This is a genomic window from Sphingomonas sp. Leaf25 (assembly GCF_001421635.1).
GTDB lineage: Bacteria > Pseudomonadota > Alphaproteobacteria > Sphingomonadales > Sphingomonadaceae > Sphingomonas.
On the sequence record NZ_LMKU01000028.1, the window covers coordinates 95,890 to 152,502 of the forward strand.

Annotated in this window: 53 protein-coding genes, 1 tRNA gene and 1 pseudogene; 30 read left to right on the forward strand and 25 right to left on the reverse strand. The window is 67.9% G+C overall.

The features are described 5' to 3' along the window. Nucleotides 1–52 precede the first annotated feature (52 nt). The 5 genes from ASE78_RS11155 to glmM form a co-directional block, all read right to left on the reverse strand. On the reverse strand, nucleotides 53–1,168 hold the full coding sequence (locus tag ASE78_RS11155; protein ID WP_056497055.1) for a site-specific DNA-methyltransferase: 1,116 nt from the start codon (nucleotides 1,166–1,168) through the stop codon (nucleotides 53–55). A gap of 184 nt (nucleotides 1,169–1,352) precedes the next feature. Beyond that, the gene (locus tag ASE78_RS11160; RefSeq protein WP_055755510.1) at nucleotides 1,353–1,946 is read right to left on the reverse strand and encodes a ribonuclease HII; all 594 of its coding nucleotides are present in this window, start codon (nucleotides 1,944–1,946) and stop codon (nucleotides 1,353–1,355) included. After that, nucleotides 1,939–3,093, reverse strand: a complete 1,155-nt coding sequence (gene thiD, locus ASE78_RS11165; RefSeq protein WP_056497058.1) for a bifunctional hydroxymethylpyrimidine kinase/phosphomethylpyrimidine kinase — start codon at nucleotides 3,091–3,093, stop codon at nucleotides 1,939–1,941. Before thiD ends, ASE78_RS11160 begins: the two co-directional genes overlap by 8 nt. A 42-nt stretch (nucleotides 3,094–3,135) precedes the next feature. Beyond that, nucleotides 3,136–3,303 (reverse strand): DUF1272 domain-containing protein, encoded by a 168-nt coding sequence (locus ASE78_RS11170; RefSeq protein WP_414886912.1) that lies wholly within the window; start codon nucleotides 3,301–3,303, stop codon nucleotides 3,136–3,138. Nucleotides 3,304–3,464: 161 nt separating this feature from the next. Then, nucleotides 3,465–4,805, reverse strand: a complete 1,341-nt coding sequence (gene glmM, locus ASE78_RS11175) for a phosphoglucosamine mutase (RefSeq protein ID WP_056497064.1) — start codon at nucleotides 4,803–4,805, stop codon at nucleotides 3,465–3,467. 71 nt (nucleotides 4,806–4,876) lie between these two features. Between glmM and ASE78_RS11180 the strand changes: the two genes are divergently transcribed. Next, a complete protein-coding gene (locus ASE78_RS11180; protein ID WP_056497066.1) occupies nucleotides 4,877–6,142 on the forward strand; it encodes a dicarboxylate/amino acid:cation symporter in 1,266 nt (421 codons plus the stop codon). A 157-nt stretch (nucleotides 6,143–6,299) separates the two neighbouring features. Here ASE78_RS11180 and gorA read toward each other — a convergent pair whose 3' ends face one another. Together gorA and pgi are read right to left on the reverse strand one after the other, a co-directional pair. Continuing rightward, nucleotides 6,300–7,649: a glutathione-disulfide reductase gene (gene gorA / locus ASE78_RS11185; protein WP_056497068.1), complete on the reverse strand. Its 1,350-nt coding sequence runs from the start codon at nucleotides 7,647–7,649 to the stop codon at nucleotides 6,300–6,302. Then, nucleotides 7,646–9,136 carry a glucose-6-phosphate isomerase gene (gene pgi / locus ASE78_RS11190; protein ID WP_056497293.1) on the reverse strand — a complete coding sequence of 497 codons (1,491 nt, stop codon included), beginning with the start codon at nucleotides 9,134–9,136 and terminating at the stop codon, nucleotides 7,646–7,648. Before pgi ends, gorA begins: the two co-directional genes overlap by 4 nt. A 126-nt stretch (nucleotides 9,137–9,262) precedes the next feature. Between pgi and lepB the strand changes: the two genes are divergently transcribed. After that, entirely contained in the window at nucleotides 9,263–10,099 is an 837-nt protein-coding gene (gene lepB / locus ASE78_RS11195; protein ID WP_156351474.1) for a signal peptidase I, read from the forward strand. Then, complete coding sequence (gene rnc, locus ASE78_RS11200; protein WP_156351475.1) at nucleotides 10,048–10,764, forward strand: ribonuclease III; 717 nt, start codon at nucleotides 10,048–10,050, stop codon at nucleotides 10,762–10,764. The genes lepB and rnc overlap by 52 nt, the downstream gene beginning before the upstream one ends. A gap of 12 nt (nucleotides 10,765–10,776) precedes the next feature. Here rnc and ASE78_RS11205 read toward each other — a convergent pair whose 3' ends face one another. The 6 genes from ASE78_RS11205 to folK form a co-directional block, all read right to left on the reverse strand. Beyond that, nucleotides 10,777–11,196, reverse strand: coding sequence for a hypothetical protein (locus ASE78_RS11205; RefSeq protein ID WP_056497070.1), 420 nt, complete (start codon nucleotides 11,194–11,196; stop codon nucleotides 10,777–10,779). Then, nucleotides 11,166–11,855 carry a SatD family protein gene (locus ASE78_RS11210; RefSeq protein ID WP_056497073.1) on the reverse strand — a complete coding sequence of 230 codons (690 nt, stop codon included), beginning with the start codon at nucleotides 11,853–11,855 and terminating at the stop codon, nucleotides 11,166–11,168. The genes ASE78_RS11205 and ASE78_RS11210 overlap by 31 nt, the downstream gene beginning before the upstream one ends. A 109-nt stretch (nucleotides 11,856–11,964) precedes the next feature. Further along, nucleotides 11,965–12,642 (reverse strand): phosphatase PAP2 family protein, encoded by a 678-nt coding sequence (locus ASE78_RS11215; protein WP_056497076.1) that lies wholly within the window; start codon nucleotides 12,640–12,642, stop codon nucleotides 11,965–11,967. A 41-nt stretch (nucleotides 12,643–12,683) separates the two neighbouring features. Next, the gene (locus tag ASE78_RS11220) at nucleotides 12,684–13,424 is read right to left on the reverse strand and encodes a helix-turn-helix domain-containing protein (protein WP_056497079.1); all 741 of its coding nucleotides are present in this window, start codon (nucleotides 13,422–13,424) and stop codon (nucleotides 12,684–12,686) included. Between the two features lie 107 nt (nucleotides 13,425–13,531). Then, a tRNA-Lys gene (locus ASE78_RS11225) sits at nucleotides 13,532–13,607 on the reverse strand. Nucleotides 13,608–13,626: 19 nt separating this feature from the next. Further along, nucleotides 13,627–14,103 (reverse strand): 2-amino-4-hydroxy-6-hydroxymethyldihydropteridine diphosphokinase, encoded by a 477-nt coding sequence (gene folK / locus ASE78_RS11230; protein ID WP_056497082.1) that lies wholly within the window; start codon nucleotides 14,101–14,103, stop codon nucleotides 13,627–13,629. A 22-nt stretch (nucleotides 14,104–14,125) separates the two neighbouring features. Between folK and ASE78_RS11235 the strand changes: the two genes are divergently transcribed. Then, nucleotides 14,126–14,800, forward strand: a complete 675-nt coding sequence (locus ASE78_RS11235) for a uracil-DNA glycosylase (protein WP_082467164.1) — start codon at nucleotides 14,126–14,128, stop codon at nucleotides 14,798–14,800. Between the two features lie 61 nt (nucleotides 14,801–14,861). Continuing rightward, nucleotides 14,862–16,631, forward strand: coding sequence for a DUF885 domain-containing protein (locus ASE78_RS11240; protein WP_056497085.1), 1,770 nt, complete (start codon nucleotides 14,862–14,864; stop codon nucleotides 16,629–16,631). A gap of 344 nt (nucleotides 16,632–16,975) precedes the next feature. Here the strand turns inward: ASE78_RS11240 and ASE78_RS11245 are convergent, their stop codons facing one another. From ASE78_RS11245 to ASE78_RS11260, 4 genes are read right to left on the reverse strand one after another with little or no spacing between them, the layout of a single operon-like run. After that, on the reverse strand, nucleotides 16,976–17,692 hold the full coding sequence (locus ASE78_RS11245; RefSeq protein ID WP_235515035.1) for a DUF4163 domain-containing protein: 717 nt from the start codon (nucleotides 17,690–17,692) through the stop codon (nucleotides 16,976–16,978). Between the two features lie 43 nt (nucleotides 17,693–17,735). Beyond that, the gene (locus ASE78_RS11250) at nucleotides 17,736–19,004 is read right to left on the reverse strand and encodes a dihydrolipoamide acetyltransferase family protein (protein ID WP_056497088.1); all 1,269 of its coding nucleotides are present in this window, start codon (nucleotides 19,002–19,004) and stop codon (nucleotides 17,736–17,738) included. 6 nt (nucleotides 19,005–19,010) lie between these two features. Further along, nucleotides 19,011–20,015 carry an alpha-ketoacid dehydrogenase subunit beta gene (locus ASE78_RS11255; RefSeq protein WP_056497307.1) on the reverse strand — a complete coding sequence of 335 codons (1,005 nt, stop codon included), beginning with the start codon at nucleotides 20,013–20,015 and terminating at the stop codon, nucleotides 19,011–19,013. 10 nt (nucleotides 20,016–20,025) lie between these two features. Continuing rightward, complete coding sequence (locus tag ASE78_RS11260) at nucleotides 20,026–21,315, reverse strand: 3-methyl-2-oxobutanoate dehydrogenase (2-methylpropanoyl-transferring) subunit alpha (protein WP_056497091.1); 1,290 nt, start codon at nucleotides 21,313–21,315, stop codon at nucleotides 20,026–20,028. Between the two features lie 168 nt (nucleotides 21,316–21,483). Here ASE78_RS11260 and ASE78_RS11265 point away from each other — a divergent pair, with 168 nt between their 5' ends. Continuing rightward, the gene (locus ASE78_RS11265; protein WP_414886914.1) at nucleotides 21,484–22,059 is read left to right on the forward strand and encodes a PRC-barrel domain-containing protein; all 576 of its coding nucleotides are present in this window, start codon (nucleotides 21,484–21,486) and stop codon (nucleotides 22,057–22,059) included. 443 nt (nucleotides 22,060–22,502) lie between these two features. Here ASE78_RS11265 and ASE78_RS11270 read toward each other — a convergent pair whose 3' ends face one another. Continuing rightward, nucleotides 22,503–24,623, reverse strand: a complete 2,121-nt coding sequence (locus ASE78_RS11270; protein WP_056497097.1) for a M3 family metallopeptidase — start codon at nucleotides 24,621–24,623, stop codon at nucleotides 22,503–22,505. 105 nt (nucleotides 24,624–24,728) lie between these two features. On the opposite strand from ASE78_RS11270, the gene ASE78_RS11275 reads away from it, so the two are divergent. Continuing rightward, complete coding sequence (locus tag ASE78_RS11275; RefSeq protein ID WP_156351477.1) at nucleotides 24,729–25,190, forward strand: hypothetical protein; 462 nt, start codon at nucleotides 24,729–24,731, stop codon at nucleotides 25,188–25,190. A gap of 149 nt (nucleotides 25,191–25,339) precedes the next feature. Here the strand turns inward: ASE78_RS11275 and ASE78_RS11280 are convergent, their stop codons facing one another. Continuing rightward, complete coding sequence (locus tag ASE78_RS11280) at nucleotides 25,340–27,196, reverse strand: ABC-F family ATP-binding cassette domain-containing protein (RefSeq protein WP_056497102.1); 1,857 nt, start codon at nucleotides 27,194–27,196, stop codon at nucleotides 25,340–25,342. A 131-nt stretch (nucleotides 27,197–27,327) separates the two neighbouring features. Here ASE78_RS11280 and ASE78_RS11285 point away from each other — a divergent pair, with 131 nt between their 5' ends. After that, a complete protein-coding gene (locus ASE78_RS11285; RefSeq protein ID WP_056497105.1) occupies nucleotides 27,328–27,909 on the forward strand; it encodes a hypothetical protein in 582 nt (193 codons plus the stop codon). Nucleotides 27,910–27,914: 5 nt separating this feature from the next. On the opposite strand, the gene ASE78_RS11290 is transcribed toward ASE78_RS11285, so the two are convergent. Then, entirely contained in the window at nucleotides 27,915–29,639 is a 1,725-nt protein-coding gene (locus tag ASE78_RS11290) for a class I adenylate-forming enzyme family protein (RefSeq protein ID WP_056497108.1), read from the reverse strand. Between the two features lie 249 nt (nucleotides 29,640–29,888). Here ASE78_RS11290 and ASE78_RS11295 point away from each other — a divergent pair. After that, a pseudogene (locus ASE78_RS11295) lies at nucleotides 29,889–31,797 on the forward strand (3-hydroxyacyl-CoA dehydrogenase NAD-binding domain-containing protein); the annotation flags it as partial. Nucleotides 31,798–31,828: 31 nt separating this feature from the next. Beyond that, nucleotides 31,829–32,698 carry an acyl-CoA thioesterase gene (locus ASE78_RS11300; protein WP_056497111.1) on the forward strand — a complete coding sequence of 290 codons (870 nt, stop codon included), beginning with the start codon at nucleotides 31,829–31,831 and terminating at the stop codon, nucleotides 32,696–32,698. Nucleotides 32,699–32,845: 147 nt separating this feature from the next. On the opposite strand, the gene ASE78_RS11305 is transcribed toward ASE78_RS11300, so the two are convergent. Further along, complete coding sequence (locus tag ASE78_RS11305) at nucleotides 32,846–35,803, reverse strand: TonB-dependent receptor (protein WP_056497114.1); 2,958 nt, start codon at nucleotides 35,801–35,803, stop codon at nucleotides 32,846–32,848. Between the two features lie 285 nt (nucleotides 35,804–36,088). Here ASE78_RS11305 and ASE78_RS11310 point away from each other — a divergent pair, with 285 nt between their 5' ends. The 3 genes from ASE78_RS11310 to ASE78_RS11320 are packed head-to-tail and all read left to right on the forward strand — an operon-like array spanning nucleotide 36,089 to nucleotide 38,838. Then, entirely contained in the window at nucleotides 36,089–36,754 is a 666-nt protein-coding gene (locus tag ASE78_RS11310; RefSeq protein WP_056497118.1) for a hypothetical protein, read from the forward strand. A gap of 29 nt (nucleotides 36,755–36,783) precedes the next feature. Beyond that, a complete protein-coding gene (locus ASE78_RS11315; RefSeq protein WP_056497121.1) occupies nucleotides 36,784–37,194 on the forward strand; it encodes a TadE/TadG family type IV pilus assembly protein in 411 nt (136 codons plus the stop codon). Nucleotides 37,195–37,212: 18 nt separating this feature from the next. Next, a complete protein-coding gene (locus ASE78_RS11320) occupies nucleotides 37,213–38,838 on the forward strand; it encodes a pilus assembly protein TadG-related protein (RefSeq protein ID WP_162236497.1) in 1,626 nt (541 codons plus the stop codon). On the opposite strand, the gene ASE78_RS11325 is transcribed toward ASE78_RS11320, so the two are convergent. Further along, complete coding sequence (locus ASE78_RS11325; RefSeq protein ID WP_156351478.1) at nucleotides 38,839–39,753, reverse strand: PAS domain-containing protein; 915 nt, start codon at nucleotides 39,751–39,753, stop codon at nucleotides 38,839–38,841. A gap of 207 nt (nucleotides 39,754–39,960) precedes the next feature. On the opposite strand from ASE78_RS11325, the gene ASE78_RS11330 reads away from it, so the two are divergent. The 10 genes from ASE78_RS11330 to pyrF all read left to right on the forward strand — a co-directional run bounded on the left by ASE78_RS11330 (nucleotide 39,961) and on the right by pyrF (nucleotide 49,612). Next, nucleotides 39,961–41,178 carry an SGNH/GDSL hydrolase family protein gene (locus ASE78_RS11330; protein ID WP_056497130.1) on the forward strand — a complete coding sequence of 406 codons (1,218 nt, stop codon included), beginning with the start codon at nucleotides 39,961–39,963 and terminating at the stop codon, nucleotides 41,176–41,178. Next, nucleotides 41,175–41,840, forward strand: coding sequence for a phytanoyl-CoA dioxygenase family protein (locus tag ASE78_RS11335; RefSeq protein WP_055755488.1), 666 nt, complete (start codon nucleotides 41,175–41,177; stop codon nucleotides 41,838–41,840). The genes ASE78_RS11330 and ASE78_RS11335 overlap by 4 nt, the downstream gene beginning before the upstream one ends. 63 nt (nucleotides 41,841–41,903) lie before the next feature. After that, nucleotides 41,904–42,596, forward strand: a complete 693-nt coding sequence (locus tag ASE78_RS11340) for a glutathione binding-like protein (RefSeq protein WP_056497133.1) — start codon at nucleotides 41,904–41,906, stop codon at nucleotides 42,594–42,596. Nucleotides 42,597–42,720: 124 nt separating this feature from the next. Next, on the forward strand, nucleotides 42,721–43,197 hold the full coding sequence (locus tag ASE78_RS11345; protein WP_056497136.1) for a hypothetical protein: 477 nt from the start codon (nucleotides 42,721–42,723) through the stop codon (nucleotides 43,195–43,197). 80 nt (nucleotides 43,198–43,277) lie between these two features. Further along, a complete protein-coding gene (locus ASE78_RS11350; RefSeq protein ID WP_055755485.1) occupies nucleotides 43,278–43,997 on the forward strand; it encodes a response regulator in 720 nt (239 codons plus the stop codon). Beyond that, nucleotides 43,994–45,352 carry a sensor histidine kinase gene (locus ASE78_RS11355; RefSeq protein ID WP_082467166.1) on the forward strand — a complete coding sequence of 453 codons (1,359 nt, stop codon included), beginning with the start codon at nucleotides 43,994–43,996 and terminating at the stop codon, nucleotides 45,350–45,352. Before ASE78_RS11350 ends, ASE78_RS11355 begins: the two co-directional genes overlap by 4 nt. A gap of 236 nt (nucleotides 45,353–45,588) precedes the next feature. Then, a complete protein-coding gene (locus ASE78_RS11360; protein ID WP_056497143.1) occupies nucleotides 45,589–46,284 on the forward strand; it encodes an endonuclease/exonuclease/phosphatase family protein in 696 nt (231 codons plus the stop codon). Next, nucleotides 46,281–48,575 (forward strand): patatin-like protein, encoded by a 2,295-nt coding sequence (locus tag ASE78_RS11365; protein ID WP_056497147.1) that lies wholly within the window; start codon nucleotides 46,281–46,283, stop codon nucleotides 48,573–48,575. Before ASE78_RS11360 ends, ASE78_RS11365 begins: the two co-directional genes overlap by 4 nt. Nucleotides 48,576–48,653: 78 nt before the next feature. After that, a complete protein-coding gene (locus ASE78_RS11370; RefSeq protein WP_056497150.1) occupies nucleotides 48,654–48,938 on the forward strand; it encodes a lipopolysaccharide assembly protein LapA domain-containing protein in 285 nt (94 codons plus the stop codon). After that, nucleotides 48,935–49,612, forward strand: a complete 678-nt coding sequence (gene pyrF, locus ASE78_RS11375; RefSeq protein ID WP_056497152.1) for an orotidine-5'-phosphate decarboxylase — start codon at nucleotides 48,935–48,937, stop codon at nucleotides 49,610–49,612. Before ASE78_RS11370 ends, pyrF begins: the two co-directional genes overlap by 4 nt. A gap of 305 nt (nucleotides 49,613–49,917) precedes the next feature. On the opposite strand, the gene ASE78_RS11380 is transcribed toward pyrF, so the two are convergent. Genes ASE78_RS11380 through ASE78_RS11390 form a run of 3 tightly spaced genes read right to left on the reverse strand, consistent with a single transcriptional unit; the run spans nucleotide 49,918 to nucleotide 50,850 of the window. Next, entirely contained in the window at nucleotides 49,918–50,196 is a 279-nt protein-coding gene (locus ASE78_RS11380; protein ID WP_055755479.1) for a hypothetical protein, read from the reverse strand. Continuing rightward, nucleotides 50,193–50,600, reverse strand: a complete 408-nt coding sequence (locus ASE78_RS11385; protein WP_235515029.1) for an SAM-dependent methyltransferase — start codon at nucleotides 50,598–50,600, stop codon at nucleotides 50,193–50,195. Before ASE78_RS11385 ends, ASE78_RS11380 begins: the two co-directional genes overlap by 4 nt. Continuing rightward, nucleotides 50,590–50,850: a hypothetical protein gene (locus tag ASE78_RS11390; protein WP_056497310.1), complete on the reverse strand. Its 261-nt coding sequence runs from the start codon at nucleotides 50,848–50,850 to the stop codon at nucleotides 50,590–50,592. The genes ASE78_RS11385 and ASE78_RS11390 overlap by 11 nt, the downstream gene beginning before the upstream one ends. Nucleotides 50,851–51,168: 318 nt before the next feature. On the opposite strand from ASE78_RS11390, the gene ASE78_RS11395 reads away from it, so the two are divergent. The 7 genes from ASE78_RS11395 to ASE78_RS11420 all read left to right on the forward strand — a co-directional run bounded on the left by ASE78_RS11395 (nucleotide 51,169) and on the right by ASE78_RS11420 (nucleotide 56,593). Then, nucleotides 51,169–51,804, forward strand: a complete 636-nt coding sequence (locus ASE78_RS11395; RefSeq protein WP_056497158.1) for a phosphoribosylanthranilate isomerase — start codon at nucleotides 51,169–51,171, stop codon at nucleotides 51,802–51,804. Nucleotides 51,805–51,984: 180 nt separating this feature from the next. Further along, nucleotides 51,985–53,214: a tryptophan synthase subunit beta gene (trpB, locus tag ASE78_RS11400; RefSeq protein ID WP_056497161.1), complete on the forward strand. Its 1,230-nt coding sequence runs from the start codon at nucleotides 51,985–51,987 to the stop codon at nucleotides 53,212–53,214. Between the two features lie 40 nt (nucleotides 53,215–53,254). Next, a complete protein-coding gene (locus ASE78_RS19780) occupies nucleotides 53,255–53,476 on the forward strand; it encodes a DUF559 domain-containing protein (protein WP_268795713.1) in 222 nt (73 codons plus the stop codon). Then, nucleotides 53,382–53,636, forward strand: a complete 255-nt coding sequence (locus tag ASE78_RS11405; protein ID WP_230768909.1) for an endonuclease domain-containing protein — start codon at nucleotides 53,382–53,384, stop codon at nucleotides 53,634–53,636. Before ASE78_RS19780 ends, ASE78_RS11405 begins: the two co-directional genes overlap by 95 nt. Continuing rightward, the gene (gene trpA, locus ASE78_RS11410; protein WP_056497313.1) at nucleotides 53,633–54,433 is read left to right on the forward strand and encodes a tryptophan synthase subunit alpha; all 801 of its coding nucleotides are present in this window, start codon (nucleotides 53,633–53,635) and stop codon (nucleotides 54,431–54,433) included. The genes ASE78_RS11405 and trpA overlap by 4 nt, the downstream gene beginning before the upstream one ends. Next, nucleotides 54,430–55,281: an acetyl-CoA carboxylase, carboxyltransferase subunit beta gene (accD, locus tag ASE78_RS11415; RefSeq protein ID WP_056497164.1), complete on the forward strand. Its 852-nt coding sequence runs from the start codon at nucleotides 54,430–54,432 to the stop codon at nucleotides 55,279–55,281. The genes trpA and accD overlap by 4 nt, the downstream gene beginning before the upstream one ends. A 7-nt stretch (nucleotides 55,282–55,288) precedes the next feature. Next, nucleotides 55,289–56,593 (forward strand): bifunctional folylpolyglutamate synthase/dihydrofolate synthase, encoded by a 1,305-nt coding sequence (locus ASE78_RS11420; protein WP_056497166.1) that lies wholly within the window; start codon nucleotides 55,289–55,291, stop codon nucleotides 56,591–56,593. The last annotated feature ends 20 nt before the right edge of the window (nucleotides 56,594–56,613 follow it).

Sequence of the window (56,613 nt, forward strand, 5' to 3'; positions counted from 1 at the left end):
ACCCACCCCCGGCCCCTCCCTTGTCAGGGAGGGGAGGAAAACCCTCAACCCATCAAAGCTGCGTGGCGAGCAGCCACTGTTGCCGCAGCGTATCGATCGGTGCGAGCTTGCCCTCGCCGGCGACATGCCAGAAGGTCCAGCCGTTGCATGTCGGCGCGCCCTGCAACCCCGATCCCAGCTTGTGGATCGACCCGGCCATGCCGCAGTCGGACAGCAGCGATCCGTCGGCCAGCACGCTCGCCCGCCAACGCCGCTTGGCGTCGGTCAGCACCGTACCCGGTGGCACAAGGCCGTTCTCGACCAGCACGCCGAACGCCACGCGCGGCGGCTTCGTCGGCGCGCGCATCGCGCGGATCGCCGATTCGTCGAGCGGCAGCGCCGCCTCGATCCGGGCGGTCGCCGCCTCGACATAGCCGGCGTCGCGCTCGATGCCGATGAAGCGCCGCCCCAGCCGCTTGGCGACCGCGCCGGTGGTGCCGGTGCCGAAGAACGGGTCGAGCACCACGTCGCCGGGCTTGGTCGACGCCAGCAGCACGCGGTACAGCAGCGCCTCGGGCTTTTGCGTCGGGTGGACCTTGGTCCCGTCCTTGCGCAGCCGCTCCGGCCCGCCGCAGATCGGGAATTCCCAGTCCGACCGCATCTGCAATTCGTCGTTCAGCGTCTTCATCTGGCGATAGTTGAAGGTGTAACGCGCCTTTTCGCCCATCGACGCCCAGATCATCGTTTCATGCGCGTTGGTGAAGCGCGTGCCCTTGAAATTGGGCATCGGGTTCGATTTGCGCCACACGATGTCGTTGAGGATCCAGAAGCCCTTGTCCTGGATGATCGACCCGACACGGTAGATGTTGTGATAGCTGCCGATGACCCAGATCGTGCCGTCGGGCTTCAGGATGCGCCGCGCTTCGGCCAGCCACGCCTTGGTGAAGGCATCATAGGCGGCGAAGCTGTCGAACTTGTCCCAGTCGTCGTTGACCGCGTCGACCTGACTGCCGTCGGGCCGCAGCAGGTCGCCGCCCAGTTGCAGGTTATAGGGCGGATCGGCGAAGATACAGTCGATCGACTTGGCCGGCAGCGACTGCATCGCGGCGATGCAGTCGTCCATCAGGATCCGGTCGAGCGGCAGGCTGACCGTCTTTGGCTCCCGGACCCGGATTTTCGTCGCGACCATCGTATTTCTTCCCCTTGCAGCCCGCTATTTCGGCCAATCCGCGAGTCGCGGTCAAGGGGGTGGGGTTGACTCTTGTGGTCGAGGCGATTCGTTCCCGCGCCGAATCGAGTCGCTTCCGGGCATATATGGAGTCTGCCAGCCACCGACAGACTCAACATCTGGTAAAAAACGGTTCGTCGCAAATCTACAGCAGCAGCGCCTGCGCGACCGGTGCGAAGCTGCGCCGGTGTAGCGGCGTGACGCCCAGCGCGCGCAATCCGGCCAGATGGACCTTTGCGCCATACCCCTTGTTCGAGGCCCAGCCATAGCCGGGATATTCGGCATCGGCGGCGACCATCATCGCGTCGCGCGTCTCCTTGGCGACGATCGACGCGGCGGCAATCGACAGGCTCAGCGCATCGCCGCGCACGATCGCGAAGCTCGGATAGCGCCACTTCGGACAGCGATTGCCATCGACCAGCACCATCGCCGGCACGACATCCAGTGCCGCGACCGCGCGCTCCATCGCCAGCATGCTTGCCCACAGGATGTTGAGTTGGTCGATCTCCTCAACGCTCGCCACGCCGACGCCGACCTGCGCGCATTCCATCAACCGCGCATGCAGCACCGCCCGCCGCTTCGCCGACAACGCCTTGGAATCGTCCAGCCCCTCCGGCACGTCCGCCGGATCGAGGATCACCGCCGCCGCGACCACCGGCCCGGCCAGCGGCCCGCGCCCCGCCTCGTCCACACCCGCCACCAGTCCGGCATGGCGGGCCTCATGCGCGAAGTCAGGCACCACCGATCCGCCACGGCGGAAAGCGCCGCATCTCGCCCGCCTGATACAGACAGACCTCGTTGCCCGCCGGATCGAGCAGCCGCGCCTCGCGCCAGCCCCATGGGCGGTCGACCGGTTCCTGGGTGAACGACAGCCCCTGCCCTTTCAGGAACGGCACGATCACGCCCAGATCGCCGACCTCGAAGAACACCAGCGGGCGTTTGCGTTCCTCGGTCATCTCGATCGAGAAGGTAGCGCCGCCCTCGGTCTCGAACCGGGCATAGCGGCGGCTGGAGCGGACGATCTGCTTCAACCCCAGCAACCGGTAGAAATGCTCGCTGGCCGCCACGTCGTCGGCGGGCACCGTCACCTGATTGAGCATCGGCGACCAGCGCGACTGGTTGAGGTCGAGCCGCACGCCCTGCTGCGCCATCGGCCCCGCGCCGCGCCCCAGTTCGTTGGCGCCGAGCATCGAGATCCGCACGAAGTCGCGCGCGCGGCCGATCGCCTCGGGCAGCGTCCATTCCTTGGCCAGTTCGCAGGCGATTCCCGTGGACAGGGTGCAGCCGGTGCCATGCGTCGCCATGCCGTCGATGCGCGGACCGGACCATTCGATCACCGGCGGTGCGCCGCTGCCCGACTGGTGCAGCCGGTCGATCACCACCTCACCCTCGCCGTGCCCACCCTTTTCCAGCACCGCGCGCGCCTTGCCCAGCATCGCGGCCACCCCGCCCAACGCCTTCGCCTCGGGCAGATTGGGGGTCGTGACCGCCGCCAGCGCCATCAACCGGTCGAACGCGGCGATCGTCGCCTCGTCGGCCAGCCGCGCGCCGCTGGAGGCAATCATCACCGGATCGAACACGATCGGGACGCCCGGCAGTTCGGCCAGCTTGTCGGCCACGGCATGCGCGGTCCGCGCCGATCCGATCATGCCGATCTTGATCGCATCGACGCCGATGTCGCGCACCACCGCGTCGATCTGCGCGACGACGATGTCGACCGGCACGGCATGCACCGCATCGACGCCCAGCGTGTTCTGCGCGGTGACGGCGGTGATCGCGGTCATCGCATGGCAGCCCAGCATCGTCGCGGTCTTGATGTCGGCCTGGATGCCGGCGCCGCCGCCGGAATCGGACCCGGCGACGATGAGGATACGGGGAGTGGTCATGCCCGCCGGACTAGCAGCAAGCGCAGCGCGATCAAGACACCGCTATTTCCGCCGCGCCGGCCGGTCGACCAGCTCGCCGCGACACTTGGGGCACACCTCGTCCAGTTCGTCGGCGCAATCGGCGCAGAACGTATCCTCGAACGAACAGATGAACGCGCCGTGCGCATGGGGCGCGAGCGGCGTGTCGCACCGCTCGCATGCCGGCTTCATGTCTAGCATTTGGGTCCAATCGATATTCAGGTGCAAAGCCAGCAACATTGCTCCCCTCCCTGACAAGGGAGGGGCTGGGGGTGGGGCGGCCCGCGCGGGAAGGCAAGCGTTCCACAACCGGCCGGGCGNNNGCCGCGTGCCCCGTTGCGGCTCGATCGGTTTCAGGCCGCGACCTGCCGCACCGCGTCGCAGATGCGGTCGACCACCGCCTCGACATGGCGCGCGTCGTCGCCCTCGGCCATCACCCGGATCACCGGTTCGGTGCCCGACGGCCGCAGCACCAGCCGCCCGCGCCCGGCCAGTTCGGCCTCGACGCCCGCCACCACATCGCGCACGCGCGGATCGTCGAGCGGCTTGCCACCCGAAAACCGCACGTTCTTGAGCAGTTGCGGCAGCGGATCAAAGCGGTGGAGCACCTCGCTCGCCGGCGCGCCCGCACGCTTGATCTCGGCCAGTACCTGCAACGCGGCGACCAGCCCGTCGCCGGTGGTCGCATAGTCGGACAGGATGATATGTCCCGACTGTTCGCCGCCGACATTGTAGCCCGAGCTGCGCATCTTTTCGAGGACGTGGCGGTCGCCCACGGCGGTGCGCACCAGTCCCAGCCCCTGTGCCGACAGATGTCGTTCGAGGCCGAGGTTCGACATGACGGTCGCGACGAGCCCGCCGCCCTTCAGCCGCCCGGCGCGCGCCCAGCCGGCGGCGATCGTCGCCATCAACTGGTCGCCGTCGATCACCTTGCCCTGTTCATCGACCACGATCAGCCGGTCGGCGTCGCCATCCAGCGCGATGCCGATCTGCGCACCCGAAGCGACGACCGTCTCCGACAGCGTCTGCGGCGCGGTCGAACCCACGCGGTCGTTGATGTTCTTGCCGTTGGGCGACACGCCGATCGCCACGACCTCCGCGCCCAGTTCCCATAGCGCGGAGGGCGCGACGTTGTACGCCGCGCCATTAGCGCAATCGAGCACCAGCTTCACCCCGTCGAGCCGCATGTCGCTGGGGAAGGTCGATTTGGCGAAGTGGATATACCGGCCGCGCGCATCCTCGATCCGCTTGGCGCGGCCGATGTCGCCCGGCGCCGACAGCTCGATCTCGCTCTCGATCAGCGCCTCGATCGCCAGTTCGGCCTCGTCGGACAGCTTGTAGCCGTCCGGCCCGAACAGCTTGATGCCATTGTCGAAGAACGGATTGTGGCTGGCGGAGATCATCACGCCCAGGTCGGCGCGCATCGACTGGGTCAGCATCGCCACCGCCGGGGTCGGCATCGGGCCGACCAGCACCACGTCCATGCCGACCGAGGTGAACCCCGCAACCATCGCGTTTTCGAGCATATAGCCCGACAGCCGGGTGTCCTTGCCGATCACCACGCGGTGGCGGTGATGCCCACGCCGGAAATGCGCGCCGGCGGCCATGCCGATCCGCATCGCCATCTCCGCCGTCATCGGCCGGGTGTTGGTCAGCCCGCGAATGCCGTCGGTGCCGAAATATTTCCTTGCCATCGTGCCATACGCCTTCAGGTTGAGCCTTTGCGTGGCGACGCTACTACCGCCACTTTGTTAAAAGGGCGAGCATGTCGCAGGCGACACGAATTTTGGGCGGACTGGGCGCGGGGCTGGCGCTGGGCATCCTGCTGGCGGCGCAGGCGCCGGACACGGCGGTATCGGGCATCGCCGTCGCCGAACCGGTCGGCACCGCATGGCTGAATGCCCTCAGGATGACGATCGTCCCGCTGGTGGTGGCGCTGCTCGTCACCGGCGTAGCACAGACGGCGGAGGCGGCGCGCGCGGGGCGGATCGCCACGCGCTCGCTGCTGCTGTTCGTCGTCATCCTGTGGACCTCGTCGGCGCTGGGGGCACTCGTCACCCTCTCGCTGCTCGACCTGTTCCCGCTGGGCGATACCGCCGCGCAGGCGCTGCGCGCGACCTTCGGCAGCGCCGCGCCGGTCGACAAGGTGCCGCCGTTCACCGACTTCCTCGTCGCCATCGTGCCGACCAATCCGGTATCGGCGGCGGCGAACGACCAGTTCCTGCCGCTGATCCTGTTCACCCTCGTCTTCGCCTTCGCGCTCACCCGCCTGCCGCAGGACCATCGCGGCGTGCTGGTGCGGCTGTTTCAGGCGATCGCCGACACGATGCTGATCGTCATCAACTGGGTCTTGTGGCTGGGGCCGATCGGCGTGTTCGCGCTCGGCTATGTCGTCGGCGCGCGCGCCGGCACAGCAGCGTTCGGCGCGCTGATCCATTACGTCCTGATCCTGATGAGCGTGGGGCTGACGATCTGGCTGCTCGCCTATCCTCTGGCGCGATTCGGCGGCCGGATCTCGATCGCGCGCTTCCTGAAGGGCACCACCCCGGCACAGGCGGTCGCGATCTCGACCCAGTCGTCGCTCGCCTCGCTGCCGGCGATGCTCAAGGGCGCGGGCGACCTCGGCGTGCCGGTGGCAACGTCGGGCGTGGTGCTGCCGATGGCGGTGGCGCTGTTCCGCGCGACGGGTCCGGCGATGAACGTCGGCGTCGCGCTCTATGTCGCGCATGTGTTCGGCGTGCCGCTGGGCGCGGGGCAGATCGCGGCGGGGATCGCGGCGGGCGCGATCACCACGATGGGCGCGGCCAGCCTGCCGGGGCAGATCAGCTTCGTCTCCTCGATCGCGCCGATCGCCGTGGCGATGGGCGTGCCGGTCGAACCGCTGGCGCTGCTCGTCGCGGTGGAGACGCTGCCCGACATCGTCCGCACGCTCGGCAACGTGACGATGAACGTCGCCGTGACGGCCACGATCGGCGAGCGCGTCGGCGGCGATCGGATGAGCGAGGCCGATGCGATTCTGGCGGAAGGGTGAAAAGGGCACGCCTACTCCCCTCCCTGACAAGGGAGGGGCCGGGGGTGGGTCGGCCCGCGAGGGAACGATAGCGTCCGCCCCAAACCAACCCACCCCCAGCCCCTCCCTTGTCATAGAGGGGAGCAGGTTGCGAAGGCCGGGATGACGTGTCCCGCCCCTATTTCATCAACACCAGTTCTTCCGCCATCGTCGGGTGCAGCGCGACCGTCTCGTCGAACGCATCCTTCGTCAGCCCCGCCTTCACCGCGATCGCCGCCGCCTGCAATATCTCCGGTGCATCGGGCCCGATCATGTGCAGCCCGACGATCCTGCCCGTCACATCGTCGCAGATCATCTTGTACAGCGCGCGCTCGTTGCGGCCCGCCAGCACGTTCTTCATCGGGCGGAAGTCGGAGAGGTACACCTTGACCGATCCGAGCTTCGACTTGGCCTCGCCCTCGGTCATGCCGACGCCCGCCATCGGCGGATGGCTGAACACCGCCGAGGGGATGTTGACGTAATCGACCCGGACGTCCTTGCCGCCATAGGTGCGATCGGCGAACGCTTGCCCCTCGCGGATCGCGACCGGGGTGAGCTGCACCCGGTTGGTGACGTCGCCGACCGCATAGATCGACGGGCACGCCGTCTGCGCCTCGTCGTTCACCTGGACCGCGCCCTTCTCGTCCAGCACGACGCCGGCCGACTCCAGCCCCAGCCCATCGGTATTGGGCGTACGGCCGGTGGCGAACATCACCATGTCGACGGTGACGGGTTCGTGGTTCGACATCCTGACCGTCAGGCAACCGTCGTCGCCCTTCTCGATCCCCTCGAACTCGGCGTGAAAGCGGAACTCGATGCCCTTGGTCATCGAAATCTGGAGCAGCCGGTCGCGGATCGATTCGTCATAGCCGCGCAGGATCACATCGCTGCGGTTGATGAGGATCACATGCGCGCCGAGCTGGTGGAACACGCCCGCGAACTCGTTGGCGATATAGCCCGCGCCGGCGATCAGGATACGCTTGGGGATCGCATCCAGATGAAACGCCTCGTTCGAGGTGATGCCGTGTTCGGCACCGGGGCACGACGGCACCGCCGGCGTCGCCCCCGTGGCGATCAGGATGCGCTCGGCCGTGATCTCGCGCCCGCCCGCCAGCTTCACCGAATGCGGACCGGTAACGGTCGCGCGTTCGTGCAGGATGTCGACGCCGTGGTTCTCCAGCGTCGCGGTGTACGCGCCGTTGATCCGGTCGACCTCGGCCAGCACATTGTCGCGCAGCCGCTCCCAACTGAAATGGCATTGCGCCGGCACGTCCCAGCCGAACGCATTGGCATCGCGCAGATCCTCGGCGAAATGCGCGCCGTACACCAGCAGCTTTTTGGGCACGCAGCCCCGGATCACGCAGGTGCCGCCGACGCGATATTCCTCGGCCACCGCGACCTTCGCGCCATAGGCGGCGGAGACGCGCGCGGCACGGGTGCCGCCCGATCCCGCCCCGATGACGAACAGGTCGTAGTCATAGTCGCTCATGCAAGTCCCGCCCGTGCCAGAAGATCGTTGGTCGACGCATCGAACGTCTGGCCGCCGCGATCGGCTGCCTTGGCCATTTCTTTTCCAAGCTCGACGCCGAACTGGTCGAACGGGTTGATCCCGATCAGCGCCGCGTTCACGAACGTCCGCGCCTCATAGAACGCGATCAGCGCGCCCAGCGTCCGCGCATCGAGGTCCTGCAACAGCAGTGTCGACGACGGCCGGTCGCCGGCATAGGCGCGCGCCGGATCGTCGTTCGCCTTGCCCGCCATCAACGCCGCGCCCTGCGCAAAGGCGTTGAGCAGCAACTGCCGGTGGTGCGCCGGGTCGAGCGTGTCGCCCGCCTCGACCACCGCGACGAATTCCAGTGGCACGATCCGCGTGCCCTGGTGGAGCAACTGGAACACCGCATGCTGCGCATCGGTGCCCACGCCACCCCAGGTGATCGCCGCCGAATGGCGCCCCAGCGGCTCGCCCGCCGCCGTCACCGACTTGCCGTTCGATTCCATCTCCAATTGCTGGAGATACGACGGCAGCAGCCGCAACCGCTCGTCATAGGCAAAGGTCGCCCGCGTCTCGCACCCGACGACCTGCGCATAATACAGGTCGGCGAAGGCGGCGAGCACCGGCGCGTTTTCCTTCAGGTCGGCGAGCCGGAAATGCCGGTCCATTTCGGCCGCGCCCTCCAGCAATTCCTCATAGGCCGAAAAGCCCAGCGCCAGCGCGAACGGAAAGCCGATCGACGACCACAGCGAATAGCGCCCGCCGACGCTCTCGGCGAACGGCAGCACGCGCGTCTCGTCGACGCCCCATTCCACCGCCTTGTCGGGCGCGGCGGTCAGCGCGATGACGCGGCCGTACGGGTCCTCGACCCCGCCCTCGCTCATCCACGCCAGCGCCGACGTGGCGTTCAATATCGTCTCGGTGGTGGTGAACGTCTTGGAGGCGATGACGAGCAGCGTCGCGGCGGGATCGAAGCCCTTGAGCGCCTCCTCCATCGCCACGCCGTCGACGTTCGACACGATCGCCACGTCATAGCGATCCTCGTCGCGGCCCAGCGCGTCGAAGATCAGGTCCGGCCCCAGCGCCGACCCGCCGATGCCGACGTGCAGGATGTGGCGCACCGGGCCGAACGCCTCGGCCTCGATCGCGTCGATCACCTGCCGCATCCGCGTCTGGAAGCCACGCGCCTGCGCCACGTCCTCGGCCGATCCCTCGCCGCGCTCGGCGGTGTGGGTCGCCGCGCGCCCCTCGGTCACGTTGATGACCTGCCCCGAAAACAACGCCTCGCGCTTGGCGGCCAATTCCATCGTCGCGGCAAGGCCGGTGAAGGCATCGAGCGCGGCATCGTCGAGATGCGTCTTGGCGAAATCAAAATGGATGCCGCCGACATCGACGGTCAGCTTGGCGAGCCGGTCGGGATCGTTCGCGAACAGATCGGTCAGCCGGGTTTGCGGAAGATTCTCGATCGCGGACCAGTCCTGCATCGCCATGTCGTGCCTCGTTCGTCGCTTGGGAATAGGATGCCGCAGCCCTAGGATGCGTGTCCGTACAGGTCCAGTGCCGATGCGATCCGCTTGACGCCCCGCCCCTGCCCTAGCATGGCACGCTCCATGGCTCTCGATCCCGCCCCCGCGACTCCCGCGCCCGCCGCATCCCCCGCGCCCAAGCCGAAACGGTCGGAAACGGCGGATCTGCTGCTGTTTCTGCTGAAGCTCGCGATCGTGGTGTTCGTGATCCGCTCGTTCCTGTTCTCGCCCTTCTCGATCCCGTCGGGGTCGATGCAGCCGCGCCTGCTGATCGGCGACTATCTGTTCATCACCAAATGGAACTACGGCTATTCGCGCCACTCGTTGCCGTGGAGCCTGCCGCTGATCCCCGGGCGGATCATGGCCAGCACGCCCGCGCGCGGCGACGTGGTGGTGTTCAAGGCACCGCCGACCGCGAAACAGGATTATATCAAGCGCGTCATCGGCCTGCCGGGTGACACGGTGCAGATGCGCGGCGGCCAGTTGTTCCTGAACGGCACCGCCATCCCCAAGCAGCGCATCGCCGACTTCGTCGTGCCCGTCTCGCCCAACACCGGCTGCGGCTATGAATTCCAGCGCGTGGTCGCGCAGGCCCCCGCCTGCGCCTATCCGCAGTTCCGCGAGACGCTGCCCGGCGGCAAGAGCTACAACGTCCTCGATCTCGGCACGACGGAGGCCGACGATACCGGCGTGTTCACCGTGCCCGCCGGCCACGCCTTCCTGATGGGCGACAACCGCGACGACAGCGCCGACAGCCGCTTCCCGGCGCGCGAAGGCGGCGGCATCGGCATCGTTCCGCTCGAGAATATCGAGGGCAAGGCGGTGGTGAACTTCTTCTCGACCGACGGATCGGCCAACTGGCTGCTGCCATGGACGTGGGTGAGCGCCGCGCGCTGGAGCCGGATCGGGGAAGGCTTCTGAGCGAGCCGCTGGCAGACTGGGTAGCCCGCGCGCTCGGCCGCGCGCCCACCCGGATCGACGACTATGCCCGCGCGCTGACCCATGGCAGCACCGCGCACGCGACCTATGAGCGGCTCGAATTTCTCGGCGACCGCGTGTTGGGCCTCGCCGTCGCCGAATGGCTCTACGAGCGGTTTCCGGGCGAGAGCGAGGGCGCGCTGTCCAAGCGGTTCAATGCGCTCGTCACCGGCGCGGTCTGCGCCGACATCGCGCGCGCGATCGGCGTCGTGCCCCATCTGAAACTCGGCAAGCAGGCGCGCGACGATGGCGCGGGCGACAGCGACAATGTGCTGGGCGACGTGATGGAGGCGCTGATCGGTGCCTTCTACCTCGACCACGGCCATGACGCGGCGCGCGGCTTGGTGCGCGCGCTGTGGGGTGCGCGCATCGACGCGCAATTGCGGGTCCCCCGCCACCCCAAATCGGCGCTCCAGGAATGGGCGGCGGCGCACAACCGCAAGCCGCCCGAATATGCCATCGTCGACAAGTCCGGCCCCGGCCACGCGCCGCGCTTCACGGTGCGCGTCACGATCGGCAAGCTGGCGGCGACGGAGGCGACCGGTACGTCGAAACAGGAAGCGGAGACGGCGGCGGCCAAGGCGTTGCTGCGGGAGCTGGGGGGGTAGGATCGCCGCCCGCTATCGTGTCGCCGCCGCGTCGCTCCCGATCCACCGTTCGGCCGACAGCCGCACGTCGCTGCCGATCCGGTGGTCATACGCCAGCCACGCGCTGGTAATCAGCATCGTCCATAAGATGCTGAACAGCGACCCGACGAGGAAATATTCGGCAAAGTTGCGATCGTCCATTTCCTTGAAACGCGCTACGGTCTTCAGCGCGATCACCGCCGCCATGATCTCCCAGCTCTGTACGACGATGCCGATCGCCAGCACCAGCCGTTCGAGCACGCCGATCCAGCGACCGGCGGTGTGCGTCGGCGTGGGGAGGTGCGCGATCGCGTCGCGCAGGCCGGACAGGGTGAAGATCGATCGGCAGACCCTGTTGCCAACCCACGTCAGCAGCACCAGCGCTATGCCGGTATAGAGAAGCGCATGCGCCACTTGTCGGCTCCCGGTAGGTCGTGACGGCGGTCCAGTTCGGCCAGCGCGCGATGCACTGCGTTCCACTGGGTCAGGTACAGGGCATATTCGCCGGCGCTGCGCACCTTGTAAATACTGTGAATGCCGACACCGCGCGCCTGCGCGACATCGGCTACCGTCGCGCCGCTCAGCAGCCTGACGATGTCCTCGCGCTGCGCCGCCGACCAGTTGCGCTCGATCACGGAAAGGCTGGCGCCGCTCGCGTCGAGCATGGTTTCAAGCAACGGATCGCTGCCGATCGAGAAGCGATACCGGCTGGCCGATCGCTTCTCGCCAAGACGGGTGCGGGCATCGGCGAAGCCCGGCCCCATCATGTTCCATGCCCGCTCGGGATTGATGTCGGTTGCGGGTTCGACGGTGCCGACCACGAACCGACAATCGATATTCTGTTCCAGCAACGCAAGACGGACGGTGCGCGCCGCCTCCATCGCCGCTACCAGCGAGCCGAGCAGGCCTTGAAATTCGTCGCCCAGCGTGATCGTCAACGGCGAGACAATATCGTCGGCGAACGTCTGGTTGCAGCGATCAACTGCGGCGTTAAACCGGCGGTGAAGGTCCGGGACATCGCCCTGCCGTTCGCTCCCGACGATGTCGCTCATCAGCACCGCAAGGACGGACATCGATGGGAAAACCTTCAGTTGATATGTTGACCCGGTTGCGAGGCAATCATCGCTTTATCCCCCTGAAGGGTCAAATGGTATTTTGACCCGAAATCGGGCTTATATCCTGTCACCATCTTGCCAACACCCGAATCTCCACCCGCCACCACGCCACCGCCCACAACGCCCCGAACGTCCACCCGGCCAGCACGTCGCTCGGCCAATGCACGCCCAGATACACCCGGCTCGCACCGATCGCCGCCACCAGCAGCGCCGCCGTGCCCACGATCACCCCCCGCGTCGCCCGCCCCCGCACGATCGGGAACGCCAGCGTCGCCAGCGTCAGATACACGATCGCCGAATGCGCGGCATGGCCGCTGGGGAAGCTGCTCGACGTTTCCTGCATCAGATGCGGGACCAGGTCGGGGCGGGTCCGCGCCACCAGATGCTTGAGCCCGCTGTTGGCCGCGCAGCCAAGCCCGGTGCCGACCATCACCAGCGCGGCGCTGCGCCACCGGCGCAGGCTGGCCAGCAGCGCGGCGGCGAACATCACCACCATCGTCAGCACGGTCGCCCCGCCGAGCGCGGTCACGTCGCGCACCGCCGAGGCGAACTTCGCCGACCCGACCGGCGTCCCGTCCGGCCGCCGCAGCGCCAGCAGGATGCGGCCGTCGAAGGCGAACGCATCCCCCGCCACCACCCGCGACGCGAGAAAGAACAGCATCAGCAGCGCCGCCACGGCCCCAGCGATGCCGATCATGCTCCACGGGATACGGCGCGACGGGCGGGGTTCGGCGGCAAGCGACATGCCGCCGCTTGTCGACGCTCGCCCGTCCCCGCGCAACCGGCTTATCCGGCTATCGCCTGCTCGACATAGCGGCGCGGCGTCATGCCGAGGAACAGGTGCGCATCGCGCAGCAGATGCGGCACGCTGCGATAGCCGCCCTCCTGCGCCGCCGTGGTCAGCCCCGCCTCGCGGAACCGGTCGAGCGCGCGCAGGAAGCGGCGGCGCATCAGCAGCGACTTGGTCGAAAAGCCGAAATGGCGCAGCGCCGTCCGCCCCAGCGCCTCGCGCGACAGGCCGAGGGTCTCGGCGATCCGTCCGGCGTTGGCGGCCTCGTCGCGGTCGATCGCCGCCTGCAACCGGGGAACCAGCGGATCGCCCGGCGCCGCAGCGGCGTCGCACCGCCGGATCAGGACGGCGCGGGCATGGCGCGCGATCTCGGCGGCGGGCATCGCCGGGCGGATGGCGGCGTAAAGGTCGCGCGCCAGCGCACCGGCGCGCAGCGGATCGAACGGGCTGATGCGGTTGGCGACGGCGGCGGCGGACAGCGGCAGGACCTGCGCCCATTCGGCGGGGCCGAGCGGCACGACCACCACGTCCTGCGCGCTGTCGGCCATGATCCGCAGCGGCTTGCTGGTCGGCCCGACCAGCGCCAGCGTGGGCAGCAGTGCCGGCGGCAACGCGCCGACCTGCGCCCATGCCCGCGCGTCGCCCACGCGGATCAGGATGCGCGCATCGCCCGGCAGGTGCCACCGCTCGCCCACCGGCGGCCGGACCGTCGCGCCGCAATGCTCGTCGAGGTACATGGTGCGATCGACCCCCGCCCGTGAAACAGGGGGCGGGTCATGCGCCGGAGATCGGGGGAACGCCATGCCGTCACGGCTCAAACACCGGACAATGCGTCGCATTTCGCTGGTGAGCCCGTCGGGATTCGAACCCGAGACCTACAGATTAAAAGTCCGTTGCTCTACCAACTGAGCTACGGGCCCATCAACGAAGCGCCAGCCCCTAGGCGCGGCGACGGCCGTGGTCAACCATCTGCTGCAACTGTCGCACGCTCCGCCCGCTCACCGGATCACGCCAGCCCGCCGCAATCGCCGCCAGCGGCCGCAGCACGAACGCCCGTTCGCGGAACGCCAGATGCGGCACGACCAGTCCGGGCGAGCGCCAGCACCCGCCCGACCACAGGATGATGTCGAGGTCGATCACCCGCGATCCCCACCGCCGCCCGCGCCGCCGCCCGAACCTGCGCTCGATCGCCTTTAGTGCATCGAGCAACGCCGCCGGCCCCAGCGCGCTCTCGATGATCGCGACGGTATTCGCGTACCGCCGCAGCGACGGCCCGAGTGGCGCACTGGCCATGACCGGCGCGACCGCCCGCACCCCGTCCAGCGCCGCCACCGCCGCGCGGACCTCTGCCACCGGCCCGCCATGGCGGCCGCACCGGTTCGATCCGATCGCGATGGCATAGGTTGAGCTCGACATCCCCCGCGACTATCGCCTGTCGATGGACATCACCACCCCTGCCGAACCCATGATCGCGGCCCCGATCGCCCCTCCAGTCGACTGCCCGCGCTGCCCGCGCCTCGTGGCGACCCGCGACGCGCTGCGCACCGAACACCCCGACTGGTGGAACGCACCGGTGCCGCGCTTCGGCGATGCCGACCCGTGGCTGGCGATCGTCGGCCTCGCGCCGGGATTGCAGGGCGCCAACCGCACCGGGCGGCCGTTCACCGGCGACCGGTCGGGGCCGTTGTTCTGGGACACGCTGATCGCCGCCGGGCTGGCGGAGGGCAGCTATACCGGCAAGGTCGCCGATGCGCCCGAGTTGCGCGGCGTCGCGATCGTCAACGCCGTCCGCTGCCTGCCGCCTGAAAACAGGCCGACCCCGGAGGAAATCCGCACCTGCCGCCCGTTCCTCGACGCCGATCTGGCGGCGATGCCGTCGCTGAAGGTCGTAGTGGCGCTGGGCGCGATCGCGCACCAGTCGGCGGTGAAGGTGCTGGGCGGGCGGCTGCCCAAGGCGCCGTTCGCGCATCTCGCCGAACATCGCATGCCCGGCGGGGTGATGCTGCTCGATAGCTATCACTGCTCGCGCTACAATCAGAACACCGGGCGACTGACCCCGGAGATGTTCGCCGCCGTGTTCGCCCGCGCGATCCACTTGCGCGACGGCGCATGATTCCGCTTGTGCGCATGGTGTCGCAGGGTAGCGTATGCCGACCAGTCTGAGGGGAAATCCGATGTACCGCCGCCATTTCGTCGCGCTGATGGCGCTCGCGCCGCTCGCCCGCGCGCTGCCCGCCGTGGCGCAGGGCGGGGCGGCGGGGGATTTCGCCCGGCTCTCGGCGGCCTATCTGGCCGGGATGGCGCGGCTGCATCCGGGCTATGCCACCGCGCTCGGCAACCACGCGCATGACGGCGAGGTCGAGGATTTGTCCGCCGCCGGTCGCGCCCGCGACGCCGCCTTCCTGCGCGCGACGCTGGACGAGCTCGGCCGGATCGATCGCGCCACGCTGTCGCGCGACGATCAGGTCGATGCGGCGCTGCTCGACAACGACCTGCGCTATCAACTGTGGACGCTGGAAGTGCTGCAACCCTTCGCGTGGGACCCGCAGGGGGCCAATGGCACCATTTCGGGCGGCCTCTATGCGCTGGCGGCGCGCGACTTCGCGCCATGGCCGCAGCGGCTGCGCTCCGCCACGCGGCGGATGGAGCAGGTGCCGGCGATGTACGCGCAGATGCGCGAGACCATCGTGCCCGCCCGCGTCCCCGCGATCTTCGCGACGACCGTCGCCAAGCAGAACAGCGGCATCCTCCAGATCGTCGACACGATGCTTAGCCCCCACAAGGACACGCTGCCGCGCGGCGATCGGGCGCGGTTCGACCGGGCGGTGGCGACGCTGCGCGGCGCGGTCGCCGAACAGCAGCGCTGGCTCGACACTGTGCTGGTCCCCGCCGCGAAGGGCGATTTCCGTTTAGGGACGGCGCTGTACGACCAGAAGCTGAAATTCGCGCTCGTCTCGCCGCTGTCGCGTGGTGAGATCAAGACGCGCGCCACCCGCGCCGCCGCCGACACGCGGGCCGAAATGTATGCGCTGGCCCGCACCGTCCTGCACGGTCGCCCCACCGCGCCGCCCACCCCTGCCCGCCCGACCCCGGCGCAGCAGCAGAAGGCGATCGAGGCGGCGCTGGAAATGACCTATGCCCGCCGCCCGAACCGGAACCAGGTGATGGCGAAGGCGCGCGCGACACTGGCCACCGCCACCGCCTTCGTCCGCGAAAAGAAGCTGGTGCGCGTGCCGGCCACCCCGGTCGAGATCATCGAGATGCCCAAGTTCCAGCAGGGCGTGGCCGTCGCCTATTGCGACAGCCCGGGGCCGCTCGAAAAGCATCTCGGCACCTTCTACGCCGTCTCGCCGATCCCGGCCGACTGGTCCGACGCGCAGGCCACCTCGTTCCTGCGCGAATATAACGACTATATGCTCCACGACCTGTCGATCCACGAGGCGATGCCGGGCCACTACCTCCAGATCGCGCACAGCAACGAGAACAAGTCGATCCTGCGCGCGGTCCTGTCGTCGGGGCCGTTCGTCGAAGGCTGGGCGGTCTATGCCGAGGGCATGATGGCCGACGCCGACTATCTCGACGGCGATCCGCTGTTCAAGCTGACCGTCCTCAAGATGCGGATGCGTTCGATCACCAACGCGCTGCTCGACATCGGCATCCATACCGAGGGCCTCACCGAAGCGACCGCAATGGACATGATGATGCGCGGCGCGTTCCAGCAGGAGCGCGAGGCCGCCGGCAAATGGACCCGCGCCCGGCTGGGCTCGACGCAGTTGCCGAGCTATTTCGTCGGCTACAGCGAACACATCGACCTGCGCCGCGACGCCGAACGCCGCGACGGCACGAAGTTCGACCTGATGCGCTACAACGACGCGGTCATCTCGCACGGCTCGCCGCCGGTGCGCTATGTGCGGGCGCTGATGTTCGGGGAGCCTATCGCGTAGGGGGTTCGGGAAGAAGGAAGGTCGGTTCCCGCGAAGGCGCGAAGAAGGTTTTGTTCGCGCGGAGGCGCGGAGGCGCGGAGGCGCGGAGGCGCGGAGAAGTAGCGCCTGCCGCCGCCGCCATCGTCATTCCCGCGAAGGCGGGAATCCATACACGCCGACGTTCCTGAAAGAGACGAAACGGTAGCGTCTATGGATTCCCGCCTTCGCGGGAATGACGAAGAGGAGAGCGCCGCGAAACCCGACGTAGCTGGCTACCGTAGGACATCGCCAGAAGCGAAACCCCTCCGCGCCTCCGTGCCTCCGCGCGAACCAACCTTCCTTCTTCTTCGCAGCGCATCGCCCGCCTACCGAACCATAAACGCCCCGCGATACTCAGGCTTCACCGCGCGCAGCACCGCCGCGCTCACCGGAACCGTCGTCTCATACTGCCCCTCGGCGTACGAGCCGACGACATATTGGTCGGCGATCACCCCGATCCGGTCGAACGCGCGACCGTTCGATGATCCCAGCAGCACCGTCACGTCCTTGACCGGCGGACATTTGCCGAAAATGCCGTCGGAGGGCATCGGCCCACCTGCGCGACGATCGCGCTCGGCGCGCATCCACTTGCACCACGTCGGCATCACCGCCGCCTGCAACGCTGCGTTCGACACGAACACCGCTTTCGGATCGAGCCGCTTCCCCACGCGCTTGTCCCAGACCATGCTCCCCGACGCGGTCGAGCCATGCGCGCCACCGGTATAGCCGTAACTCACCGACGACAGGCTGAGGAACCGCGGCGTATCGGTCACGACCTGCCATTCGCGCGAGGCGTCATGCTTGCGGAACGGGAAGCCACCGCGCTTCGATTCGCGCCGGTCCCCGGCGGCGTCGCGCGCGGTGCTGGTCCGCAGCTTCGCCCTCTCTGCCTCCAGCCATGCCTTCAGCGGCGCGATTCTCCCCGCCTGCGCCGGATAGCTATATTTGAAGTCATAGTCCGCCGTTCCCTGCGCCACCGCCGGAACCGCGACCGCCGCCAACACCAACGCCGTCATCACCCGCATCGCCCGATCCTCCTGCATCACGGCTATTCCGGGGCGGCTGTACGGGCGATGACCGGACGGGTCAGTCGGCGAACAGCAGCACCGGCGTTTCGATCAGCCGCTTCAACGCCTGAACATAGCTCGCGGCGTCATGACCATCGACGACGCGGTGGTCGCAACTGATCGACAGGTTCATGAGCTTGGCCTTGACGATCTCCTCGCCACCGCCGGCGCGCGCACGGAACACCGGCCGCTCGACGATGCGGTTCGGACCAATGATCGCCACCTCGGGCCGGTTGATGACCGGCGTGGTCGCGATGCCGCCCAGCGGCCCGAGCGAGGTGATGGTGATCGTGCCGCCCGACAGTTCGGCCGACGTCGCCTTGCCGGTCCGCGCGGCCTCGGCCAGCCGGACGATCTCGCTCGCTAGGCTCCAGGGGTTCATGTCCTGCGCGTCGCGGATCACCGGCACCATCAACCCGGCATCGGTCTGCGTCGCCATGCCCAGATGCACCCGGCCCGACCGCGTCACCACCCCGGCCTCGTCGTCATAGCGCGCGTTCAGCATCGGGAAGTCGGGCAATGTCCGACAGATGGCGACGATCAGCAGCGGCAGCAGCGTCAGCTTGGGGCGGCTCCCCCGGCCTGCGTTGAGGTCGGCGCGCATCGCCTCCAGCGCGGTGACGTCGATCTCCTCGACATAGGTAAAGTGCGGAATGTGCCGCTTCGCCGCCGCCATATTCTCGGCGATGCGCCGCCGCATGCCGATGACCTTGACCACTTCATCCGCCCGCGCGCGGCTGACGTTCGGCGCGTGATAGCCCTGCCCTGATCCATAGCGCAGATAGGCGTCGAGGTCGGCATGGCGGATATGCGGCCCGTCATGGCGCACCGACGCCAGATCGACGCCAAGCTCCTTGGCGCGCTGCCGCACCGCCGGCGACGCCAGCGTCGTCGCCCGCTCGCGCGACGGCGCAGGGGCGGGTTCGGGTGCCGGCTCCGGAGCACGCTCCTCGATCGGTGCGGCCGGCGCAGGCTCGGCCACGACCTCCTCGACCCCCGGATTCTCCGCCTCGACCCGTTCGGGTTCGGCGGGCTGCACCACCTCTTCCCCGGTCTCGATCACCACCAGCGTCGCGCCGATCGCCACCTGGTCGCCCGGCTCGCCCGCCAGTTCGACGACGGTGCCCGCGACCGGGCTCTCCATCTCGACCGTGGCCTTGTCGGTCATCATGTCGGCAAGGCGACCATCCTCCTCGACACGGTCGCCGACCGCGACATGCCATGCCACGATCTCGGCTTCGGAAATGCCTTCGCCGATGTCGGGCAGACGAAAGGAAAAACGTGCCATGGCTATCTAGTCCTGCATGATCTTTTTCAGCGCCTGTCCGATGCGGACCGGCCCGGGGAAATACGCCCATTCGAGGCTGTGCGGGTACGGCGTGTCGAATCCGGTCACGCGCTCGACCGGCGCTTCGAGGTGGTGGAAGCAGCGTTCCTGCACCAGCGCCGACAGTTCCGCGCCGAAGCCGCCGGTGCGCGTCGCCTCATGCACGATCATGCAGCGCCCGGTCTTCTTCACCGACGCCTCGATCGCGTCGATGTCGAGCGGCACCAGCGTGCGCAGGTCAAGGATCTCGGCATCCACCCCCGCCGCCTCGACGGTCGCGGTCACGACATGGACCATCGTGCCATAGGCGAGGATCGTCAGGTCGCTGCCTTCGCGCACCACCTTCGCCTTGCCCAGCTCGATCCGGTAATAGTCCTCGGGCACCTCGCCGCCCGCATGTTTCGACCAGTTCTGCGCCGGCTTGTCCCAATTGCCGTCGAACGGGCCGTTATAGATGCGCTTCGGCTCGAAGAAGAGCACCGGATCATTGTCCTCGATCGCGGCGATCAACAGCCCCTTGGCGTCATAGGGCGTCGACGGGATCACCGTCTTGATGCCCGACACATGGGTGAAGATGCCCTCGGGCGACTGCGAATGCGTCTGCCCGCCGAAGATGCCGCCGCCGAACGGCGATCGCACGGTGATCGGCGCGGTGAATTCGCCACCCGAGCGATAGCGCAGCCGTGCCGCCTCGCTCACCAACTGGTCGAGCGCCGGATAGATGTAATCGGCGAACTGGATTTCGGGCACCGGGCGCAGGCCATAGGCGCCCATTCCCACCGCGACGCCGATGATGCCGCATTCGGTGATCGGCGTGTCGAACACGCGGGTCTTGCCATATTTCGACTGGAGGCCGGCGGTGGCGCGGAACACGCCGCCGAAATAGCCGACATCCTCGCCCATCACGATCACGCCCGCGTCACGCGCCATCATCACATCCATCGCGGAATTGATCGCCTGGATCATGTTCATCCGCGCCATGTCAAACCTCCTTGCGCGCCCAGGGGCGGCCGGAGGCCTGCTCCTCGGCCATCATCTGCGCCTGTTGCTCGCGCAAATGCCACGGCATCTCCTCGAACACCCCGTCGAACAGCGTGTCGAGCGGCTGGTGCAGCCCGTGGCCGAGGATGCCGTTGGCCTCCGCCGCCTTCTGCGCGGCGCGCACCTGCTCGGCGACCTCGCGGTCCATCGCGGCGTGGCGGTCATCATCCCACTCGCCGATGGCGACGAGATGCGCCTTCAGCCGCGCAACCGGATCGCCCAGCGGCCATGCGGTCGGCTCGCCCGCCGATCGATACTGGGTAGGGTCGTCCGAGGTCGAATGCCCCTCGGCGCGATAAGTGAAATGCTCGATCAGCGTGGGACCAGCGTTCAGCCGCGCCCGCTCGGCGGCCCAGGCGGTGGCGGCATAGACCGCCAGCGCATCATTGCCATCAACGCGCAGCCCGGCGATGCCATAGCCGATCGCCCGCGCGGCAAAGGTCGTCGCCTCCGCCCCCGCGAACCCGGAAAAGCTGCTGATCGCCCACTGGTTGTTGACCACGTTGAAGATCACCGGCGCGCGGTACACGGTGGCGAAGGTCAGCGCGGAGTGGAAATCACCCTCCGCCGTGCTCCCCTCGCCGCACCATGTCGCCGCGATCCGCGTATCGCCCTTCGACGCCGAGGCCATCGCCCAGCCGACCGCCTGCGGATATTGCGTGGTCAGGTTGCCCGAGATCGAGAAGAACCCATGGTCCTTCGCCGAATACATGATCGGCAACTGCTTGCCCTGCAACTTGTCGCCGCGGTTCGAATAGATCTGGTTCATCATCTCGACCAGCGGATAGTCGCGCGCGATCAGGATGCCCTGCTGGCGATAGCTGGGAAAGGTCATGTCGTCACGGTCGAGCGCCATCGTGCCCGCAACGGCGATCGCCTCCTCGCCGGTGCATTTCATGTAGAAGCTGGTCTTGCCCTGCCGCTGCGCGCGGAACATCCGCTCGTCGAACGCGCGGACCATCGCCATATTCCGCAGCATCCGCCGCAATACATCCGGGTCGAGCCGCGGGTTCCACGGCCCCACCGCCTGCCCCTGCTCATCGAGCACGCGGACCAGTGTGTAGGACAGCGCGTGGAACTGGTCGGCCGGAGCCGCCGTGTCGGGGCGGGGTTGCGCGCCGGCGGGCGGCACCGCCACATCGGCAAAGTCCACCGCGTCGCCGGGGCGGAACTTCGGCTCGGGGACATGCAGCGCCAGGCGCGGCAGGTTGGGGCGATGGTCGCCGGTCATGCACTCTCCATGTACCCTGCGTCGCCGCTTCAGCGGTCGCGCAGACTCGTTACAAACGCTTGTTATATAATTTCAACGACCTTGGCGAGGGGGTGGTTGCGCAGGGCCATCTGGTTTCGTCGGAACTACCTCCCGCTTCGCCCGTATCGCATTGAAACCATTGGGAGAGTGAATTTGAGCGAGATCGCGGGCTGGATCGCGCCGGCCGCCACGATGATCGCGGCGATGATGACGGCGGCGAACCTCGGCGCGCGGGTGACGGGCTGGGGGTTCGTCGTCTTCACGGTCGGATCGGTCGCGTGGACGATCGTCGGCTTGTCGAGCGGGCAGACCAACCTCGTCCTCTCCAACGGCTTCCTGACGGTGGTGAACCTCGTCGGCATCTGGCGCTGGCTCGGCCGGCAGGCGACCTACGACAGGGGCAGCACCGCCGCCGCCGCCGACAGCGCGCACGCCCCGGTCCCCTCGCTTTATGCGGCGGGCGGCGTGGTCGGCGCGACGCTGACCGGCCCCGACGGCGAGCGGGTCGGCACGATCGTCGATGCGATGCTCGGCTGCGGCGACAACGCCATCGCCTATGTCGTGGTCAGCACCGGCGGTGTCGGCGGTGTGGGAGAGACGCTGCATGCGTTGGGGCCGGAGGAACTGGTGTTCGGCGCGGACGGGGTACGGACCGACTTAAGTGTCGGCGCGATCCGGGCGGAACCGACGGTAAGGTCCGACCACTGGCCCAAGGCGCTGTAAGCCTGAAGCGATAATGACCTGAAAGACGAATGACGGGAGCTGGTGGATTGCTGACATCCATCACCCAGAATCCGTGCAGTTGCTCTAAGGACGTGGCAGGGTCCGCTCGCGGTGATAAAAGGCAGACCAAATTGCAACCGGAGCAGTCAGGATTGGGTGATAGAGAAAGATCATCGCAAGAACCCAAGCTGGTAGCGACGGACCGTTAGGCCCCGGTGAATCGGGCAATGAGAACAATGACAGTCCGTTAAAAGCGGTAAAAAACCATTGGAACGGAAGTCCCGTCACGAGCCATGCCGCAAACTGCCACAGATACCATCGCGGGATTTTCATTTGCGCTTGTCGTCCATGATCCGGGAGCCATTCGCTGGATATTGCTTCAAACGATCTATGACGGCAACCGGGCGATAGTGGACATTTCCAGCTATCGCCCCCACCCCGCGTCACTCCACCGGAAACCCCCGCCGCCGGAACAACGCGGTCACATCCGGGTCGCGCCCGCGAAACGCGCGATACGCTTCCTTGCGATCGGTCTCGTTCCCCGTCGCCAGCAACGTCTTGCGGAACCGGTCCGCCGTCGCCTTGTCCCACACATTGCCGGTCGCGACGAACGCGGCCCACGTATCGGCGTCCATCGTCTCCGACCACAGATACGAATAATAGCCCGCCGAATAGGCATCCGACGAGAACAGGTGATTGAACTGCGGCAACCGGTGCCGCATCACGATCTCCTTCGGCATCCCCAGCTTAGCCAACGTATCGCGCTCGAACGCCGCTACGTCGCTCACCGGCTCCGCACGGTCGTGCAATTCCATGTCGACGATCGCCGATGAGAGATATTCGACCGTGTCGAACCCTTGGTTGAAGGTCGACGACTTCTCAATCTTGTCGACCAGCGCCTGCGGCATCGCCTGCCCCGTCTGGTAATGCCTGGCATAACGATCGAGCACGTCGCGGGTCAGCAGCCAGTTCTCGTTCACCTGGCTCGGATATTCCACGAAGTCGCGCGGCGTCCCCGAAAGGCCGGGATAGGTCACGTCCTGCACCAGCGAATGGATCGCATGGCCGAATTCGTGGAACAGCGTCGTCGCATCGTCGAGGCTGATGAGCGTCGGCTGTCCGCCCGCGCCCTTCACGAAATTATTGTTGTTCGACGCCAGCACGTTCGTCTCGCCGCCGAGCTTCTGCTGCCCGCGATAGCGCGTCGCCCACGCACCCGATCGCTTGCCGCTGCGCGCGAAATTGTCGAGGTAGAACACGCCGACATTGGACCCGTCGCGCGCATCGGTGACGACAAAGGTCCGCACGTTCTTCTCGAACACCGGGATCTGCCCGGTATTTTCGGTGAATTCCAGATCGTACAGCCGCCCCGCCGCATAGAACGCCGCCTGAACGATATTGTCGAGCTGGAGATACGGCTTCACCTCGCTTTCATCGAGGTCGTATTTCGCCTTGCGCACCTTTTCGGCGTAGAAGCGATAATCCCATGGCTCGATCGTGATCGCCGCCCCGCCCTGCGTGGCCAGCGCCTGCATGTCGGTCACTTCCTGTCGCACCCGCGCGACGGCGGCGGGCCACACGCGCATCATCAGCGCGCGGGCGTTGGCCGGCGTCTCCGCCATCGTGTCGTCCATCCGCAGCCAGGCGTGGTTGCGGAACCCCAGCAGCTTCGCGCGCTCCTGCCGCAGCTTCAGGATCGTCGCGATCGTCGCCTTGGTGTCGTTGCCGTCGCCATTGTCGCCGCGCTTGACGAACTTGCGCCACACCGCCTCGCGCAAGGGACGATCGGTGGCATAGGTCAGCACCGGCGCCACCGACGAGCGCGTGTTGACGATCGCCCATTTGCCGGCAAGGCCCCGCTCGTCCGCCGCCGCCTTCAACGACGCGACGAAACTGTCGGGCAGGCCGGCCAGCCGCTTCGCGTCATCGACGACGATCCACGTCTCCTCATCGGCCAGCACCTTGCGGCTGAACTCGTTATAGGCGACCGACAATTGCTGGTTAAGCCCGCTCACCTGGGCGCGCTGCGCATCGGTCAACAGGCTGCCGCGCCGCACGAAGCCGCGATAGGTCCGCTCCAGCAACCGTAGTTGCTGCGCGTTCAGCCGCTGGCTCGACCGCGTGTCATACGCCGCCTTGACGCGCGCGAAGAGCTTCGGGTCGAGGAACAGTTCGTCGTTGAACGCCGACAGTTTGGGCGACCACTCGCGGTCGATCGCCTGTACCTCCTTCGTCGCGAGGTTGCCGGTATAGACTCCCCACATCGCGCCCACCCGGTCCATCGTCTTGCCGGCCAGTTGCAACGGCACGATCACCGTGTCGAACGTCGCCGGGCGCGTGTCGTCGCGGACCTTGTGGATGTCGCGCCGCATCTCGGCCATCGCCACCGGGAACGCGACCGGGAACATCGCCGGTGTAACCTTGTCCCACGGCGGCACCCCTTCATAGGGTCCGCCCCATGGCGCGGTCAGCGGCGTCGCGTCGATCGTCGCGGCGCTGGTCTGCGCGCCGCCGGTCGTCGGCAGCGCGGTGGAGGCAAGCAGCAGGCTCAAGGCGATTTTCATCCAGTCGTCCGTATGCAATATCGAATTACGACGAACCTAGGCATTGGGAGCCGCTTGGCAAGCTGGCGCGTTATGCGCGGCAACGAAATGAAACCGGGGGTATCCATGCAGATCACGTCGCTCGCCGAACTCGACCGCGTGGCCGACGAGGCGCGCAAGCTGGTGACGAAACGCGCGCTCGTCTCGGCCGGCGCGGCGGTGGTGCCGGTGCCCGGCGCCGACCTGCTCGTCGACGCCAACATCCTGACCAAGCTACTGCCCGACATCAACCAGCGTTTCGGGTTGAGCAAGGATCAGGTCGCAAAGCTCGAACCCGATCGCGCGAAGCAGATTTTTCTGATCGCCGCCAATCTCGGCAACGGCGTCATCGGCCGATCGATCACCCGCCGCATCGTCACCGCGCTCGTTCGCCGCGTCGCGGCGCGCTATGCGACCAAATCGGTGCTGCGCTTCGTCCCCTTTGCCGGACAGGTCGCCGCCGCCGGTATCAGCTTCGGTGCGATGAAGCTGGTCGGCAACAGCCACATCGACGACTGTTATGAGACGGTGAAGCGCACGCTGGTTTGAGGGGGCCGGGGCAGACAGGCACGATGCCCGCCGCACTCCCACCCCTCGTCGCCCCCGCGAAGGCGGGGACCCATAGCCGCTGCCGTCGCGGTTCCAGCCAAGCCGTCAGCGTCTATGGATTCCCGCCTTCGCGGGAATGACGAAATGCCCTACGCCGCCAGTCCCTCCAGCGCCTCGTTCGCCTCCATCCACTTGGCCTCCGCCGCCTCGATCTCGGTGTCGAGGCTGGCGCGGCGCTTCATCAACTGCGCCATCGTCAACCGGGCGAGCGCGGGCGACGCCTGTCCCGCCATCGCCGCGTCCAGCGCGTCGCGCTGCTCGGTCAGCTTGGCCAGATCGCGCTCGATCGCCTGCGCGCCCTTGCGCAGCACCTGCGCCTTTTCGCGTGCTTCGGCCGCCGCCTTGCGGTCGTCCTTCTTGTTGGCCTTCTTCGCCTTTTCCTTGGCCGAATTGCCGAGGATCAGCGCGATATAGTCGTCGATCGTCCCGTCGAATTCCTTCGCCGTCCCCTCGTCGACCAGCACCAGCCGGTCGGCGGTCGCCTCCAGCATGTGGCGGTCGTGGCTGACCAGCAGCACGCAGCCGGTATAGGCGTTCAAGGCCTGCACCAGCGCCTCGCGCGCATCGACGTCCAAGTGGTTGGTCGGCTCGTCGAGGATCAGCATATGCGGTGCCTCGCGCGTGATGAGCGCCAGCGCCAACCGCGCCCGCTCGCCACCCGACAGCTTGCCGACCAGCGTGATCGCCTTGTCGCCCGAAAAGCCGAACCGGCCGAGCTGCGCGCGCACGGCGGCGGGGGTCGCGCCCTTCATCTGGCGCGTCATATGTTCGAGCGGCGTGTCGTCGGTGCTCAGCTCCTCCACCTGATACTGGGTGAAATAGCCGACCTTCATCTTGCCCGCCGCGTTCATGTCGCCGTCCATCGGCGCCAATTGCGCCGCGAGTAGCCGCGCCAGCGTCGTCTTGCCGTTGCCGTTGCGGCCCAGCAGCGCGATGCGGTCCTCGGGGTCGATCCGCAGGTTCAGCCGCTTGAGGATCGGCGTGTCGCCATAGCCGACGCTCGCCATGTCGAGCGTGATGAGCGGCGGGCGCAGTTCGTCGGGATCGGGAAAGTCGAACGTCAGGCTGGGATCCTCGGCCATCGCCGCGATCGGCTTCATCTTGGCGAGAATCTTAAGGCGCGACTGCGCCTGCTTCGCGGTCGAGGCGCGCGCGGAATTCTTCGCGACATATTCCTGCAACTTGGCGCGCTGCGTCGCCTGGTTGGCGCGCGCCGCCTCGATCTGCGCCAGCCGCTCGGCACGCTGCTTCTCGAAGGCGTCATAGCCGCCGGGATACAGCGTGATCTTGCCCTGATGCAGATGCAGGATATGGTCGACGACGTTGTTCAGGAAATCGCGCTCGTGGCTGACGACGACGATCGTCGCCTTGTAGCCTTTGAGGAAATCCTCCAGCCACATCACCGCTTCGAGGTCGAGGTGGTTCGACGGTTCGTCGAGCAGCAGCACGTCGGGCTGGCTGAACAGCAACGCCGCCAGCGCGACGCGCATCCGCCAGCCGCCCGAATAGCTCTCCAGCGCCCGCCCCTGCATCTCCTCGTCGAACCCCAGCCCGACGAGGATGCGCGCGGCCCGCGCCGGTGCGCCATAGGCGTCGATCGCCAGCAGCCGTTCGTGGATATCGCCCAGCCGGTCGGGATCGGTCATGGTCTCGGCATCGTGCATCAGCCGCGCGCGCTCGACATCGGCCTCCAGCACCGTCTCGAACGGCGTCGCCTGTCCCGCCGGGGCTTCCTGTGCGACATAGCCGAGGCGTGACCCACGCGGCATCTCGGCGGTGCCGGTATCGGGTTCGAGCTGCCCGGCGATCACCCGCACCAGCGTCGACTTGCCCGCGCCATTGCGCCCGATCAGCCCGACCCGGCTCCCCGGCGGCAGCGCCGCACTGGCATTGTCGAGGATCGTCCGCCCGCCAAGGCGCACCGTGATACCGTTCAGATTGAGCATGGGGCGGGCGCGTAGCAGTTTTCGCCGCGTTTGCGAAGGGTGGCGGAACAGTTCCGCGTCACGGTCGGAATTTGTTAACGCGGACCGTGCGAGCGTGTCTCGAACGCACCCGTTTCGGAATCACGAACGATATGACGGACAACACCTTGCCGACCCCCACCGACCTCGGTTTTCGCCGCGTCGCCCGTTTCGGCGTCCGGTCGGATCTCGCGAACGCCGGGCGCAAGCTGGTCGAGGGTAGCGACGGCAACCGGATCGCCTATCTCGTACAGGCCGACCGCGACAGCATCGCGCTGTTCGACGGCAAAGGCGCGGCAACTTATATGTGGATCGAGGCGGGGGCGCTGCGGCCCTGCTATGTTGGCATGGCCAACGGCGGCATGCGCAAGCGCGCGGTCGAACACGAACGAGGTTTCCACGGCACCTTGAAGGATCAGGCCGAGCACGAACGACGCCGGATCGCGGGCGACCCGTGCGCCGCGACGGCGGGGTTGGGCCATGCCGATCGTATCCGTGCGATGTGGGAATCCAACTCACGGCGCGAACTCGAACTATGGGTGCGGCCCGCCGAACGGGTGGAGATCTTCGGCGCCGAGGTCAGCCTTGCCGCCACCGAGGAGGCGCGACTGATTGCACTGTTCTGTCCGCCGTGGAACCGGGAACACAAGCCCCGGCAAGCCAAGGGCATCCAACATGCTTTGCCGAAGCCGTAGGACGTTCACCCGACCGCGAACCATCCCCGCAACTCGCCCTTCAAGATCTTGCCGTTCGCATTCCTCGGCAACACCGTGTCCGAAAACCGCACCTCCACCGGCACCTTGAAGCCGGCAAGCCGCTCGCCGACGAACACCTGCAACTCGGCCGCCTCGACGTGGCACCCCGGCGACAGATGCACCACCGCCACCGGCTCCTCGCCCAGCACGCGGTGCGGCCGGCCGATCACCGCCGCATCGGTCACGGCGGGATGGGCGTACAGCACGTCCTCGACCTCGATCGAATAGATGTTCTCGCCGCCGCGGATGATGATGTCCTTCGCCCGGTCGACGATGTAGCAGAAGCCTTCGTCGTCCAGCCGCGCCAGGTCGCCGGTACGGACCCATCCGTCGATGAAGGTCGCCGCCGTCTCCTCTAGCCGCTGCCAGTATCCCGCCACGATCATCGGCCCGCGCACCCATAGCTCGCCGACCTCGCCGACCGGCAGTTCGCCGGCGCCATCCACGTCCATCACCTTTAGATCGGCGACCGGCACCGGCGGCCCGCAACTGGTTGGCCTTGCTAGATAATCCTCGGCGCTGTGCTGGGTCACGGTCGCCATCGTCTCGGTCATGCCCCAGCCGTTGCCGGGCATCACCCCGAAGCTCTCGTGCAGCCGCCACACCAGATCGGGGGCCGACGGCGCGCCGCCATAGCTGATCGTCTCCAGCGAGGAGAGGTCATAGCGCGCCCGGTCGGGATGGTCGAGCAACTGCCACGCGATCGTCGGCACGCCGCCGGTCGCCTGCACCCGTTCGCGCTCGATCAGCGCCAGCGCCTCGCCCGCGTCCCATTTGCGCATCAGCACCATCGTGCCGCCGCTGGCCATCATCCCCATCAGCACCGCGCTGCACGCGGTGACGTGGAAGAACGGGATGACCAGCAGCCCCGTCTTGGGTTCGGGGGCGGGCGGCGGCATCTCCCCCCGGCGCAGCATCGTCCGGGTGGTGTTGTACGCCGACGACAGGATATTGGTCGCCAGATTGCGATGCGTGCCAAGCGCGCCCTTGGGGCGTCCGGTCGTCCCGCTGGTATAGAAGATCGCCGCCGGATCGTCGGGCAGGATCGCCACGTCCGGCAGCGCCGCTTCGGGCAGCGCAGACCAGTCGGCACAGGCCCCGATCACCGCCTCCAGCAGCTGTGCGGGAGCGGCCACCGGCCCGGTCGGCCGCGCGACCAGCATCGGCACCGTGCCCTCGCCGATCCGGGCATGGCGCTCGCCATCGACGATCGCCAGTTGCGCGCCCGAATCCGCGATCCCGAACGCCAGTTCGGCCGGGCTCCACCATGCGTTCAGCGGCACGCAGATCGCCCCGATGCCGACGATCGCAAAAAAGGCGACCGGCCATTCGGGCAGATTGCGCATCGCCAGCGCCACCCGGTCGCCCTTGCCGATGCCGATCGTCCGCAGATGCGCCGCCAACGCCGTGATCGCCCGGTACTGCGCGGCATAGCTTACCCGGTCGTCGCCATAGATTGTCGCCAGCCGGTCGCCATGCGTCGCCGACGCCCGCGCCAGCAGCGCCAGATCGGCCGGCGCATTGCGCCAGATGCGGGTGGCGATGCCGCCGATCAGCGCCTCGGCCATCTCGAACGGCGTACCCGGCGCGGTCAGCAGCGCGCGGATGTGCATATCCGACATCGCCGGCCACGCCGCACCACCCGCCCCTGTCATCGCCCGTTCGATCATTGCCTCCTAGAATATCGGGTTTGCCTGAAATTCCGGGCCACCCGCAACGGACTATTGATTAAGCAGGTGCCAAAGGCAATAGAAGGCCCAACCCGCCGCCGGATGTTAGAAGGACCGGTATGGCAAGCGATGGAGAGATGTCCGCAATGTCCGTCAAGACCGAACGCCATGGCGACGTGCTGGTCGCGATCGCCGACCACCCGCCGGTCAACGCGCTCGCCGCCCCGGTACGGCTCGGCCTGAAGGCCNAGCCGCCGGTGACGATTCCGTCCGCGCGGTCGTCATCGCCTGCGCCGGCAAGACGTTCTTCGCCGGGGCCGACATCACCGAATTCACCAAGCCGCCGGTGATGCCGCTGCTCCCCGAACTGGTCGACATGATCGAGGCATCGGACAAGCCGGTCGTCGCCGCGATCCACGGCACCGCGCTCGGCGGCGGCTGCGAGGTCGCGATTGCCAGCCATTACCGGATCGCGGTGCCCAGCGCGAAGCTCGGCACGCCCGAAGTGAAGCTCGGCCTGCTCCCTGGCGCCGGCGGCACCCAGCGCCTGCCGCGCCTCGGCGGCGTCGCGGTGGCGCTGGAACTGGTGGCGAAGGGTGATCCGATCTCCGCGGCGAAAGCGAAGGACGCCGGCCTGATCGACCGGCTGGCGGGCGAGGACAGCCTGCTCGCCGACGCCATTGCCTTCGCGAACGAGGTGGCGGACGTCCGCCCCCTGCCGCGCACCTCCGAAAAGCCGGTCCAGCCCGACCCCGAAGCCGTGGCCGCCTTCGAGAAAGCCAACGCCCGCCGCTTCCGGGGCTATGAAGCGCCCGCCGCCAACATCGCCTGCGTGGTGAAAGCGAGCGAAACGTCCTTCGCGCAAGGGGTACAGTTCGAGCGCGAGCAGTTCATGAAGCTGATGTTCAGCGTGCAGTCGGCGGCGCAGCGGCACATCTTCTTTTCCGAACGCAAGGCATCGCGGATCGACGGCATCGCCAAGGACATCGCGCTGCGCCCGGTAAACCGCGTCGGCGTGATCGGCGCGGGCACGATGGGCGGCGGCATCGCGATGAACTTCCTGTCGGCCGGCGTCCCCGTCACCATCGTCGAGATGCAGCAGGACGCGCTCGATCGCGGCGTCGCCACCATCCGCAAGAATTACGAGGCGACCGCCGCCAAGGGCCGGATGGCTCCGCAAGCCGTCGAGGCGGCGATGGGCCTGCTGAACGCTACGCTGGGCCTCGACGCGCTCGCCGACTGCGATCTGGTGATCGAGGCGGTGTATGAGGAAATCGCAGTCAAGCAGGACATTTTCGCCAAGCTCGACACCATCGCCAAGCCGGGTGCGATCCTTGCGACCAACACCAGTTTCCTCGACATCGACGTCATCGCGGCTGCGACCAAGCGGCCGCAGGACGTGCTCGGCATGCACTTCTTCTCGCCGGCCAACGTCATGAAACTGCTCGAAGTCGTCCGCGCCGAACACACCGCCGACGACGCGCTGGCAACGGTGATGGCCATCGCCAAGAAGATCCGCAAGGTCGCGGTGGTTGCCGGCGTCTGCCACGGCTTCATCGGCAACCGCATGCTGATCCCGCGTCAGGAGGAAGCGACTAGGCTGCTGCTCGAAGGCGCGACCCCCGAACAGGTCGACCGGGTGCATGTCGATTTCGGATTCCCGATGGGGCCGTTCCAGATGAGCGATCTGGCCGGCGTCGACATCGGCTGGCACCGCGATCCGACCCGGATCGAGAACATCCGCGACGCGCTCGCCGCCGAGGATCGCTGGGGCCAGAAGAAGGGCGCGGGCTTCTACGATTATGACGACAGGCGCACTCCGTCGCCCAGCCCCCGCGTCGCCGAGATCATCGCCGACTTCCGCGCAAAAACCGCCACGCCGCAGCATGACGTGACCGAGCAGGAGATTATCGAACGCACGCTTTATCCGATGGTCAACGAAGGCGCGAAGATCCTCGCCGAAGGCAAGGCGCAGCGCGCGTCGGACATCGATGTCGTCTGGGTCTATGGCTATGGCTGGCCGCCGTATCGCGGTGGTCCGATGTTCTGGGCCGATATGGAAGGGCTGAAGAAGATCGTCGCCGGCCTAGAAAAGCACGGCTTCGAGGTCGCGCCGCTGCTGCGCGAAAAGGCCGAGAGCGGCGGGCGGTTCAACTGAACCGCCCCGTCCGCCGACCGTTGGAGCAGCCATGACCGATAGCACGACCCTGGTCGCGAACCTCACCGCACTGCTCGACGTCGAGACGATCGATACCGACCTCTACCGGGGCGCGCGCAACCCCGGCGGGATCGGCCGGGTGTTCGGCGGTCAGGTGATCGGACAGGCGTTGCAGGCGGCGCAACGCTCGATCGGCGGCGACAAGATCGCCCACTCGCTCCACGCCTATTTCCTGCGGCCGGGCGACGAGGCGCATCCGATCATCTACCGGGTGGAACGCGACTTCGCCGGGCGCAGCTTCGCCAACGCGCGGGTGATCGCGATGCAGCGCGGACAGGCGATCCTCAACATGGCGGCGTCATTCCATCTGCCCGAGGACGGCATGCACCATCAGGACGCGATGCCCGCCGTGCCGCCACCCGACGAACTGCCGTCCGAAGCCGATCTGATCGAGGCGATGCGTGACCGCATTCCCGAACGGCTCTTGCCCTTGCTCAGCAAGGCGCGACCGATCGAGTTCCGCCCGGCCTCCGGCCGCCACTGGCTCGACCCGACGCCGCGCCCGCCCGAACAGGCGAGCTGGTTCCGCATCGTCGGACAGGTCGGCGAGGACATGGAACTGCACCGGGCGATGCTCGCCTATGCCAGCGACGCGATGCTGCTCGGCACGTCGATGCTGCCGCACGGCGTCAACTGGCTGATGGACCGGATGCAGGTCGCCAGCCTCGACCATGCGCTGTGGCTGCACGAGCCGTTCCGCGTCGACGACTGGCTGCTCTATGCCACCGACAGCCCATGGGCCGGCCATGCGCGCGGCCACAACAGCGGCCGCATCTTCACCCGCGACGGACGCCTGGTCGCCAGCGTGGCGCAGGAAGGGCTGATCCGGGTACGCGGCTGACGTTTCTGATCTGATCTGATCCAGCGTAGCTGGATCAGATGGCGGCACCGGCCCGCTCCCCCACCCGACCACCCACAGCGTATCCTGATTGGGTGGTCGGGTGGGGGAGCGGGCCGGTGCCGCATCCGCCGTCAGGCGGATCGAACCCTAAAACCGCACGTTCACGCCCGCCGTCACCGTCCGGCCGATCCGCGTCTCGAACAGCGTGTCCTGCCGGACGCTGTCGGTATAAAGGACGTTGCGCTCGTCGGTCAGGTTGGTCGCCTCGACGATCAGCTTGATCGTGTCGGTGATGCCATAGGAGGCCGAGGCATCGACATAGAGCGTCGGCTTGTTCCCCTGAAGATCGCTGCCGGGCGATGCCGGAATGCCGCGGATGAAGCGGTCGCGATAATTGGCGGTCGAGCGGATGCTGAACCGATCGTCCTCATAGAACAGCGTGCCCGACGCGGTGTTCTTCGACAGGCCGACCAGATCGTTGGTCGTCGTCACGGTCGGCACCCCGCCCACGCTGGCGAGGACATATTCGATCTCCGACGTCACGCGGGTGTAATTGGCCAGCACGCCCAGATTGCCGAGGAACCCGGGCAGGAAGTCGAGCCGCAACTGCGCGTTGACCTCGACACCCTGCAGCGGACCGCCCGGCGTGTTGAACGGCTGCGACACGGTGAACAGCTCGTCGGGCGAGGTCTGGCTGTTCTCCAGCAGGGCGTTGGGCAGCCCCAACTGGTTGAACGGGATCTGGCTGTTGACGTTCTGGATATAGCTTTTGATGTCCTTGTAGAAATAGGCGACCGACAGCAGCGAGCCCGGCTTGAAATACCATTCGAGCGCGGCGTCGAAGGTGTTGGCGCGGATCGGTTCAAGGAACGGGTTGTTGACGTTGCCGACACGCGTCACCGGATTGACCCCGCTGGTCGGCGTCAGGATGCCCAGTTCGGGCCGGGTCATCACCTTGGCGCCCGACAGGCGGATCAACAGGTCGCGAACCGGTTCGATCACGACGTTGGCGGACGGCAGCCAGTCGTCATAGCCGCGCCGCGCCTGCGCATATTGCCCGACGAGGTTGGTCGGCGAGGTTTGTCCTGCGGGCGGGGCGACCGCGATATAGCCCGAGGTGAACAGGTCGGTCTTGATATAGCGCACGCCCACGTCGCCGCGCACGCCGATGCCGAGCGTGTCGGTCAGATCGAAGTTGCCCATCACATAGGCGCCCTTGATCTCTTCCTTCACCCGGCTGCGCCCGCCGCCGCATTCGACGCCGCAATAGCGCACCGCATCGAAGCCGAAGGTCGAGGCCCATTTGTCGGGATCGATCGCCGCCCAGCTATTGGGCGCACCCGATCCGAACAGGTCGCCGACACCATCGATCTGCCGGGTGATACTGGCGAGGCTGGTCCCGGCGGGCAGCGCACGGACGACGGTGTCGGCGTTGTACGGCCGCAGGAACGACGAGACGAAATCGCTCTCGCGATACTGGCCGCCGGTCTTGACCGTGAAGCCTTCGGCGACGGTCCAGCCGAGATTGACCTCGCCGGTGAAATTGTCGGTCGTGTTCTTGGACGGCTTGCCCTGATAGCTGAACCCGCCGAGCACGGTGCCGTCCGACAGGCCGGGGGCGTAGGTGAAGTTCGCCGGGTTCGCGACATCGAAGCCGAAACCGATCGTCGGCGTGCTGCCCTTGCCGCGGAAGTCGATCGAGAAATTATCGCTGTCGATCACGTCCATGAACGTCTGCAACCGCTTGCGCCCGTCCCACACCGACTGGTTGCGCCCGACCAGCATCGTCAGTTCGAGCGCGTCGTTGAACCGGTGCTTCAGGTTGAAATTGGCCTGTTTGAAGGTCGAGACGAAGTGATCGACCAACCCTTCGGAGCGCACGTCGACCCCGTCGAACAGGCCGTAGAGCAGCGAGCCGTTCTCGCTGAACTGCGCGTCGCGGACCGACACCATCGGCTGCCCGTTGTTGGCGATCGACCGGCCGAACGAGATGCCGGCGATGTAATTGTCGCGACGCTCCACGTCGAAGCGCGAATAGAGCAGGTCGACCGAGATGTCGGTATTGTCGTCGGGCTTGAACTGCACGGTGAAGGTGCCGCCGATGCGTTCCTGATCCTGTTCGGAATTCAGGTAGCGCGGCAGGCGCGGGAAGAACGCGCCGCTGCCCGGCGTGTTGGGCAGGTCGGCGCGGCGCAGCCCGAGAATGGTGTTATACGCCGCGACCGATCCGGTGCGCGGATTGCCGGTAGAACAGTCGCCGATCGTCGCGCCCTTGGTTCCGAAGGCGGGATAGAGCGGATTGACGCCGACCGGCGAACAGAACAGCCCGTTGGTATTGGCCGACAGAATATCGACCGCCGAATAGCCGACCTCGCGCAGATGCCGCTTCTGATAGGCGACCGAGGCGAGGACGCCGAACGTGCCGTCGGCGAACTTCTTCGACACCAGCAGCGAGGCGCGCGGGTCGACCTGCTTCGACAATTCGTTCCAGATGCCACGCGCGGTCGCGGTCAGCACGAAATCCCCGCGCGCGTCGAGCGGCTTGGGCGCGGTCAGGTCGACCGTCGCGCCGAGCGAGCCCTCCTCGACATCGGCCGAGGGGGTCTTGCGCACCGACAAGGCCGAAAAGATTTCGGTCGGGAAGATGTTGAAATCGAAGCTGCGGCCGTTGTTGCCCGCGCCATAGATGTCGGACGAACCGGTCTGCGCGGTGCCCTCCATGCCGTTGATGCGGACCCGGGTGAAGCCCGCTCCCAGGCCCCGGACCGAGATGTTGCGCCCTTCCCCGCCATCGCCGCGCGCCAGTGCCACGCCGGGCACGCGCTGCATCGATTCGGCGAGGTTCGCGTCGGGAAACTTGCCGATGTCCTCGGCGACGATGCTGTCGACGGCCGCCGTCTCACGGCGCTTCTGGCCCAGCGCGCTGTCGAGCGAGGCGCGGAAGCCGGTGACGATGATCTCGCCTTCGTCGGCGGTCTGCGGCGTGACGGTATCGCCGCCGGTGTCGGCCGGGGTCGTCTGCGCGGCGGCAGGCACGGCGGCGAGCAACGCGACCGATAACGCCGCGAACGAGGCACCACGCCGCGCATGGATACGGAACTTCATCCTCTTCCTCTCCCTGTATCGGGATCACGAAACCTGTATCTCGCGTCCCATATTTTGATACTTATATGCACATAGTAGATCACGCCGCCGCGTCTGTCACCCGTCCTGATGCCCTTATGCGATCAAAAATTGCGCCGACGAGGCCGTGACTGGCTGGAGCGTCGAGACCGTTCGCGGTCGCCGCAGGTTTCAGGAGATTGCCGTAAATTACGTAAATCATTGGGAACCTGTCCGGCAACTTCGCTTGAACAATCGTGGCTATGCTCGTTCCCGAAAGGTAATTCGATGCTGGTGCGGTTTTCGGAAAGGTCGTGGGAATGGTCGCCCGGCACCATCGCCGCGCTGGCGCTGGCCGGGGTTCAGATCGCGCTGGCGCTGGCGGGCATGGCCCATCCGACGCTGCTGACGCTCCCGTTCCTGCTGCTGCTCGCCGCGCTGACGATCGCCGATGCGGTGCTGATCGCCTATGCCAGCCTGCCGGTCGAGGCGAAGGTCATGGCGGTCGCCGCGATCGGGCTGGCGCTGACCGGGGCGGCGATGATCCACGGCACGGTACGACCGGCAGCAGTGACGATCCCGGCGCTGGCCTCACCGGACGTCATGGCCGGGCCCGGCGCGATACCGCCGGTTTCCCGAACCGCCGGCCTGACGATCGCTCCGGGTGACGATGCCATCGCGGCAGGGTTCGGCACCGACGTCACCCGTCTGGTTGCTGAAGCCGGGGGCGACGTGGGCGATCCGCCCGAGATCGCCGCGACGATCAGCGTCGATACCGACGCGCTCGGCACCGCCTATCGGCTCGTCTGGTCGATCCGGCGCGGCGCGGACCGGCGGTGGTGCGGACAGAGCATGGTCCGCCATGCCTCACGCGAGGCGGCGGCGCGCGCCATCGCCGCGCTGATCGTGGCGGCACGATCGATCCCGGCAACGGAAGGGCTGCGATGCGACTGATTCGGCGAACTATTCGGGGTATCCGTACTTTGCGTGAACTGGCACTGGCGCACGACCGGCGCGGGGCGGCGGTGGTCGAACTCGCGCTGGCCTTGCCGGTCCTGCTGACGCTACTGTTCGGTATCCTGACCGGGGGGACGTGGCTCGCCATGTCGCACGCGGTCCAGCAGAGCGCGAACGAAGCCGGACGCGCCGCGCTGGCCGGATTGACGCAGGGCGAACGCGCGACGCTGGCCACCAATGCGGCGCGTACCACGCTGGCGCATACCTATGGCGTCGCCGCAAGCGCAGTGACGGTGACGGTGCAGGACGACGGCCAGCGGCTGACCGTCACCACCCGCTACGACGGCACCGCCAATCCGTTGCTGGCGCTGCCAATCGTGCCGGCGCAGAGCAAGACGATCGAGCGCCGCGCGACGATGTTGCTGACGGGGTTGTAGATGCGACGGCGGGCGCCTGTGTCGGGACTGATCGATCGCCGCGACGGCAATGTCACGATGCTGATGGCCGGCGGGTTGGCGATGCTGCTCGGATCGGCGGTGCTGGGGGTCGATACCGCCTCGCTGTTCCTCGAAAAGCGGCGGTTGCAGGGCGTGGCCGACGCCGCCGCGCTCGCCGCCGCCGCGCAGGTCGAGGATGGCACCAACCGTGCGCAGGCGGCGGTCGCCACCGCCCCGGCCAACCAGACCCGCCTGACCGCGATGACGATCGGCCGGTTCGATCCCAACCCGGCGATCGCGCCCGGCGCACGGTTCACCGCCGGGGCGCTGCCGTCCAATGCAGCGCGCGTGTCGCTCGAAAGCCGGATGCAGCCGATCTTCGCCCAAGTGTTCGGGCGACAGGCGACGCCGATCGCCGCGCGCGCCACCGCCGCGCGGATCGATCTTGCCGCCTTTTCGATCGGGTCGCGGCTGGCGGCGGTGCGCGGCGGCCTGCCCAATGCGCTGCTGTCGCAACTGGCCGGCACCGAACTGCACCTGACCGTCATGGACTATACTGCGCTGGCCGGGGCGCAGGTCGACCTGTTGCGGATGAGCGAGTTGCTGCGCAGCGACATCGGGTTGCAGGCGGTGACGTTCGGCGAGGTGCTCGGCACGCGGATCGCGCTGCCCAAACTGGTGACGGCGATGGCCGGCGCGACCGCCAATGCTGCGGCGGCGCAGGCGCTGCGGACATTGGCCGGGCGGCTGCCCAACCGCAACGTGCGGCTCGACACGATCATCGATCTGGGACCGCTGGCCGGCGCGGTGCGCAGCGATCCGACACGGCCGGTGGCGAGCGATGCCTTCACCCTGCTGCGCGAATCACTGCTCATCTCGGGCGGGACGCGGCAGGTGCAGACCAGCGTCGACCTCGGTATTCCCGGCATCGGCGAAATCCGGATGTGGCTGGAAATCGGCGAACACGCCGCGAACAGTCCATGGCTGTCGATCGGCGCCAGCGGCGAGCGGGTGGTCCGTACCGCGCAGACGCGGCTGTGGCTCGACGTTGCGCTGGTCAACGTGCCGCTCGGCCTCGCCGCCGTTCGTACCCCGATCTATGTCGAACTGGCCGAGGCGGAGGCGAAACTGGCCTCGGTCGGCTGCAACGGCGGGCGGGCCAGGGCGAGCGCGGCGCTCGACGTGACGCCGGCGGTCGGTCGGGTCGCCATCGCCGACCTCGATCCGGCGGCGCTCGGCAATTTCCAGCGGGCGATGGAGTTGCGCCCGGCGCGCGTCGTCGCGCTGCCGCTCGCGTCCGTCTCGGCGTTCGCCGACATCCGGCTGGGCGGCACGCAGGCGCAGCGCGTCACCTTCAACGCCGGCGAGATCGACGGCGGCACGGTCAAGACCGTCGCGACCAACGACGTCGCGCGGGGCGTCGCCTCCAGCCTGATCCGCAATGTCGACCTCGACGCGCGGGTGCTGGGCCTCGGATTATCGGTCGGTCCGTTGGTGTCGAGCGTTGGCAACGTCCTGGCACTCGCCGCGCCCGCGCTCGACATGGTGGTCGATCAGGTCACGGGCCTGGCCGGCGTGCGGATCGGCGAGGCCGACGTCCGGGTGAACGGCGTACGCTGCGGCACGCCGATGCTGGTGGGATAGTCAGGACCGGGTCAGCAACAGCACCGCGCCTTCGCTGCCATAGCTGCCGTGCATTTCCGACATCGCCACGCTCACCGGCACCCCCTGCCCTTCGTTGTTGAGCATCACCGTATCGATCGTCCCGATCCCCCCTTCACTGAGAACGGTATCGAGCGCCTTGCGAAAGGCGACCCGGTGCGCCACCGGCACGAGATCGGCGACGGCGACGTGGCGCAGCCGCTCGGCGGGCAACTGGATCAGCCCCGAAAAGCTCGCATCGACCTGTTCGATATGGCCGCGGGTGTTGACGCAGGCATAGCCGACGCCGTCATGCCCCTCCACCGCCGCGCGGATCGCCTCGCGCCGGTCGCCCATCCGGTGGCGCTGCACGTCGTCGGTAATATCCTGGAACAAGATGGTCACATGCCGGGCATAGGGATGGACGTCGACGCGGATCCAGTTGCCCGGCCGGAACAGCGACGGCAATTCGGCGGTACACGGCTCCTTGCTCGCCACGGCGCGGCGGACATAGGTCCCGACGAGCGACCGGCGCAGCGTCGGCACCGCCTCGAAGATCTTCTGCCCGACCAGCGAGCAGTCGGCGTGATCGACCATTACATGCGCGACCTGGTTCGCGACCAGCACGGTCATCTCGTAATCGATCTGGAGCACGCCGTTGCGCAGGCAATCGGCAAAGCGCTGGACCGCGTCGATCACCGGTTGCGACGATCCGTCCCCCGACGGAACCTGCCGCAGACTGTCGTAATGCGACACGGTGGTCAGTACATGGGTCGGCCGGCCGTGATGGGTTACGACGATCGCATCATCGGGGTGCATCTGGCGCAACTGACCAAAGCGGCGCGCAAGATCGGCGGAAGATACCGACAGTGATTTCGGCACCGGTACGGTCGGAACAGTCTCGTCGAATGGGAGCACCGCCAACCTCCAATATAAGTAAACTTACATCAATTATCTAACTAATATCGTATTTTAGCGACCGACTTGGGAAAAAATCAATAGATGCAGCGTGATTGCGCGCGAACTGACCTGCAATTTGGCGAAGTATATTTTCGCCGATTTCAGCGGCGATTGTGATAGCGATACCAGTTCGTTAGTCCGGGTCGAAAAAAGAGGGGGGATGCCATGCGCTGGAACGTGATCATGTTGCTGGCCGCGATGATCGGATCGCCGGCGGCTGCCGGGCCGTGGGTAGCGGGGTGGACGACGTCACCGTTGAAAACCAATGCCGAACAGATGCTGAACCCGCAGCAGGCGACCGGTACGACCATCCGTCAGATCGTGCGGCTGTCGCTCGGCGGGCGGGCGGTGCGGGTGCGGTTCACCAACGCCTTCGGCGCGACGCCGCTGCGGATTGCCGGCGCGCATGTCGCGCTGGCCACCGGTCCGGCAGCGGCCACGACCAAGCAGGCAAGCGACCGGGCGCTGACCTTCGCCGGGCGGGGCGACGTGACGATCCCGGCGGGGGCGGACTGGTGGTCGGATCCGGTCACGCTGCCGGTCGCGGCGTTCGACGATCTGGCGATCAGCATCCGCTTCGCCGAACTGCCGCAGCAACAGACCGGCCATCCCGGCGCGCGCACGCGAAGCTGGATCGCGCCGGGCGATGCGCTGGCCGACCCCGCCTTTGCCGGTGCCGCGCCGGTCGAACGCTGGTTCCAGATCGCGGGCGTCGAGGTCGACGCCGTCCCGACCGCGCGGGCGATCGTCGCGTTCGGTGATTCGATCACCGACGGATACGGGACCAGGGACGGGGTAAATGCGCGCTGGACCGACGGACTCGCCCGCCGGCTTGCCGCGCATCGTACGACGCGCAGCGTGGCGGTGGTCAACCACGGCATCGGCGGCAATTGCGTGCTGATCGAATGTAGCGGCCCCAATGCGCTGTCGCGGTTCGATCGCGACGTGCTGAGCCAGCCGGGCGCGCGCTATCTGATCCTGCTCGAAGGGATCAACGATCTGGGCGGCCTCGCCCGCGAACGATCGGTAAGCGCCGCAGAGCGCGACGCCCATACCGCGCGGCTCATCGCCGGCTATGCGCAGATCGTCGCCCGCGCGCGATCCCGCGGGTTGCGCGTCATCGGCGGCACGGTGATGCCGTTCGTCGGCAACGACTATTATCACGCCGATGCGCAGGCCGAAGCGGCGCGGCAGGCGGTCAACCGATGGATTCGCACCCCCGGCAATTTCGACGCGGTGATCGATTTCGACCGGGCGGTCCGCGATCCCGCGCATCCCGACCGGTTGCTGCCCGCCTATGATTCGGGCGATCATCTCCACCCCTCGGCGGTCGGATACAAGGCGATGGCCGACGCCGTGCCGCTGACGCTGTTCGAGCGGTGACGCCCGACCTCGATCGCGATGGCGCACGGCACCTGCCTGGTGCCGCCGCCACCGCGGTCACCGCGATCGAGGCGGCACTGGCGCACGTTCCGCCCGAACGGGCCGGCGTGCGGTTGCACGGTATCGGCGCCTTGAGCGACCTGTTGTCGGGCACCGGTGCGATCGGGCGACTGGCGGCGGCGGTGCTGGGCCACCGGACCAGGCCGGTGCGGGCGTTGTTGTTCGACAAGACGGCGGACACCAACTGGGCGCTCGGCTGGCATCAGGACCGGACGATCGTCGTCGCACGACGGCATGACATTCCCGGCTACGGGCCATGGACGGTCAAGCAGGGGTTGCAGCATGTCGCGCCGCCGCCCGATTTGCTCGCCGCAATGGTGACGATGCGCGTACACCTCGACCCCGTGCCCGGCACCAACGCGCCGTTGCTGGTGGCCGGCGGATCGCATCGGCTGGGGCGGATTGCGGAAGGCGATATTCCCGCCATCGTCGCGGCATCGCCCCGCTTCGTCTGTACCGCCGATCGCGGCGACGTATGGCTCTATTCGACACCGATCCTGCATGCGTCGGACGCGGCGGCACACCCGTCGCGGCGGCGGGTGTTGCAGGTCGATTATGCCGCCTGCGACCTGCCCGGCGGGCTGCGCTGGGCGGGAGTGTAGCTCTTGGCAGGGGATCGGGGTGGCACCATTTACGACTGTGACCGCGTGTCGAAGGGACCATCCATGATCGATCTGCATTTCTGGCCGACGCCCAATGGGCACAAGGTGACGCTGTTCCTCGAGGAAGCGGCAGTGCCTTACACCATCGTGCCCGTGGACATCGCCAATGGCGAACAATTCCGTCCCGAATTTCTCGCCATCTCGCCCAACAACCGGATGCCCGCGATCGTCGATCACGAACCGGCGGGCGGCGGCGAGCCGATCGCGCTCTTCGAATCGGGGGCGATCCTGCTGTACCTCGCGGAAAAGACCGGTCGCTTCCTGTCCGCCGATCCGCGTGGGCGGTATGACGCGATCCAGTGGCTGATGTGGCAGATGGGCGGGCTGGGGCCGATGTCGGGCCAGAATTTCCACTTCAACGTCTATGCCCCCGAAAAACTTCCCTATGCGCAGGACCGGTATCGGCGCGAGACGGCGCGGCTGTACGGCGTGCTCGACAAGCAACTGGGGACCCATGAGTATCTGGCCGGCGATTATTCAATCGCCGACATGGCGTCCTATCCGTGGCTCGTCCCGCATGAGAAGCTGGGGCAGGATCTGAACGACTTCCCCAACGTCAAACGCTGGTTCGACGCGATCGCCGCCCGCCCCGCGACCAAGGCGGCGTATGACAAGGGCGAGGCGATCGGTCGGGGCGAGACGCCGATGACCGACGAACAGCGCCGGATCCTGTTCGGCACGCCCAAGGCGGATTGACGCGACGGGTTGCGACAAACTGCGACAAAGTGATCGGCGAGGCGACATAGCGCGGCGACAAGTCGTGGGCATACGGGGTGCATCCTCCACCGGGGATGTGCCCCGTTCCACCGAAAGGCCTCGCATGCGACCGTTCCTGATTGCCGCCTCGCTCCTCGCTTCCGCCGCACCGGGCATGGTGATGGCGCAGCAGCCCGCGCCCCAGCCGCCCCGCCCGATGGCCGATGGCGTGCTGACCCGCGCCGAAGCGCTGGCGCGTGCCGACCGGCGTTTCGACGCGATCGATACCGACCGCGACGGCCGGATCAGCGCCGCCGAACGCGCCGCGCTGCCGCAGCGTGCGCCGCGCCCGGCGGTTGATGCCGGCACCCCGCCGCCTCCCCCCGCCCCCGGCGGTCCGCGCGGCTTTGGTGGCGCGCGGATGCTGGAGCGGGCCGATACTGACCGCGACGGCGTCATCACGCGTGAGGAATATCGTGCGCAGGCAGGCGCGGCGTTCGACCGGCAGGATGGCAACAAGGACGGCCGGATCGATGCCACCGAACGCCAACAGTGGCGCGACCAGCGGATGGAACGCCGTGGCGACCGCGCGGCGGACTGACCCTTCCACCACCGGACGGTGCCATTCCCGGCACCGTCCGGCGGTTCCCTTGATCTACAGGCTCGCCTAGCATGTCCGACATGGCCGATATTCCGCACCTGTTGCTCGTCGACGACGAACGATCGATCCGCGAACCGCTCGCGCAATATCTCACCAAACAGGGATTCCGCGTGACCCAGGCGGGCGATGCCGAGGGCGCGCGGGCGCGGCTCAACGCCTATGCGATCGACCTCGCGATCCTCGACATCATGATGCCGGGCGAGGACGGGCTGTCGCTGTGCCGCCACATCCGCGAGACGGGCGACACGCCGGTGATCCTGCTGACCGCGCGGGCCGAGGAAACCGACCGGATCGTCGGGCTGGAGATGGGCGCCGACGATTATGTCGTGAAGCCGTTTTCCCCGCGCGAACTGGCCGCGCGGGTGAAGGTGGTGCTGCGCCGGACCGCCAGCGGCGCGGTGCGCCAGCATGCGCCGGAGGCGGGATCGTTCGCCTTTTCCGGCTGGGTGCTCAAGACCGGCGAGCGCGCGCTGGTCGATCGTGAGGGCGTGTCGGTGCCGCTCTCGACCGGCGAATACAACCTGCTCCACGCGCTGGTGACGAGGCCGCGACAGGTGCTGACCCGCGACCAGTTGCTCGACCTGACGCAAGGGCGCGAGGCGGCGGCGTTCGACCGGGCGATCGACAATCAGGTCAGCCGGCTGCGCAAGAAGATCGAGGCCGATGTGCGCAACCCGGAGATCATCAAGACGGTCTGGGGCGGCGGCTATACGCTGGCCTCCGAAGTGACCCGGCTGTGAAACGCCTGTGGCCAGCCAGTCTGCCGGGGCAGATCGCGCTGCTGGTCGCGATCGCGCTGTTCGTGGCGCAGGCGATCAATTTCGGCCTGTTGCTGCGCGAACGCCGCGCGTTCCGCTTCGCCGAGGTGACGCTGCCCGCCGTCACCCGGCTGGTCGATGCCGCCGAACGGGTGAATTCGCCCCGCCCCGTCGTCCCCGATCCGCGTCGTGCCGACCGGTTGCGCGGGGTCCGGCTGGTCACTCGTGCCCCCGCCGTGCCCGGTGGCGAGCATGAAACCGATGTCGAGGCAGCGATCCGGCGCGGCTTCGCGGATGCCGGGATTACCGTCGGCCGCATCGAGGCGCGGGTGCGTGCGGTCGAGGAAGCCGACATCCGCGCCCGGCAGACGGACCGTCGCCGGGTCGAACGGTTGCGACGGATGGGGGCGATGCTGGGCGTCGTCGTGGAACTGCCGGGACGCGGCTGGCTGGTCGCGAACAATCCGTGGCCGATCGCCGAACGCGGGCTGCTCTGGCGATTGCTGGCGCAGACGCTGATCCTGTACGTGATCGTGCTGGTGCCGGTGCTGTGGGTCGGGCGCGGCATCGCCAAGCCGCTGCGCGGGCTGGCCGGGGCGGCGCGCGCGTTCCAGCCGGGACGGCCGCTGCCCGAGATCGAACCGTCGGGGCCGCAGGACGTGCGGCTGCTGATCGCCGCCTTTGCCGACCTTGCCCGGCGGGTGAATGCGATGATCGAGGAAAAGGACCGGATGCTCGGCGCGATCGGCCATGACCTGCGCACCCCGCTGGCGGCACTCAGGGTACGGATTGAGTCGGTCGAGGACGATACCGATCGCCAGCGCATGGCCGAGACGATCGACGAGATGAACGCGACGCTGGAGGACATCCTGTCGCTCGCCCGGCTGGGTCGTCCGAGCGAACCACCGACCGACGTCGACGTGGCGGCGCTGGTCGATGCGGTGGTCGAGGATTTCCGCGATCTGGGCGCGGCGGTCGATTTCGTCGAGGCGGCGCGGGTGCCGCTCAGGATGCGGCCCAATCTGATGCGCCGCGCGGTGCGCAACCTGATCGAGAACGCGGTCAAATATGCCGGCGCGGCCGAAGTGCGGGTAGAGACGGGCGCGCAGGCGGTGACGATCATCGTGTGCGATCGTGGCCCCGGCATTCCGCCCGACCGGCTGGACGCGGTGTTCGATCCGTTCACCCGGATCGAGACGTCGCGCAACCGCGGCACCGGCGGCATCGGATTGGGCCTTGCGCTGGCCCGTGCGATCGTGGGCGATGCGGGGGGCGAGATCACGTTGGCCAACCGCGACGGCGGCGGGCTGGACGCGACGATCCGGCTGCCGCGGTAGGTCGGATCAATATCAAGTTCGCTGACGCAGGACGACCGCCCTATCCCCTGTCGTCACTCCCGCGAAGGCGGGAGGCCATATGCGCCAGCGTCACGACTCCAGCCGAAACGTCAGCGGTTATGGATTCCCGCCTGCGCGGGAATGACGACCACCCCCGGTTGCCGCCGAATGTCTATCGGTCCCGGTTCGCTGCGGCCACGAAACGAAACCGTGCAATCGACGTTGGATCGGCTACGATGATAAAGGTGGCCAGCTACAACATGCGCAAGGCGATCGGCACCGATCGCCGCCGGATGCCGGAACGCACGCTGGAGGTGCTGCGCGAGATCGACGCGGACATCATCGCGTTGCAGGAATGCGACCGGCGGCTGGGCGAGCGGGCCGGTGTCATCCCGCTCAACATGCTCGACGAGCATAGTCCATGGGCTGCGGTGCCGGTGGCGATGCGGGCGCAGTCGATGGGGTGGCACGGCAATGCGCTGCTGGTGCGGAAAGGTGCGATCATCGCCGAGCCGCACCGGATCGAGATTCCGGCGCTGGAGCCGCGCGGCGCGGTGCGCGCCGATGTGACGACCGGCGGCGTGACGATCCGGGTGGTCGGCATGCACCTCGACCTGTCCGGGCTGTGGCGGCGCAAACAGGCGAACGCGATCCTGCGCGAGCTGGACGGATGCGCGCCGCATCTGCCCTGCGTGCTGATGGGCGACCTGAACGAATGGACGCCGCAGTCCGGCTGCCTGCGCGACTTCGCGCGCGACCATCGCTTCGCCGATACCGGTCCCAGCTTTCATGCCAGACGGCCGATCGGGCGGCTCGACCGGATCATGGTGTCGCCGGCGCTGCGCATCGTCGAGGCGGGGGTCCACCATAGCGCGGCGGCACGCAAGGCGTCGGACCATCTGCCGATCTGGGCGGTGCTGGACGCTTCGTGAGCGCCGACCGCCCGCCGCAGGAACGCGAACTGCGCCTCGCGCTGATCTGCTACGGCGGGATAAGCCTCGCGGTCTACATGCACGGGCTGGTCAAGGAAATCTGGCACATCGCCCGCGCCAGCCGCGCGGCGCAGGACGGTGCCGAGCCGCTGACCGGCAGCGCCGGCGTGTATCAGGACATGCTCGCCGATCTGGCGGCGCGGACCGGCATCCGGCTGCGCGTGCTGGTCGACATCGTCGCCGGGGCGAGTGCCGGCGGGATCAACGGCGTGTTTCTGGCGCAGGCGATCGCCACCGGCCAGTCGCTCGACCCGCTGACCGCGCTGTGGCTCGACAAGGCAGACATCGAGGCGCTAATCGATCCGGTGCAGGCGCCCGCCAGCGCGCTGTCGCGGCCATGGGCGCGGCCGATCGCGTGGATGGCGCTGGGCCGCGAGGGCGAGGAGGTGTCGAGCGTCGACCGGGCCGCACGCGACGAACTGCGTGCCAAGCTCGACCATTTCTTTCGCGCGCGCTGGTTCGAGCCGCCGTTCGGCGGGCGGGTGATGGTCGACATGCTGCTCGATGCCTTTGCCGCGATGGCGGCCGCTCCGGCAGGGCCGAGGCTGTTGCCCGATGGCCAGCCGCTCGACCTGTTCGTCACCGTGACCGACTTCACCGGCCACCCCGAACTGCTGCGGCTCAATTCGCCGGCCGAGGTGGTCGAGACCGAACATCGGCTGGTGATCGGTTTCAGCGACCATGCCGGCGGAACCCTCGCCGATACCGCCGAACTGGTGTTCGCGGCGCGGGCGACGTCGAGCTTTCCCGGTGCCTTTCCGCCGTTCCGGGTCGGCGAGCTGGACGCCGCGCTTGCCGAGCGGGATATGGCGTGGGACGGACGCGAGGCGTTCCTGCGGCGCGTGCTGCCGCGCCAGTCGGCGGTCGGCATGGCGGAGGCGGCGACGCTGATCGACGGATCGGTGCTGGCCAATGCCCCGTTCCAGCCGGCGATCGATGCGCTGCGCAACCGCCCGGCCAAGCGGCAGATCGACCGGCGCTTCGTCTATCTCGACCCGGCACCGGGGCATAAATTCGGCCTCGCCCCGGCGAGCGAAGGGCCGCCGGGGTTTCTTCAGACGATATTGGGCGCATTGTCCGAACTACCGCGCAAGCAGCCGATCCGCGACAATCTGGATGCGATCCAGCGGCGCTCGGAACAGATCGAGCGGATGCTGGCGATCGTCGAGCAGGTGCGCGGACCGGTGGAGGAACAGGTCGAGGCACTGTTCGGCTATACGCTCTTCCTCGACTGGCCGACGCCGGCGCGACTGGCGGGATGGCGCGCCAAGGCGCAGGTGCGTGCCGCGCAACAGGCCGGGATCGGCCATGCCGCCTATGGCCTGCTCAAGATCGGGCAGTTGCTCGACCGGCTGGCGGCGCAGGCCGGGGCGATCGCTGGCGATGCCTCGCCCGAATGGGTGCGGCGGACGCGGGCGCGCTTCGCCGGTGCGGTGCGGGCGGCGGGGGCGGATCGCTTCGGCCCGGAGGGTGCGAGCGACGCGACGATCGATTTCCTGCGCAGCCACGACCTGCCGTTCCGCATCCGCCGGCTGCGGTTGCTGGTGCGCACGTTGACGACGATGGAGGGTGCCCATGGCAGCGCGCCGCTGGCGGCGGTGCGGGAAGCGGTGTTCGCGAGCCTCGCCCCCTATCTGGCGTGCGAGCGGGCCGACCGGTTCGCCGGGCTGAAACCGCTGGCAGGCGATGCGCGGGCCGATCCGGCGGAAGTGCTGGCGGCGATGGGCGACGCGATGGACCTGCCGACGCTGGATGCCGATACCGATGCCCGGCTGTCGGCGGCATTGTCTGCGATGCCGCGCGAGATCCGGCGGCCGCTGCTGCTCGCCTATCTGGGCTTTCCGTTCTTCGACGTGGCCACATTGCCGCTGCTGGGGGGCGAGGGGCTGGACGAGTTCGATCCGGTGCGGGTCGACCGGATCGCGCCCGACGACGCCCCTTCGATCCGGGGTGGCGGGGCGGAGGCCACGTTGAAGGGCATCCGCTTCCATAATTTTGGGGCGTTTTTCAGCCGGTCGTACCGCGAGAACGACTATCTGTGGGGGCGGCTGCATGGCGCCGAGCGGATGATCGACATCGCGCTGTCGACGCTGCCGGGCGAGGTGCATCTGCCGCCGGGTTATGTCGCGACGCTGAAACGCCGCGCGTTCGTGGCGATCCTCGACGAAGAGGAACCACGGCTGGCGGCGATCGGCGACCTGTTCGCCGAGCTGCGCGCCGAAATCGGCTGACACCGCCACTATTGGAAAAACCGTGCGGGCGGGCGTAAGGAAAGGACGATACCCCGGCGACACGAGAGGCAAGGCCCCATGCAGTTCCTGAAAACCCTGTTCTGGGCGTTGCTGGTGGGGGTGATCGTCGCCTTTGCGCTTAACAACATGACGATGGTTCCCCTGAAGCTGTGGGGGACGTTGTATGCCGATGTGAACCTGCCGCTGTTGCTGCTCGTCACGTTCCTCGCGGGGTTCCTGCCGACGTTCGTCGCGCTGCGACTGACGCGATGGCGGATGCGCCAGCGGCTGTTCGCCGCCGACCGGACGGTGCCGCTGGCCAAGCCGGTCGAGCCGCAGCCGGTGACGGGAGTGGTCGCATGAGCCGCTCGCCGATCTATGTCGCGATCGACACCCCCGATCTGGAACGGGCCAAGGCGCTGGCGCACAAGGTCCGGGGCCATGTCGGCGGGTTGAAGCTGGGACTGGAGTTCTTCATGGCCAATGGCCGGGCGGGGGTGCGGACGATGGCCGACCTTGGCCTGCCGATCTTCCTCGACCTGAAATTCCACGATATTCCCAATACCGTCGCCAAGGCGATCCAGGCGCTGGGGCCGCTCGATCCGGCGATCCTGACCGTCCATGCCAGCGGCGGGCGGGCGATGCTGGAGGATGCCAAGGCCGCCGCGCCGGTCGGCACGAAGGTGGTGGCGGTGACGATGCTCACCAGCCTCGACGGGCACGACCTGTCGTCGATCGGCCTCGCCCCCGACCCGCACGCGCAGGTGGTGCGGCTGACCGAACTGGCGAAGAGCGCCGGGATCGACGGGGTGGTGTGTTCGGGTGCCGAGGTCGCGGCGGCCAAGAAGGTGTGGCCGCAAGGGTTCTTCGTGGTGCCCGGCGTCCGTCCGGCGAACGCCGGTGTCGGCGACCAGAAGCGGGTGGTGACACCACGCGCCGCGCTGGACGCCGGGGCATCGGTGCTGGTGATCGGCCGACCGATCACGCAGGCCGAGGACCCGGATCAGGCGGCGAGAGCGATCGAGGCAACGCTGTAACGCGCCGGAAACGCGCCGGGCAAGGTCGAGCGAAGCTCGACCCGAGCCGCACAAGGCGCGTTCGGCCGGCGGCGCGGGGAGCGCCGACCGACGCCATGGGCTTTGCCCATGGCGGGTGGAAGATGACGAAGTTTACACGCAACGCCCTCCCACACGGCCGGGCCATTGTAGCAAATTATTGCAATATAATCCTTTTGTCCGATCGACATATCAATTTCCGGCGCCGAAGTTTGCACATCGCGCATTCGCGAGCGGCAGCAAGCACCAGTTAGCACTGAGGCGCGACTCGGCCGTTTATTCCGCCGTCATGGCATCGATCGGTCCGTGCGGGACGGCCCGGCGGGTCGCCATAGCCGCCGCCGGTGCGCGGCGTGGACGATCGCGGCAGTGGTAGCATGGCCGTGACGACAGGCGCGGATCGCCTGCGCCACGCGCTTGCCGTGGAGGGCGAGCGGCAGGCCGAGCAGCGCGGCGGGAAGCGCGACGAGCGTCGCCGTCGCACCGTAGCCCACGACCGCGACGGTGCCGGCGATGGCCAGCAACACGACGCCGGCGGCCCGCCAGCGCAGGTTGCGGCGGCTCATTGGATGGCATCGGCATGGCGGTCGGCGATCACCCCCCGCCCCGCCGCCATACCGCAGGCGGGCACGGCGCGGCACAGCAGGATGTCGGCGGGTGCCTCGGCCTCTTCGCCGAGCGCGGTCGCCACGTCGGTTGCGTCGAACGCCACGCCGATCGCCGGATCGTGCAGCGCGGCCGCCGCGCGTCGCGCCCGGCCGAGGCAGGCCGGCGAGCGATCGAGGCCGCGCCCCTCGATCGCGGTGAAGCCGAGGCTGCGGGCATGGGCAAGCGCGGCGATCAGCAGCGTGCCGCAACCGCAATCGGTGTCGACGATGCGGACGGCATGGCGGCGGCGGCCGCGCAACGCCGCAAGAGTTGCGGCAACATCTGCCCAGCGCGGGTCGGACCGGGCGCGCTCACGCGGCACGGGGCAGCGCCCGGACATCGGCCGCGACCGGGCCGAACGGGATCACCGGGACCAGCGGCATCGTCGCCAGCCGCACGCTGGCATGGTACATCTGGCGCTCGGCCTCGGCGAAGCGGAGCGCGGCGGTGAGCGACACAAAACGCCCTTCGAGCAGGCGGGCGGCGTCCTGTACCAGCCAGTGGCCGGCGACATCCTGACCGACATAGAGCACGACGGGGTCGGCGGGGTCCGGTTGGGGGGTAGGCGACATGATCGGGAAACCTTCGGTGGCGCGGGCGTGCATGTGCCCGCCCCGATCAGCTACGCCCCGCGCCATAGCGATTCGAGATCGATTCCGGGAAAGTGCGTAGTGGCGGCATAGAGTTCGCGGGTGGCGGGTGGTGGCGGATCGGCGGTCTCCGGTTGTGTGGCGCCTCCCTCCCTGACAAGGGAGGGATCGGGGGCGGATCGGCGAGGCTGTGTCGGCTCCTGCCCCGTACCCCCGGTCCCTCGCCTGTCGGGGAGAGGAGAGGATGTGGGGCCGTACCTCGCGGGGCGGGGTTGTTTTCTCTTGTGTGGTGAGCGACCGATGACCCGTTTCAAGATTTGCGGCCTGTCGACGCCCGAGACGCTGGCGGCGGCGCTGTCCGCCGGGGCGAGCCATGTCGGCTTCGTGTTCTTTCCCCCCTCCCCCCGGCATCTGGGGTTCGACAAGGCGGCGGGGCTGGCGACGCAGGTGCCGGGCGGAGTCGCGAAGGTGGGCGTGTTCGTCGATCCCGACGATGCGCTCCTCGACGCGGCGGTGACGGCGGGGCGGCTCGACGCGATCCAGTTGCACAAGACCGCGCCGACGCGGATCGCGGCGATCCGGGCGCGGTTCGGGCGCGAGACATGGGGGACGGTGGCGGTCAAGACGCGCGCCGATCTGGACGGGGCGCGAGCGCTCGGCGGCGCGGCGGACCGCGTGCTATACGACGCCAAGACGCCCGAGGGTGCGGCATTGCCCGGCGGCATGGGGGTGCGGTTCGATTGGACGCTGCTCGCCGGCTTCGCGCATCCGCTGCCATGGGCGTTGTCGGGCGGGCTGGACGCGGGCAATGTCGCGCAGGCCGTGCAGGTGACGCGCGCGCCGCTGGTCGATGTGTCGTCGGGCGTGGAAAGCGCGCCCGGCGTGAAGGATATTCAGCGGATCGTGGCGTTCGGACGGGCGGTGGTGGACGCCTAAGGCGGATCGACGTTCAGCGATCCGCGAGGCTTTCGGGCGCGATCCGTCACCCCGGAACAGGTCCGGGGCGACGTTTGCGAGTAGAATGGACTGAACTCTCGAAACGGGCGCTTCCGCGCGTGTCCCGGTCAGTCCCTGATCCCCTCGACAGCGGGCACGGGCGGGCGTAACGGACGGCCCATGAACGCCCCCAACAGCTATCGCGCCCAGCCCGACGACCGCGGGCATTTCGGCGACTTCGGCGGCCGCTATGTCGCGGAAACGCTGATGCCGCTGATCCTCGACCTCGATCGCGAATATACGGCGGCCAAGGCCGACCCGGCGTTCGCGGCGCAGTTCGACGATCTGATGACGCATTATGTCGGGCGGCCCAGCCCGCTGTATCATGCCGAGCGGTTGTCGGAGACGCTGCGCGCGTCGGCGGAACCGGGCATGGGGGCGCAGGTGTGGTTCAAGCGCGACGAGCTGAACCATACCGGCGCGCACAAGATCAACAACTGCATCGGGCAGATCCTGCTCGCGATCCGCATGGGCAAGACGCGGATCATCGCCGAGACGGGTGCTGGCCAGCATGGCGTGGCGACCGCCGCCGTCTGTGCGCGATTCGGCCTGCCCTGCGTCATCTACATGGGTGCCAAGGACGTCGAGCGGCAGCAGCCCAACGTGTTCCGCATGAAACTGCTGGGTGCGGAAGTCCGTCCGGTGACGAGCGGCGCGGCCACGTTGTCCGATGCGATGAACGAAGGCCTGCGCGACTGGGTCGCGAACGTCCACGACACCTTCTACATCATCGGCACGGCGGCGGGGCCGCATCCCTACCCGGAGATGGTGCGCGATTTCCAGAGCATCATCGGCCGCGAGGCGCGCGCGCAGATGCTGGAGCGCACCGGGCGTCTGCCCGACCTGCTGGTCGCGGCGATCGGTGGCGGGTCGAACGCAATCGGGCTGTTCCATCCGTTCCTCGACGATGCGGGCGTCGCGATGCTGGGCGTCGAGGCGGCGGGCCACGGGCTGGACAAGGATCATGCCGCGTCGCTGGCGGGCGGCTTCCCCGGCATCCTGCACGGCAACAAGACCTATCTGTTGCAGGACGAGGACGGGCAGATCGCCGAGGGGCATTCGATCTCGGCGGGACTGGACTATCCGGGGATCGGGCCGGAACATGCGTGGCTGCGCGACATCGGCCGGGTGGAATATGACAGCGCGACCGATGTCGACGCGCTCGACGCGTTCCAGATGCTGTGCCGGAGCGAAGGGATTATCCCCGCGCTGGAGCCGGCGCACGCGATCGCGGCGGTGGCGCGGCGGGCGAGGACCATGCGTAGCGACCAGATCATCCTGGCGAACCTGTGCGGGCGGGGGGACAAGGATATTTTCACCGTGGCAAGCGCGCTGGGAGTAGAAATCTAAAGCTCTCTCCCCTTCAGGGGAGAGGGTTGGGAGAGGGGCAGTGCGCGACGCTTTGTTGATTGAACGGGCGAAAGACGCTCGCAAGGCCCCTACCCCTGCGGAGCAGAAGCTGTGGTTCGCGTTGCGCGCCGAGCGGCTCGCTGATGTGAAGTTTCGGCGGCAGAAAGGTGATCGGGGCGTATATTGCCGACTTTGCGGCGAACGCGCCGAAGCTCGTAATCGAACTCGACGGGCATCTGCATGGCGGAACGGCTGCGTATGACGAAGCTCGGACCGCGTATTTGACCGCGCAAGGCTATCGGGTAGTGCGGTTCACTAACTCTGACGTGATGTTTAATCTGGAAGGCGTGTTGCGCTTGTTGGACGGTTTCTTGACCCACCCCCTCTCCCAACCCTCTCCCCTGAAGGGGAGAGGGCTTTGACCCGGCTTGCTTCGGCGTTTTCGCAAGGGCGCGCAGCGTTGGTGTGTTTCGTCACCGCCGGCGATCCGACGTCCGACGCGACGCCCGCCATCCTCGACGCACTGGTCGCGGGCGGGGCGGATGTGATCGAACTGGGCATGCCGTTCACCGATCCGATGGCCGACGGGCCGGCGATCCAGTCGGCGAATATCCGCAGCCTGAACGCGGGAACGCGGACCGCCGATGTGCTGCGGATCGCGGGCGAGTTCCGCGTGCGCCACCCCGACGTCCCGCTGGTGTTGATGGGCTATGCCAATCCGATGGTGCGGCGCGGGGCGGACTGGTTCGCGCAGGCTTGCGCCGCCGCCGGCGTCGACGGGGTGATCTGCGTCGACATTCCCCCCGAGGAGGACGACAGCCTTGGCGTGCAATTGCGCGCCCATGGCATCGCCGCGATCCGGCTGGCAACGCCAACCACCGATGCCGCGCGGCTGCCCGCCGTGCTGGAGGGGGCCGGCGGGTTCCTCTATTACGTCTCGGTCGCCGGGATCACCGGCAAGCAACAGGCGGTGCAGGCGTCGATCGACGATGCGGTCGCGCGGTTGAAGGCGGCGACCACCCTGCCGATCGCGGTCGGCTTCGGCGTGCGCACGCCTGAACAGGCGGCGAGCATCGCGCGCGTGGCGGACGGGGTCGTCGTCGGATCGGCGATCGTCGAGATCGTCGCCGCGCACGGGGCCGATGCCGCTAAGCCGGTGCGCGCCTATATCGAAACGCTTGCCAGCGCGGTGCGCCACGCGGCAAAGGACCCGGCATGAGCTGGCTGAACCGCGTCCGCAACGCCCTCCCCTTCGTCGCGCGCAAGGAAACGCCCGACCATCTCTGGCACAAGTGCAAGGGGTGCGGGCAGATGATCTTCACCCGCGAATGGGAAGAGAATCTGCACGTCTGTCCGAAGTGCGACCATCATGGCCGCATCGGGCCGAAGGAGCGGTTCGGACAGTTGTTCGATGACGGCAGCGTCCAGATATTGCCCAATCCCAAGGTCGCCGAGGACCCGCTGAAGTTCCGCGACAGCAAACGCTATGTTGACCGGCTCAAGACCGCGCGGACCGACACCGGCGAGCAGGATGCGTTCCAGAACGCCTATGGCACGATCCAGGGACATGGCGCGGTGATCGGGGTCCAGAACTTCGCGTTCATGGGCGGATCGATGGGGCAGTTCGTCGGTGAGGCGTTCATCGCCGGCGTCGAGGCGGCGATCGCGCGCGGCGTGCCCTATGTGGTGTTCACCGCCAGCGGCGGCGCACGGATGCAGGAGGGTATCCTCAGCCTGATGCAGATGCCGCGCACCACGGTGGCGATCGAGATGCTGCACGATGCGGGCCTGCCCTATCTGGTGGTGCTGACCGATCCAACGTCGGGGGGCGTGATGGCCGCCTATGCGATGCTGGGCGACGTGCAGATCGCCGAGCCGAAGGCGACGCTGGCGTTCACCGGGCGGCGGGTGATCGAAAGCACGATCCGCGAGAAGCTGCCCGACGATTTCCAGACCAGCGAATATTATCGCGACCATGGGCTGATCGACCGGGTGACACATCGCCGCGACCTGCCCGGCGAACTTGCGCAGTTGATCGAGTTTCTGGGACAGAAGGCGGCGGCCTGAGCCGGGCATGCCCGATTTCGCGATTTCGGCCGACCCGGCGGTGCAGGCGCAACTCGACCGGTTGACCCTGTTGTCGCCGGGCGCCGATGTGCTGGGGCTCGATCGGATCACGCGGCTGCTGGCGCGGCTGGGCGATCCGCATCTGGCGCTGCCGCCGGTGTTCCATGTCGCGGGGACCAACGGCAAGGGATCGACCTGTGCCTATCTGCGCGCCGCATTCGAGGCGGCGGGGCTGCGCGCCCATGTCTATGCCAGCCCGCATCTGGTGCGGTTCAACGAGCGTATCCGGTTGGGCGGCACGCTGATCGACGATGGCGCATTGGCGGCGCTGCTGGCGCAAGTGCTGGACGTGGCCGACGGGATCGGGGCGAGCTTCTTCGAGATCACGACGGCGGCGGCGTTCCTCGCCTTTGCGCGGACGCCGGCGGAGGCGTGCGTGATCGAGGTGGGTCTGGGCGGACGGCTGGATGCGACCAATGTGCTGCCGGCACCGGCGGTGTGCGGCATCGCGGCGCTAGGGATCGATCACGAGGCGTTTCTGGGGAACTCGCTGATCGGCATCGCGGGCGAGAAGGCGGGGATCGCCAAGCCGGACGTGCCGTTGGTGGTGCAGCGCTATGCGCCCGAGGTGATGGCGCGGGTGCACGCGGTGGCGGGTGCGGCTGGGGCGACGCTGGTCGCTCGCGATGAGGACTGGCGGGCGGACGACGGTTTCTACACCGATGATCGGGGGGAACTGACGCTGCCGGTGCCGGCGATGGCGGGGGCGCATCAGCGCGACAATCTGGCGCTCGCCGCAGCGATGCTGCGGCATCAGACGGCGGTCGACGTGCCCGATGCGGCGATCGTCGCGGCGGCAGGGGCGGCGCGCTGGCCGGCGCGGATGCAGCGGTTGCGCGAGCGCGGGCCGCTGACCGGACGGGTCGTGTCCCGGCACGGCGTGTGGCTCGACGGGGCGCACAATGAATCGGCGGCGATCGAGGTGGCTGGGTGGTGGCCGCGGATAGCGCAGGGTGAGCGGTCGGCACTGGTGCTGGGGATGCTTGCCAACAAGGATGCGCGCAGCGTGCTGGGCCATCTGGCGCAGGTGGTCGATCATGTGGTGGCGGTGCCGGTTCCGGGGCATGCGTGTCATGCGCCGGAGGCGTTGGCGGCGATGGCGCGGGCGTTGGGGGTGCATGCCGAAGTGGCGGGCGATCCGGCTTCGGCGCTCGACCGGGTGGCGCTGCAGGGGTCGGAGGCGGTGTTGATCGCGGGGTCGTTGTATCTGGCTGGCACCGTGCTGGCGGCGAATGATGAGGTGCCAGCTTAGGAAGAAGGTTTTGTTCGCGC

Bases quoted from the DNA above. Each gene is read 5' to 3' on its own strand.
- ASE78_RS11350 (WP_055755485.1), top strand. From the start codon at position 43,278: ATGGCCGATATTCCGCACCTGTTGCTCGTCGACGACGAACGATCGATC.
- ASE78_RS11220 (WP_056497079.1), bottom strand. From the start codon at position 13,424: ATGTACCTCGACGAGCATTGCGGCGCGACGGTCCGGCCGCCGGTGGGC.
- ASE78_RS11285 (WP_056497105.1), top strand. From the start codon at position 27,328: ATGACGGACAACACCTTGCCGACCCCCACCGACCTCGGTTTTCGCCGC.
- ASE78_RS11250 (WP_056497088.1), bottom strand. From the start codon at position 19,004: ATGGCACGTTTTTCCTTTCGTCTGCCCGACATCGGCGAAGGCATTTCC.
- accD (WP_056497164.1), top strand. From the start codon at position 54,430: ATGAGCTGGCTGAACCGCGTCCGCAACGCCCTCCCCTTCGTCGCGCGC.
- ASE78_RS11330 (WP_056497130.1), top strand. From the start codon at position 39,961: ATGCGCTGGAACGTGATCATGTTGCTGGCCGCGATGATCGGATCGCCG.
- ASE78_RS11345 (WP_056497136.1), top strand. From the start codon at position 42,721: ATGCGACCGTTCCTGATTGCCGCCTCGCTCCTCGCTTCCGCCGCACCG.
- pgi (WP_056497293.1), bottom strand. From the start codon at position 9,136: ATGCAGGACTGGTCCGCGATCGAGAATCTTCCGCAAACCCGGCTGACC.
- ASE78_RS11255 (WP_056497307.1), bottom strand. From the start codon at position 20,015: ATGAACATGATCCAGGCGATCAATTCCGCGATGGATGTGATGATGGCG.
- pyrF (WP_056497152.1), top strand. From the start codon at position 48,935: ATGAGCCGCTCGCCGATCTATGTCGCGATCGACACCCCCGATCTGGAA.
- ASE78_RS11395 (WP_056497158.1), top strand. From the start codon at position 51,169: ATGACCCGTTTCAAGATTTGCGGCCTGTCGACGCCCGAGACGCTGGCG.
- glmM (WP_056497064.1), bottom strand. From the start codon at position 4,805: ATGGCAAGGAAATATTTCGGCACCGACGGCATTCGCGGGCTGACCAAC.
- folK (WP_056497082.1), bottom strand. From the start codon at position 14,103: ATGTCGAGCTCAACCTATGCCATCGCGATCGGATCGAACCGGTGCGGC.
- ASE78_RS11300 (WP_056497111.1), top strand. From the start codon at position 31,829: ATGACCGATAGCACGACCCTGGTCGCGAACCTCACCGCACTGCTCGAC.
- ASE78_RS11260 (WP_056497091.1), bottom strand. From the start codon at position 21,315: ATGACCGGCGACCATCGCCCCAACCTGCCGCGCCTGGCGCTGCATGTC.
- ASE78_RS11215 (WP_056497076.1), bottom strand. From the start codon at position 12,642: ATGTCGCTTGCCGCCGAACCCCGCCCGTCGCGCCGTATCCCGTGGAGC.
- ASE78_RS11290 (WP_056497108.1), bottom strand. From the start codon at position 29,639: ATGATCGAACGGGCGATGACAGGGGCGGGTGGTGCGGCGTGGCCGGCG.
- ASE78_RS11420 (WP_056497166.1), top strand. From the start codon at position 55,289: ATGCCCGATTTCGCGATTTCGGCCGACCCGGCGGTGCAGGCGCAACTC.
- ASE78_RS11270 (WP_056497097.1), bottom strand. From the start codon at position 24,623: ATGAAAATCGCCTTGAGCCTGCTGCTTGCCTCCACCGCGCTGCCGACG.
- ASE78_RS11240 (WP_056497085.1), top strand. From the start codon at position 14,862: ATGTACCGCCGCCATTTCGTCGCGCTGATGGCGCTCGCGCCGCTCGCC.
- thiD (WP_056497058.1), bottom strand. From the start codon at position 3,093: ATGACCACTCCCCGTATCCTCATCGTCGCCGGGTCCGATTCCGGCGGC.
- ASE78_RS11275 (WP_156351477.1), top strand. From the start codon at position 24,729: ATGCAGATCACGTCGCTCGCCGAACTCGACCGCGTGGCCGACGAGGCG.
- ASE78_RS11235 (WP_082467164.1), top strand. From the start codon at position 14,126: ATGGACATCACCACCCCTGCCGAACCCATGATCGCGGCCCCGATCGCC.
- ASE78_RS11380 (WP_055755479.1), bottom strand. From the start codon at position 50,196: ATGAGCCGCCGCAACCTGCGCTGGCGGGCCGCCGGCGTCGTGTTGCTG.
- ASE78_RS11310 (WP_056497118.1), top strand. From the start codon at position 36,089: ATGCTGGTGCGGTTTTCGGAAAGGTCGTGGGAATGGTCGCCCGGCACC.
- ASE78_RS11245 (WP_235515035.1), bottom strand. From the start codon at position 17,692: ATGCAGGAGGATCGGGCGATGCGGGTGATGACGGCGTTGGTGTTGGCG.
- ASE78_RS11370 (WP_056497150.1), top strand. From the start codon at position 48,654: ATGCAGTTCCTGAAAACCCTGTTCTGGGCGTTGCTGGTGGGGGTGATC.
- ASE78_RS11360 (WP_056497143.1), top strand. From the start codon at position 45,589: ATGATAAAGGTGGCCAGCTACAACATGCGCAAGGCGATCGGCACCGAT.
- ASE78_RS11210 (WP_056497073.1), bottom strand. From the start codon at position 11,855: ATGTCCGTCCTTGCGGTGCTGATGAGCGACATCGTCGGGAGCGAACGG.
- ASE78_RS11340 (WP_056497133.1), top strand. From the start codon at position 41,904: ATGATCGATCTGCATTTCTGGCCGACGCCCAATGGGCACAAGGTGACG.
- lepB (WP_156351474.1), top strand. From the start codon at position 9,263: ATGGCTCTCGATCCCGCCCCCGCGACTCCCGCGCCCGCCGCATCCCCC.
- ASE78_RS11170 (WP_414886912.1), bottom strand. From the start codon at position 3,303: ATGAAGCCGGCATGCGAGCGGTGCGACACGCCGCTCGCGCCCCATGCG.
- trpB (WP_056497161.1), top strand. From the start codon at position 51,985: ATGAACGCCCCCAACAGCTATCGCGCCCAGCCCGACGACCGCGGGCAT.
- ASE78_RS11280 (WP_056497102.1), bottom strand. From the start codon at position 27,196: ATGCTCAATCTGAACGGTATCACGGTGCGCCTTGGCGGGCGGACGATC.
- ASE78_RS11155 (WP_056497055.1), bottom strand. From the start codon at position 1,168: ATGGTCGCGACGAAAATCCGGGTCCGGGAGCCAAAGACGGTCAGCCTG.
- rnc (WP_156351475.1), top strand. From the start codon at position 10,048: ATGGACGTGGGTGAGCGCCGCGCGCTGGAGCCGGATCGGGGAAGGCTT.
- ASE78_RS11305 (WP_056497114.1), bottom strand. From the start codon at position 35,803: ATGAAGTTCCGTATCCATGCGCGGCGTGGTGCCTCGTTCGCGGCGTTA.
- ASE78_RS11180 (WP_056497066.1), top strand. From the start codon at position 4,877: ATGTCGCAGGCGACACGAATTTTGGGCGGACTGGGCGCGGGGCTGGCG.
- ASE78_RS11390 (WP_056497310.1), bottom strand. From the start codon at position 50,850: ATGTCGCCTACCCCCCAACCGGACCCCGCCGACCCCGTCGTGCTCTAT.
- gorA (WP_056497068.1), bottom strand. From the start codon at position 7,649: ATGAGCGACTATGACTACGACCTGTTCGTCATCGGGGCGGGATCGGGC.